Origin of the sequence: Streptomyces sp. NPDC050625 (assembly GCF_040654755.1) — a bacterium.
In the GTDB taxonomy this organism is placed as follows: Bacteria; Actinomycetota; Actinomycetes; order Streptomycetales; family Streptomycetaceae; genus Streptomyces.
The window spans coordinates 57,672-115,342 of sequence record NZ_JBFAIQ010000012.1 but is presented as its reverse complement, the minus strand read 5'-3'; the positions used below and the strand labels follow the sequence as shown (position 1 = coordinate 115,342).

General features: G+C 72.2%; 47 protein-coding genes and 2 pseudogenes (2 of these 49 cut by a window edge). 19 read left to right on the top strand and 30 right to left on the bottom strand.

All coding sequences use genetic code 11. The features are described from left to right. From AB0I54_RS25760 to AB0I54_RS25710, 11 genes and pseudogenes are all read right to left on the bottom strand, one after another. On the bottom strand, positions 1–551 hold the start of the coding sequence (locus AB0I54_RS25760; RefSeq protein ID WP_363298510.1) for a terpene synthase family protein. It extends 604 nt beyond the left edge of the window; the window shows 551 of its 1,155 coding nt (coding positions 1–551); its start codon is at positions 549–551; its stop codon lies off the left edge, out of view. 64 nt (positions 552–615) lie between these two features. Beyond that, positions 616–1,644, bottom strand: a complete 1,029-nt coding sequence (locus tag AB0I54_RS25755; RefSeq protein WP_363298509.1) for a polyprenyl synthetase family protein — start codon at positions 1,642–1,644, stop codon at positions 616–618. A 333-nt stretch (positions 1,645–1,977) separates the two neighbouring features. After that, positions 1,978–4,599: an AAA family ATPase gene (locus AB0I54_RS25750; protein WP_363298508.1), complete on the bottom strand. Its 2,622-nt coding sequence runs from the start codon at positions 4,597–4,599 to the stop codon at positions 1,978–1,980. Positions 4,600–4,956: 357 nt separating this feature from the next. Continuing rightward, complete coding sequence (locus AB0I54_RS25745; protein WP_363298507.1) at positions 4,957–5,664, bottom strand: GntR family transcriptional regulator; 708 nt, start codon at positions 5,662–5,664, stop codon at positions 4,957–4,959. Between the two features lie 52 nt (positions 5,665–5,716). Next, positions 5,717–6,718: a proline racemase family protein gene (locus tag AB0I54_RS25740; RefSeq protein ID WP_363298506.1), complete on the bottom strand. Its 1,002-nt coding sequence runs from the start codon at positions 6,716–6,718 to the stop codon at positions 5,717–5,719. Positions 6,719–6,733: 15 nt separating this feature from the next. Then, positions 6,734–7,630 carry a dihydrodipicolinate synthase family protein gene (locus tag AB0I54_RS25735; RefSeq protein ID WP_363298505.1) on the bottom strand — a complete coding sequence of 299 codons (897 nt, stop codon included), beginning with the start codon at positions 7,628–7,630 and terminating at the stop codon, positions 6,734–6,736. A gap of 66 nt (positions 7,631–7,696) precedes the next feature. Beyond that, positions 7,697–9,100, bottom strand: coding sequence for an FAD-dependent oxidoreductase (locus tag AB0I54_RS25730; RefSeq protein WP_363298504.1), 1,404 nt, complete (start codon positions 9,098–9,100; stop codon positions 7,697–7,699). A 58-nt stretch (positions 9,101–9,158) separates the two neighbouring features. Further along, positions 9,159–9,452 (bottom strand): annotated as a pseudogene (locus AB0I54_RS25725) ((2Fe-2S)-binding protein); the annotation flags it as partial. Next, complete coding sequence (locus tag AB0I54_RS25720; protein ID WP_363298503.1) at positions 9,449–10,609, bottom strand: FAD-binding oxidoreductase; 1,161 nt, start codon at positions 10,607–10,609, stop codon at positions 9,449–9,451. The pseudogene AB0I54_RS25725 and the gene AB0I54_RS25720, both read right to left, overlap by 4 nt. Before the next feature lie 52 nt (positions 10,610–10,661). Continuing rightward, a complete protein-coding gene (locus AB0I54_RS25715; protein WP_363298502.1) occupies positions 10,662–11,468 on the bottom strand; it encodes a hypothetical protein in 807 nt (268 codons plus the stop codon). Between the two features lie 104 nt (positions 11,469–11,572). After that, positions 11,573–11,923 (bottom strand): hypothetical protein, encoded by a 351-nt coding sequence (locus AB0I54_RS25710; RefSeq protein ID WP_363298501.1) that lies wholly within the window; start codon positions 11,921–11,923, stop codon positions 11,573–11,575. A 94-nt stretch (positions 11,924–12,017) separates the two neighbouring features. On the opposite strand from AB0I54_RS25710, the gene AB0I54_RS25705 reads away from it, so the two are divergent. Beyond that, positions 12,018–12,470, top strand: coding sequence for a GNAT family N-acetyltransferase (locus AB0I54_RS25705; protein ID WP_363298618.1), 453 nt, complete (start codon positions 12,018–12,020; stop codon positions 12,468–12,470). A gap of 116 nt (positions 12,471–12,586) precedes the next feature. Here the strand turns inward: AB0I54_RS25705 and AB0I54_RS25700 are convergent, their stop codons facing one another. Further along, the gene (locus AB0I54_RS25700; RefSeq protein ID WP_363298500.1) at positions 12,587–13,672 is read right to left on the bottom strand and encodes a M12 family metallopeptidase; all 1,086 of its coding nucleotides are present in this window, start codon (positions 13,670–13,672) and stop codon (positions 12,587–12,589) included. A 94-nt stretch (positions 13,673–13,766) separates the two neighbouring features. Here AB0I54_RS25700 and AB0I54_RS25695 point away from each other — a divergent pair, with 94 nt between their 5' ends. After that, positions 13,767–15,551: a LuxR C-terminal-related transcriptional regulator gene (locus tag AB0I54_RS25695; protein ID WP_363298499.1), complete on the top strand. Its 1,785-nt coding sequence runs from the start codon at positions 13,767–13,769 to the stop codon at positions 15,549–15,551. Positions 15,552–15,654: 103 nt separating this feature from the next. Here the strand turns inward: AB0I54_RS25695 and AB0I54_RS25690 are convergent, their stop codons facing one another. After that, entirely contained in the window at positions 15,655–18,258 is a 2,604-nt protein-coding gene (locus tag AB0I54_RS25690) for a CHAT domain-containing tetratricopeptide repeat protein (RefSeq protein ID WP_363298498.1), read from the bottom strand. A 132-nt stretch (positions 18,259–18,390) separates the two neighbouring features. Between AB0I54_RS25690 and AB0I54_RS25685 the strand changes: the two genes are divergently transcribed. The 3 genes from AB0I54_RS25685 to AB0I54_RS25675 are packed head-to-tail and all read left to right on the top strand — an operon-like array spanning position 18,391 to position 21,019. Beyond that, positions 18,391–19,827 carry a S8/S53 family peptidase gene (locus AB0I54_RS25685; protein ID WP_363298497.1) on the top strand — a complete coding sequence of 479 codons (1,437 nt, stop codon included), beginning with the start codon at positions 18,391–18,393 and terminating at the stop codon, positions 19,825–19,827. Then, a complete protein-coding gene (locus tag AB0I54_RS25680; protein ID WP_363298496.1) occupies positions 19,824–20,465 on the top strand; it encodes a sigma-70 family RNA polymerase sigma factor in 642 nt (213 codons plus the stop codon). Before AB0I54_RS25685 ends, AB0I54_RS25680 begins: the two co-directional genes overlap by 4 nt. 29 nt (positions 20,466–20,494) lie before the next feature. Then, positions 20,495–21,019: a hypothetical protein gene (locus AB0I54_RS25675; RefSeq protein ID WP_363298617.1), complete on the top strand. Its 525-nt coding sequence runs from the start codon at positions 20,495–20,497 to the stop codon at positions 21,017–21,019. On the opposite strand, the gene AB0I54_RS25670 is transcribed toward AB0I54_RS25675, so the two are convergent. Both AB0I54_RS25670 and AB0I54_RS25665 read right to left on the bottom strand, forming a co-directional pair. After that, positions 21,009–22,301, bottom strand: coding sequence for a cytochrome P450 (locus tag AB0I54_RS25670; RefSeq protein ID WP_363298495.1), 1,293 nt, complete (start codon positions 22,299–22,301; stop codon positions 21,009–21,011). The two genes, AB0I54_RS25675 and AB0I54_RS25670, sit on opposite strands and share 11 nt — an antisense overlap. Positions 22,302–22,426: 125 nt before the next feature. Further along, the gene (locus AB0I54_RS25665; protein WP_363298494.1) at positions 22,427–23,239 is read right to left on the bottom strand and encodes an N-formylglutamate amidohydrolase; all 813 of its coding nucleotides are present in this window, start codon (positions 23,237–23,239) and stop codon (positions 22,427–22,429) included. Between the two features lie 82 nt (positions 23,240–23,321). Between AB0I54_RS25665 and AB0I54_RS25660 the strand changes: the two genes are divergently transcribed. Continuing rightward, positions 23,322–23,663: a DUF5713 family protein gene (locus tag AB0I54_RS25660; RefSeq protein ID WP_363298493.1), complete on the top strand. Its 342-nt coding sequence runs from the start codon at positions 23,322–23,324 to the stop codon at positions 23,661–23,663. Between the two features lie 455 nt (positions 23,664–24,118). Here AB0I54_RS25660 and AB0I54_RS25655 read toward each other — a convergent pair whose 3' ends face one another. The 4 genes from AB0I54_RS25655 to AB0I54_RS25640 all read right to left on the bottom strand — a co-directional run bounded on the left by AB0I54_RS25655 (position 24,119) and on the right by AB0I54_RS25640 (position 29,631). Then, complete coding sequence (locus tag AB0I54_RS25655; RefSeq protein ID WP_363298492.1) at positions 24,119–26,338, bottom strand: NADP-dependent isocitrate dehydrogenase; 2,220 nt, start codon at positions 26,336–26,338, stop codon at positions 24,119–24,121. A gap of 109 nt (positions 26,339–26,447) precedes the next feature. Next, entirely contained in the window at positions 26,448–27,548 is a 1,101-nt protein-coding gene (locus tag AB0I54_RS25650) for a mechanosensitive ion channel family protein (RefSeq protein WP_363298491.1), read from the bottom strand. Between the two features lie 279 nt (positions 27,549–27,827). Then, entirely contained in the window at positions 27,828–28,592 is a 765-nt protein-coding gene (locus AB0I54_RS25645; RefSeq protein ID WP_363298490.1) for a crotonase/enoyl-CoA hydratase family protein, read from the bottom strand. Between the two features lie 64 nt (positions 28,593–28,656). Further along, positions 28,657–29,631: a lysylphosphatidylglycerol synthase transmembrane domain-containing protein gene (locus AB0I54_RS25640; protein WP_363298489.1), complete on the bottom strand. Its 975-nt coding sequence runs from the start codon at positions 29,629–29,631 to the stop codon at positions 28,657–28,659. Between the two features lie 171 nt (positions 29,632–29,802). Between AB0I54_RS25640 and AB0I54_RS25635 the strand changes: the two genes are divergently transcribed. Beyond that, positions 29,803–31,680 (top strand): ABC transporter ATP-binding protein, encoded by a 1,878-nt coding sequence (locus AB0I54_RS25635; protein WP_363298616.1) that lies wholly within the window; start codon positions 29,803–29,805, stop codon positions 31,678–31,680. A gap of 37 nt (positions 31,681–31,717) precedes the next feature. Here the strand turns inward: AB0I54_RS25635 and AB0I54_RS25630 are convergent, their stop codons facing one another. Next, positions 31,718–32,257: an ATP-binding protein gene (locus tag AB0I54_RS25630; RefSeq protein WP_363298488.1), complete on the bottom strand. Its 540-nt coding sequence runs from the start codon at positions 32,255–32,257 to the stop codon at positions 31,718–31,720. A gap of 347 nt (positions 32,258–32,604) precedes the next feature. On the opposite strand from AB0I54_RS25630, the gene AB0I54_RS25625 reads away from it, so the two are divergent. Then, the gene (locus AB0I54_RS25625; protein WP_363298615.1) at positions 32,605–33,792 is read left to right on the top strand and encodes a CoA transferase; all 1,188 of its coding nucleotides are present in this window, start codon (positions 32,605–32,607) and stop codon (positions 33,790–33,792) included. A 34-nt stretch (positions 33,793–33,826) separates the two neighbouring features. Beyond that, the gene (locus AB0I54_RS25620) at positions 33,827–35,002 is read left to right on the top strand and encodes an acyl-CoA dehydrogenase family protein (protein WP_363298487.1); all 1,176 of its coding nucleotides are present in this window, start codon (positions 33,827–33,829) and stop codon (positions 35,000–35,002) included. Here the strand turns inward: AB0I54_RS25620 and AB0I54_RS25615 are convergent. The 3 genes and pseudogenes from AB0I54_RS25615 to AB0I54_RS25605 all read right to left on the bottom strand — a co-directional run. Next, the gene (locus AB0I54_RS25615; RefSeq protein WP_363298486.1) at positions 34,930–35,862 is read right to left on the bottom strand and encodes a 3-hydroxybutyryl-CoA dehydrogenase; all 933 of its coding nucleotides are present in this window, start codon (positions 35,860–35,862) and stop codon (positions 34,930–34,932) included. The two genes, AB0I54_RS25620 and AB0I54_RS25615, sit on opposite strands and share 73 nt — an antisense overlap. A 50-nt stretch (positions 35,863–35,912) precedes the next feature. Continuing rightward, on the bottom strand, positions 35,913–36,821 hold the full coding sequence (locus tag AB0I54_RS25610) for a LysR substrate-binding domain-containing protein (protein WP_363298485.1): 909 nt from the start codon (positions 36,819–36,821) through the stop codon (positions 35,913–35,915). A gap of 221 nt (positions 36,822–37,042) precedes the next feature. Then, positions 37,043–37,543 (bottom strand): annotated as a pseudogene (locus AB0I54_RS25605) (zinc-binding dehydrogenase); the annotation flags it as partial. Between the two features lie 66 nt (positions 37,544–37,609). Here AB0I54_RS25605 and AB0I54_RS25600 point away from each other — a divergent pair. Beyond that, on the top strand, positions 37,610–37,807 hold the full coding sequence (locus AB0I54_RS25600) for a cupin domain-containing protein (protein WP_363298484.1): 198 nt from the start codon (positions 37,610–37,612) through the stop codon (positions 37,805–37,807). Positions 37,808–37,811: 4 nt separating this feature from the next. Here the strand turns inward: AB0I54_RS25600 and AB0I54_RS25595 are convergent, their stop codons facing one another. From AB0I54_RS25595 to AB0I54_RS25585, 3 genes are all read right to left on the bottom strand, one after another. Next, positions 37,812–38,918 carry an aliphatic sulfonate ABC transporter substrate-binding protein gene (locus tag AB0I54_RS25595; RefSeq protein WP_363298483.1) on the bottom strand — a complete coding sequence of 369 codons (1,107 nt, stop codon included), beginning with the start codon at positions 38,916–38,918 and terminating at the stop codon, positions 37,812–37,814. Between the two features lie 414 nt (positions 38,919–39,332). Then, on the bottom strand, positions 39,333–39,791 hold the full coding sequence (locus AB0I54_RS25590; protein WP_363298482.1) for an Rrf2 family transcriptional regulator: 459 nt from the start codon (positions 39,789–39,791) through the stop codon (positions 39,333–39,335). A 117-nt stretch (positions 39,792–39,908) separates the two neighbouring features. After that, positions 39,909–41,138, bottom strand: a complete 1,230-nt coding sequence (locus AB0I54_RS25585; RefSeq protein WP_363298481.1) for an acyl-CoA dehydrogenase family protein — start codon at positions 41,136–41,138, stop codon at positions 39,909–39,911. A gap of 435 nt (positions 41,139–41,573) precedes the next feature. Here AB0I54_RS25585 and panD point away from each other — a divergent pair, with 435 nt between their 5' ends. Both panD and AB0I54_RS25575 read left to right on the top strand, forming a co-directional pair. Then, positions 41,574–41,993: an aspartate 1-decarboxylase gene (panD, locus tag AB0I54_RS25580; protein WP_363298480.1), complete on the top strand. Its 420-nt coding sequence runs from the start codon at positions 41,574–41,576 to the stop codon at positions 41,991–41,993. A 32-nt stretch (positions 41,994–42,025) separates the two neighbouring features. Beyond that, entirely contained in the window at positions 42,026–42,763 is a 738-nt protein-coding gene (locus AB0I54_RS25575) for an aspartate/glutamate racemase family protein (RefSeq protein WP_363298479.1), read from the top strand. A 454-nt stretch (positions 42,764–43,217) separates the two neighbouring features. On the opposite strand, the gene gndA is transcribed toward AB0I54_RS25575, so the two are convergent. Continuing rightward, the gene (gndA, locus tag AB0I54_RS25570; protein ID WP_363298478.1) at positions 43,218–44,657 is read right to left on the bottom strand and encodes an NADP-dependent phosphogluconate dehydrogenase; all 1,440 of its coding nucleotides are present in this window, start codon (positions 44,655–44,657) and stop codon (positions 43,218–43,220) included. A 345-nt stretch (positions 44,658–45,002) separates the two neighbouring features. Here gndA and AB0I54_RS25565 point away from each other — a divergent pair, with 345 nt between their 5' ends. Next, positions 45,003–46,211 (top strand): transglycosylase family protein, encoded by a 1,209-nt coding sequence (locus AB0I54_RS25565; protein ID WP_363298477.1) that lies wholly within the window; start codon positions 45,003–45,005, stop codon positions 46,209–46,211. On the opposite strand, the gene AB0I54_RS25560 is transcribed toward AB0I54_RS25565, so the two are convergent. Beyond that, on the bottom strand, positions 46,201–47,451 hold the full coding sequence (locus AB0I54_RS25560) for a DMT family transporter (protein ID WP_363298476.1): 1,251 nt from the start codon (positions 47,449–47,451) through the stop codon (positions 46,201–46,203). The genes AB0I54_RS25565 and AB0I54_RS25560 overlap by 11 nt on opposite strands. Positions 47,452–47,680: 229 nt before the next feature. Here AB0I54_RS25560 and AB0I54_RS25555 point away from each other — a divergent pair, with 229 nt between their 5' ends. The 6 genes from AB0I54_RS25555 (at position 47,681) to AB0I54_RS25530 (ending at position 56,467) form a co-directional block, all read left to right on the top strand. Further along, positions 47,681–48,439 (top strand): (2Fe-2S)-binding protein, encoded by a 759-nt coding sequence (locus tag AB0I54_RS25555; RefSeq protein ID WP_363298475.1) that lies wholly within the window; start codon positions 47,681–47,683, stop codon positions 48,437–48,439. Positions 48,440–48,477: 38 nt separating this feature from the next. Continuing rightward, positions 48,478–49,647 (top strand): glycogen synthase, encoded by a 1,170-nt coding sequence (gene glgA / locus AB0I54_RS25550; RefSeq protein WP_363298474.1) that lies wholly within the window; start codon positions 48,478–48,480, stop codon positions 49,645–49,647. Positions 49,648–49,699: 52 nt separating this feature from the next. Continuing rightward, a complete protein-coding gene (gene glgC, locus AB0I54_RS25545; protein WP_363298473.1) occupies positions 49,700–50,920 on the top strand; it encodes a glucose-1-phosphate adenylyltransferase in 1,221 nt (406 codons plus the stop codon). 134 nt (positions 50,921–51,054) lie between these two features. Further along, a complete protein-coding gene (locus AB0I54_RS25540; protein ID WP_363298472.1) occupies positions 51,055–53,376 on the top strand; it encodes a GH92 family glycosyl hydrolase in 2,322 nt (773 codons plus the stop codon). 145 nt (positions 53,377–53,521) lie between these two features. Next, positions 53,522–54,859, top strand: coding sequence for a wax ester/triacylglycerol synthase family O-acyltransferase (locus AB0I54_RS25535; RefSeq protein ID WP_363298471.1), 1,338 nt, complete (start codon positions 53,522–53,524; stop codon positions 54,857–54,859). Between the two features lie 114 nt (positions 54,860–54,973). Next, positions 54,974–56,467, top strand: a complete 1,494-nt coding sequence (locus tag AB0I54_RS25530) for an SDR family NAD(P)-dependent oxidoreductase (RefSeq protein WP_363298470.1) — start codon at positions 54,974–54,976, stop codon at positions 56,465–56,467. Between the two features lie 40 nt (positions 56,468–56,507). Here the strand turns inward: AB0I54_RS25530 and AB0I54_RS25525 are convergent, their stop codons facing one another. Then, positions 56,508–57,377 carry an SDR family oxidoreductase gene (locus AB0I54_RS25525; protein WP_363298469.1) on the bottom strand — a complete coding sequence of 290 codons (870 nt, stop codon included), beginning with the start codon at positions 57,375–57,377 and terminating at the stop codon, positions 56,508–56,510. Between the two features lie 25 nt (positions 57,378–57,402). Beyond that, positions 57,403–57,671: the 3' portion of an HD domain-containing protein gene (locus AB0I54_RS25520; RefSeq protein ID WP_363298468.1), read on the bottom strand. 136 nt of this gene lie beyond the right edge of the window; 269 of the gene's 405 nt are visible here — the last part of the coding sequence; its start codon lies off the right edge, out of view; its stop codon occupies positions 57,403–57,405.

The window sequence follows — 57,671 nt, the reverse complement described above, 5'->3', positions numbered from 1 at the left end:
AGCTCGCTGGTGATTCCCCGCAGGAAGCTGCTCATGCTCGACTTGAAGCGCCGGACCTGATGCGGGCTCAGACCGGGGCTTATGCGCCGCCACAGATCTCGGGCCGCCCGTCCGAACGGCGAGTTGTCGCCCGCCCCGGCTGCCGTCCCGGCGGCGAAGTCGGCCATGATCCTGTCGAATACGTCGCGGGCTCCGAGGCGGCTGGCTCCCAGGCCGGTGTGGTCCGCCGCCAGATTGTCGATGAGCCCGACGAAATGGTAGAAGTCGGCCAGATCCAGCACCCGTTGCTCGTCGGCCGTCGGGGCGATGAGAGGTGCGTACAGGCCCACGCGTTCGCGCAGGAGTTTCAGCAGGTCCTCCTCGTCGGCGAAGCACCCTGCCAGGTGCCGGCGCACCCAGGCATTCGACCGGAACTCGATCTGTGCCGCCTTGGGGTGGTACACCACCGGAAGAAGCCGCGGCAGCTCGGGAAGGAAGAATCCCTCGGGCTTCTCGTCCTCGTGCCGGGCGAGCAGCGAGGTGCCCGTGCGCAGCGGTGAGATGTCGGACATGGGTCCCCCTGGAGTCACGGGATTACATGGCGGGCGAGCGATGACCACACGTGCGCCGAGGCGCTCAGGAACTGCGTGCGGAGGCTGCGTGAGCCAGCCGGCGCAGGGCCGTGATGGCATGCGGGGGTAACGGAGCGCCGTGGAGAGCGCTCAGGGCCCTGCGCCGTCTGTCGCTGATCATCTGTTCCACCGTGGCGCGGGCGCCGGTGGACACCAGAACGCCTCGGATCGCGTCGGCCCCTTCCGTATCGAGGTCCGAGCGGCCCACCAGCGAACGCAGCACGCTCAGTTGCGCGTGATCGGCCCGTGCGATGCCGAGCGCCATCAGCGCGGTGTACTTGCCCTCGCGAAGGTCGTCGTCGACGGGTTTTCCGGTCTCCCCGGGATCGCCGAAGACACCGAGGAGGTCGTCTCGCAGCTGGAAGGCCTCACCGACGGGGAGGGCGTAGGCGGTCAGCACGTCCAGGAGCGCCTGACCGGCGCCCGCGAGCGCGGCGCCGATGTGCAGGGGGCGCTCGACCGTGTACTTGGCGGTCTTGAAGCGGCAGATCGTCAGCGCGTGCTCGATGTCGCCGCTCGGCCGTCCGGTGGCCAGCAGATCCAGGCACTGGCCGAGCATGACCTCGCTGCGCATCGTGTCGAGCAGCGGCCGAGCCGCTCGTATCTGGGCGGGCGAGAGCCCTGCCGTGTGGAACATCTCGTCCGACCACGCAAGAGCGAGATCGCCGAGCAGTACGGCGGAGTGGATGCCACGCCGTTCCGCGCGCCCGGTAGTGCGCCGGTCCCGTTGGCATTCGGCCAGGAGCCGGTGCAGGGCCGGCCTTCCCCGACGGGCGTCGCTGTCGTCCATGACATCGTCATGAATGAGAGCGAAGGCGTGGAACAACTCCAAGGACGCGGCGGCCTTCACCACGGGCCCCGGATTCCACGCGCCGCCAGCGGCATACCAGCCGCACAGGCACATCACCGGCCGGATGAGCTTGCCGCCCGAGGAAAGGAAACCGCGGAGCGTCTCCTTCGGTTCGCGTAACTGAGAGGACTCCGTCGTGAGACATTTCCGGTCGAGGAAATCGGTGAGGGCGGAGCCTGCCATATGCCGGATCTGCACGAGGTCCGGCGCCAAGTGATCGAGAGTTGTGGCCCGATCCTCTGCATCTGTCGCCGCTCGCATGGCCCCCCCAGGGATGCGCCGTCACAGCGGAGCTCCGGAGGGGGCTGCCGCACACCGGCGCCAACCGTGATGGATCGCGAAAGTCCCTTGCTTCTCCAAGGCTCACGTGGAGCCTTCACGGGGCAACCGCCGTTGAAACGTGCAACGGTCCCCACGCGCCCCATGACTCACGATCTGGCGCGTACGGGGGCGCATTTCCGGTGTCGCCGCGCCCCTGAAAATCCCTTTGCGCCCTCGGCGGCCGCCGTCCGGCTCCTATGCCAGGCGGCGGGGCCTCAGTCCCGCGGCGATGAGTTCGTCACGTGCCAGGGCCACCATGGGATCGGCACCGCATTGAGCGGCGAGATCCACACCCTGGTACAGCGGCTCGGCGGCTTGCGACACCCGGCCGGTCCGGCGCAGTGCCGTGCCCAACTCGACCAGGGCACAGGCGAGCTCGTACGCCGAGGGCGATCCCTCCAACTCCGTGACCGCGCGCTGCAGCAGGGTGATGGCCTGGGGCCCGTCGCTCAGCCGTGCCATGACGCGCAGCGCGTGCCCGGTGGTGGATGCCGCGCCGAAGCGTTCGGCGCGCTGTACCGCTTTGTGCGCCAGTTCCCGGCCCCGCCGGACATCCGTGACGTGGGATGCGAGGGCGAGGCGCAGAAGCCATGGATACAGCCCCGGATTGCGCATCCCGTGTCCGTCCAGCCGCTCTCCCACCCGGGTCAGTTCCGCCGCAGCTTCCGTCGCCATTCCCCGCGCCAGCAGCAGCTCGGCATGGACGGTCTGGGCATCGGGAAACGTCACGGCAGACGGGAACGGCTCGCCGAAACCGTGATCCGCCGCCATCCTTTCCGCCGCGTCGACCTGCCCCCGGGCGAGCAGGATCTCGATCAGGCTTCCGACCGCGCACCAGTGCACGGGCACGTCGGGGCTCACTCGGTCGGCCAGCCGCAGTCCCGCCCTGACGAAGTCCTCCGCGTCGGTGAGCCGACCGCAGCGGAACCGGATGTAGCCGAGGAAGGTGTAACCGAGCGCCAAGGGAGTTCCACGCCACCCCTGGCGCTCGAACTCGGCGATGCCGCGGGCGAACAGTTCCTCGGCCCGTTCCGGACGGTCGCAGTACAGGTAGGTGAGCGCCACCAGCGCCGGAACCTCGAAGCCCCAACGCTCGTCGGTCCAGCTCATCCGGTCGCTCATCGCCCGATCGGCGTACTTCAGGGCCGTCGACACCGACTCGCCGCGCACCACTGCGTCCCAACCGCGCAGCCCGAAGAGATACCGTTCGGTTGCCTCGCGCCCGGTCAGACGCTCGGTGAGCTGGGCGAGCCGGCGTGACAGCGCCGGGGCGTCGTGCTCCTCGGACGTAAACGCCGCGAGCATGAAATGTTCGGTCAGCAGCCGCATACGACCCCGCGCGTCCGCGGTCGTACGGGCTTCCTCCTCCATCATGCTCGTCGCTTCGGCCAGCCGGTCACAGTACGCCAGCGCCCGCGCGAGCCGGATCACGACGGCCTGACGCAGCTCCGGCGGCAGGTCGGGCTCGTCCAGCGCCGCCCGCAGATGGTTGACCGCGGTCACCGGGTCGTGTGTCAGCGCCGGCGAACCGAGCTCGTGCAGGATGGCGGCCCGCAGCTCCGCGACCGGAGTTTCGCGCAACGCCCTGCTCAGACAGCGGTGGGCGGCCTCCGGAGCGCCCCGGCGCACATACTCGCGGGCCGCGTCGTGCAGCCGCCGGGCCACCGCGTCGTCGCCCTCGGGCTGAGTCTCCAGCAGATGCCGCGCCGCCACCGCCGGACCCAGGCCCGCGTCGATGAGTTCCCACGCCGCCTTGCCGTGCAGGGCCGTCCGGGTCGCGCCGGGAATCGCCCGGTACACCGCCGTGGCCATGAGCGGATGCGCGAACTCCAGCCGCTCACCGGGTTTGAGGATGTGCTCGGCCCGCAGCAGGTCCGCCGTCTGCGCGACATTGGCCGGGCCCAGTGCCGCCAGGGACGCCGCCAGATCCGGGGTCGCCTCCGAACCGAGAACCGCCACCGCCCAGGCGAGGAGGGTGGCTGACGTGCCCAGTTGTTCGAGCCGGTCCACCAGGCCGCCGCCCATGGTGGTGGCCGCCGCCAGGTCGCGCAGCAGCCGGACGTTCTTCTGGACGGGATCGACCTCCCGTTCGCGGATCCTGGCGGCCAGTTCCACCGTTTCGAAGGGATTGCCGCCGGTGACCCGCCACGCCTCCTGGCAGAACCCGTCGTCGACGTCCTTGACGAGCGCCTCCCGCAGCAGCGCGGAGACCGCCGCGGGCGTCAACGGCTCCAGGTCCAGCGGCTGCACCCGGTTCCGCTCCATCATGCCAGTGAACGCCTTGGCGCCCTCGGTCGGTTCCTCCGGCCGGTAGGCCACCACCATCAGCGTCGGCAGATCCTCGGCCTGCCGGGTGAAGGAGGTCAGCCACATCAGGGATTCCAGATCCACCCAGTGCGCATCGTCGACGATCATGACCAACGGTCCGCGCCGCAGCGCCACGTTGGTGACCAGCCAGTCCAGGCCGTCCCGCACGCCCTGCGGATCGGGTGCCGCTCCCTCCCCCGCGGGGCACAGGCCGATACAGGGCCCGATGATCGCGTACCAGTCGCCCAGCAGCTCGCGCCGCTCACCGTCGGAGTACGAGGCCAGCAGCGGCTGGAACAGCTGCCGCACCACGTGGAAGGCCACGCCCTGTTCCAGTTCGCCGCCCTTGGCGGACAGCACCCGGCACTCGCGCTCCGCGGCGAGCCTGCGCACCTCGTCCAGCAGGGTCGTTTTGCCCGCGCCCGCTGCGCCCGTGAAGGCCAGCACACCGTCCCGGCGGGCCACGGGGGTGGTCGCGCCGGTCTGCGAACGGCTGTTCAGAGCGTCCAACGACGTCTGCGCGACCGTGAGTTCGACGTCTCGTTCCAGAGTGCTCGGGGCGATGGCGATATTCCGACGGCGTCGCTCGCCGGCTCCCGCTCGCGCCCCGCGTTGCTGTGTCTCGGTCCGACCCACCGGCACTCGTCCCCCTCGCGGCATGGCGCCCTCCGTCGCGCGCCGGGAATCCCACCTTGACACAGCGTATCCACCGATCAACGCTCGGCGAGCGGCCTACGTGCACATACACCGCGTGCGAGTGAGTGGGGATACACTGTCGCTTCCTCGCCCGTTTGTGAACGGTGAGCGCGTACTTCGGGTTACGGCGATCCGCGGGGAATCTCGTCTTCAGGACGGGCGCGGGACCGCTCAGCTCGGTTCCCGATCGGCCCGGGCGGCCCACAGACCCCGTACATGGCCCAGATGACGGGTCATGATCTCGCGCACGGCGCGCTCGTCGCGGTCCAGCAACGCGTCCAGGAGCTCCAGGTGTTCCTCGGCGGAGGCCAGCAGACGCCCCGCCTCCACCAGCGCGGTGAGTCCGTAGAGGCGGGAGCGCCCCCGCAGATCGGCGACCACCTCGACGAGATGGGCGTTGCCGGCCAGGGCGAGCAGCCCCAGGTGGAAGCGGGTGTCCGCCTCGACGTACGCGATGAGGTCGCCCGCGACCGCCGCGGTCACGATCTCCCGGGCGGCCGGGCGCAGCGCCTCCAGGGAGATCCGGTCGGCCGTCCTGGTCAGCTCCACCACGGTGGGGATCTCGATGAGCGAGCGGATGTGCGTGTACTCGTCGAGCTGCCTGTCGGAGACGGCGGTGACCCGGAAACCCTTGTTGGGGACCGTGTCGACCAGACCCTCCTTGGCCAGGTCCAGCATCGCCTCGCGCACCGGCGTCGCCGACACACCGAAGCGGGCGGCCAGCGAGGGGGCCGAGTAGACCTCGCCGGGCCGCAGCTCGCCGGCGATCAGCGCGGCCCGCAGGGCCTCGGCGACCCGCTCGCGGTAACTGCTCCGACGGCCGCCCAGACGGGGGAGCTCGGGTGCGGCAGACGGGACGCTGCTGCGCTGGGCGGTCATCGGGTGTCTCCTCGAACGGTGGTGCCATGTCATGTGCTGCCAGTATGGAGGGCTAGAGCACGAAGCCCTCCGGGAAGGGGTCGGCCGGGTCGAGCAGGTACTGGGCCGTGCCCGTGATCCAGGCGCGGCCGGTGAAGCTCGGCAGCACGGCCGGGATCCCGGCGACCTCGGTCTCGCCCAGCAGCCGTCCGGTGAACCGCGTGCCGATGAAGGACTCGTTCACGAACTCGGTGTGCAGGGGCAGTTCGCCGCGTGCGTGCAGTTGTGCCATGCGCGCGCTGGTGCCCGTACCGCAGGGCGAGCGGTCGAACCAGCCGGGGTGGATGGCCATCGCATGCCGCGAGTGACGGGCGGTGGCGCCGGGCGCGTACAGATGGACGTGATGGCAGCCGCGGATGGAGGGGTCCTCGGGATGGACCGGCTCGTCCTCGGCGTTGACGGCGTCCATCAGGGCCAGCCCCGCCCTCAGGATGTCGTCCTTGCGGGCGCGGTCGAAGGGCAGCCCGAACTCCTCCAGCGGCAGGATCGCGTAGAAGTTCCCGCCGTACGCGAGGTCGTACGTCACCGTCCGCCCGTCGGCGAGCACGGCCTTGCGGTCCAGGCCGGCACAGAACGACGGCACGTTCTTGAGCGTGACGTTCCTGGCGGCGCCGTCCTCGACCGCGACCTCGGCGACGACGAGTCCGGCCGGGGTGTCTAGGCGGATGGTGGTGACCGGCTCGACGACCTCCACCATGCCGGTCTCCACCAGCACGGTCGCCACGCCGATGGTGCCGTGCCCGCACATCGGCAGATAGCCGGAGACCTCGATGTAGACGACGCCCCAGTCGCAGTCGGGGCGGGTCGGCGGCTGCAGGACCGCGCCGCTCATCGCCGAGTGCCCGCGCGGCTCGTTCATCAGCAACTGCTTGATGTGGTCGCGGTGTTCACGGAAGTACAGCCGCCGCTCGTTCATCGTCGCACCGGGGAGGGTGCCGATCCCGCCGGTGATCACGCGGGTGGGCATGCCCTCGGTGTGCGAGTCGACGGCGTGCAGGACGAGTTTGCTGCGCACTTTCGAGCCTCCTTGTCAGCCGAGCCCCGCGGCGAGGGCCTTGCCGGTCGCCGCGCGGACGGCGGCCTCCTGCTCGGGCAGCAGCGGGACTCGTGGCGGGCGCACCGGGCCGCCGTGCCGTCCGGCGATGTCCATGGAGAGCTTGATGGCCTGGACGAACTCGACCCGTGAGTCCCAGCGCAGCAGCGGATGCAGCTGCCGGTACAGGGGAAGCGCGGCGGCGAGGTCCCCCGAGACCGCGGACCGGTACAACTCGGTGCACGCGGCGGGCAGCGCGTTCGGGTAACCGGCCACCCAGCCCTTGGCGCCCGCGACGGCCAGTTCCAGCAGTACGTCGTCGGCGCCGATCAACAGATCGAGTTCCGGGGCGAGTTCGGCGAGCCGATAGGCGCGGCGGACGTCGCCCGAGAACTCCTTGACGCCATGGATGTGGCCCTCGCCGTGCAGCCTCGCGAGCAGTTCGGGGACCAGGTCGACCTTGGTGTCGATCGGGTTGTTGTACGCCACCACCGGCAGGCCCGCCTTCGCGACCTCGGCGTAGTGGGCGAGCACGGACCGCTCGTCCGCACGGTAGGCGTTGGGCGGCAGCAGCATCACCGACGCGCAGCCCGCCTCGCCCGCCTGCTCGGCCCAGCGGCGGGCCTCGGCGGAGCCGTAGGCGGCGACGCCCGGCATCACCCGCGCGCCGCCGATCGCGGCCACGGCCGTCTCGACGACCCGGGCGCGCTCCTCGGGGGTGAGCACCTGGTACTCGCCGAGCGAGCCGTTGGGTACGACGCCGTCGCAGCCGTTCTCCAGCAGCCAGGCGCAGTGCTCGGCGTACGCGTCGTGGTCGACGCTGAGGTCGTCGCGCAGGGGCAGCGCGGTGGCGACCAGGACGCCGCGCCAGGGGCGGTTCTCCGGGAGGGTCATGTTGTGGTCCCCAATCCGATGGTGTGTGACATAGTACTGACGCTGACGCCGGGCAGCCGCCGACGGTCAGTCCGACTGGTCCTCGTCCTGCCCGGCGAGCACCCCCAGGGGCACCGGCCGGGCGAGTGGTCGCCGCGCCGGGGTGAGCGGGCACCCGGTGAGCCCGGCGACCGCCGGCCCGCACATCCGGCCCTGGCACCAGCCCATCCCGGCCCGGGTGAGCAGCTTCACGGTGCGCAGATCGCCCGCGCCGAGACCGGACACGGAGGTCCGGATCTCCCCGGCGGTGACCTCCTCGCAGCGGCACACGACCGTGTCGTCCGTGATCCGCTCCGCCCACCCCGCGGGCGGCTCGTACACCGTTTCGAGCGCCGCGAAGAACGCGCGCAGCCGGTTCCGGGCGCGGTCCGCCGCGGCCCAGGCGCGCGGGTCGGGCCGGCTCCCGCGGAGTCGGGCGGCGATGGAGCGGCCCGCGATGTGGCCCTCGGCCAGGGCGAGCGCCGCCCCGCCGATCCCGGTCGCCTCCCCGGCCGCCCAGACGCCCGGCACATCGGTGCGCTGTTCGTCGTCCACCCGGACGCTCGTGCCGGAGAGCCGGCAGCCCAGTGTCTCGGCCAGGTCGGTGTGCGGCAGCATGCCGTGCCCGACGGCGAGGGTGTCGCAGCGGATGCGGCGCCCGGCGCCGGGCACCGTCCGCCCCCGGGCGTCGAGCGGCGCGACGGTCACCGCTTCCAGGCGGTCCGTGCCGTGCGCCTCGACCACGGTGTGGCGGACGAGCGTGCGCACCCGGTGACGCAGCAGGCGGGCCGCGTACCAGGCGCCCTCCGCGAGCTTGCCGGGCTGCGCGGCCAGGGCGGACGGCCGGCGCAGGAGCGCCCCGGGATCCGCGGACTCCACGAGCGCGGCCACGCGCGCGCCCGCCGCCGCGAGCCCCGTCGCCACCGGCAGCAGCAGCGGCCCGGTCCCGGCGACCACCGCGGTGCGTCCCGGCAGTACCAGCCCGCCCTTGAGCATGGCCTGCGCCCCGCCGGCGGTGACGACCCCGGGCAGGGTCCAGCCCGGGAAGGGCAGCACCTTCTCGTAACCGCCGGTGGCGAGCAGGACGGCGTCGGCACGCACCGCGACACCCTCCTCCTGGGCGGGACCCCGCAGCGCGTGCACGGTGAATCCGTCCGCCCCCGACTCCCGTTCCACGCACCACACATGGTGGCCCGTCAGGTGGCGGAGACGTCCGGCCGCGCGGTGGTGCTCCAGCCCGGCACGCAGTCGCTCCCAGGTCCGCCAGTCGTGATGGAGGGCCTGCGGGCGGCGCGCGCCGAACGCTGCCGCGGGCTGCCGGTAGAACTGCCCGCCCGCCTCCTCGGCGGCGTCGACGAGGGTGACGTGCACCCCGCGCGCGGCCGCCGCCAGCGCCGCGGCGAGCCCCGCCGGTCCCGCCCCGATCACGGCGAGGCGCGGTCGCTCAGCCATCGTGATCCGTCCCTTCCCGGACACGGCCGTCGTCGCCCGTCCCGTCCCGGGTACGTCCGTCGTGGCCCGTCCCTTCCTGTGTGCGGATCGTGTCGCCCGGCCGTACCGGGACCAGGCAGGCCCGCTGGTTGGGGCGGCCGTTGACGGTCACCAGGCAGTCGAAGCACACCCCGATCCCGCAGAAGACCCCGCGCGCCCGGCCCTCGTGCCGCGTGGTGCGCCATGCGGTCACACCCGCCGCCCACAGCGCGGCCGCGACCGTCTGGCCGGGCAGCGCCTCGATCGTTCGGCCGTCGAACGTCACCGTGAACGCCGGACCCGGTCGCGCACCGGCCAACTCAAGGGGATTCATACGGTGTTCACCTCGTCTCGCGGGAAGCGCTCGGGCCTGAACGGCGTGAGGTCCAGCTCCGCCGCCGTGCCGCTCAGCACCTGGGCGATCAAGTGCCCGGTGCCGGTGGCGAGTCCGATGCCCGCGCCCTCGTGCCCGCAGGCGTGGAACAGTCCTGGCACCCGGGGGTCGGGGCCGATGGCGGGCAGATGGTCGGGCAGGTACGGCCGGAAACCCGCGTACGTGCGTATCGCGCGCACCCGGGCCAGGAACGGGAACAGCCGGGTCGCGCCGGCCGCCAGCGCCCGTACGGCGGGCAGGGAGAACGACCGGTCGAAGCCGACCCGTTCGCGGCTCGCGCCGATCAGGACCGGCCCGGCGGCCGTGCCCTCGACGACCGGTGAGGTCTGCAGCGCGGCCGAGTCGCTGGCGACGTCCGCCACGTAGTCCGCCGCGTACACCTTGTGCCGGACCAGCCGGGGCAGCGGCTCGGTGACCAGGACGAAGCCGCGCCGGGGGAGTACCGGCAGGTGCACGCCCGCCAGACCGGCCAGCTCACCGCCCCAGGTTCCCGCGGCGTTCACCACGGCCGGCGCGTGGATCTCGCCGTGGTCCGTGCGGACCCCGCGCACCGCGCCGGACGGCGTGCGCGGCAGCGCGGTCACGGCATGGCCGGTGAGGAGGCGGGCGCCCGAGGCGCGCAGCAGGTGGGCGGCGGCCAGCGCCGGCATCACCTGGGCGTCCTGCGGATAGTGCACACCGCCCGCGAGGCCGGGTGCCAGATGGGGTTCGAGCAGGTGGAGCCGGTCGGCGCCCACCGCCTCCGCCCTGACTCCGGCCGCCCGCTGCCCGTCCGCGAATCTCTCCAGGGCCAAGAGGCTTTCGGGTGTTTCGGCGACCACGACGCCGCCCTTGGGTTCGTATTCGATCGCCTCGCCCGTCTCCTGCGCCAGCTCGGCCCACAACCGGCCGGACAGCAGCGCGAGTTCGAGCTCCGGCCCGGGCTCCTTGTCGGAGACGAGCAGATTGCCCTCACCGGCGCCGGTCGTGCCGCCGGCGACAGGACCGCGGTCCACCACCGTCACGTCGAGCCCGGCCCGGGCGGCGTACAAGGCGCAGGCCGCGCCCACCATCCCGGCTCCGACCACCACGACATCGCAGGTCAGTCGCTTCCCCACGGCAGTACTATGTCACATGTCGCAGTGCCTGGGGAGGGTCGCGTCAGGAGCGTCAGTCGAACTGACTCGGGTTCGCGGTCGGCGTCTTCCCGGCGAGGACGTCCTTCAGTCGCAGGGCGCCCGCCTCCACGGACGACACGGTGCTCGGGTGATCGGCGCCCGACGGACCGCCGTTGGTGAGACTGGCCCCGGAGGCGCCGACCCGGAGCGCGGCGACGTCCTGGGTGAGTGTGACCGGCTGCCCGTCCGCGGTGCCCTGCACCGTCACCGTCAGCCCCTGTCTGGCGTCGCCGGCCTTGGGCAGCGGGAGCTCGACGACCTGGACCGTCCGCTTGCTGCCGTCGGAGGCGGTCGCGGTGAACTGGGCGCACTTCTGCGGAAGGCTCCCCAGCCAGTCCAGGGTCTTGTCCACCGACTCCTTGCCGTAGTCGCCGACCTGGTAGAGCAGCCGGTAGTCCCTCGCGGTGAAGCCGGTGAGCGCCGACGCGCCGACCGCCCGTCCCAGCAGCGTGTCGGAGTACATGCTGTCGAGGAGCTTCTGGCAGTCGGCGGCACTGGACTTCCCGCTGAGGAACTGGGCGACGTCGACCTTGCCGACGAGCAGTTGGTTGCGCCAGGTCGCCGCGTTGTTGACCTGCGTCCAGCCGCCCTCGATGTCGGCCTCGGTGATCAGCGCGGCCTTCGCCCCCGGCCCGGTCAGGGCGGCCGTGGCGGACGGCGACGGGGGCCGCTGGGCCGCGGGCGAGGCGGGCGCGGCCTGCGGGGCGCCACCGTCCTGCGAGCAGGAGACCGTGGCCAGGAGCGCCCCTGCGGCCAGGGCCGAGGCGAGAACACGTGCGGGACGGTACGGACGCTTCATCGCGGCGGGCCTCCTGTGGAACGCGGTACGTCCTTCCACGCCACCACCGCTCCCGGCGGCCGACCAGCGCACCGGGCCGTTCGGGTGAAGCGCTCCGCGGTCGCTCAGGCGGAGCCCTTTCCCCTCCTGGGCCGGCCCGGACGGCGATGGCGCAGGTGGAAGCGGTGCCTGTGCCGGTCATTCCCCCGCGATCCGGCGTGACCGGCGAGTTCGGGCGTCGTGACCTGGACGTTCCGCCCGCGGCAGAGGGGGCAGACCGCGTCGGTGAGCGGCGACCGTACGGGCCGGCCCGCCTCGTCGACGTACTCATACGTGTCCAGCGACGTCGGGTCGGTGAAGAACATCACCTGGAAGACGGCCTGCCACACGTAACGGCAGTCCCGGCACGCGAACACGAACGTCTCGGGTACGGCCCCCGGTACCGGACCGGCTCCGGGGCGTGGATCGTCCGCCATGGGATCCGGCTCCTTCCGCACGCATCGGCCCGCTTCCAGCGCACCGCGCCGCCTCGCGCACGGCAACTCGAACCCCGTGGGCCGCGGGCCTGACATGATCGGCAGCATGGCCCCGCGCATCGTCCCCGCCGACGTCACGGACATCCAAAGGGTCCTCGCGGACCACTCCCGCTACTGGGGCGGGCGCGATCTGCGCGGGCTGCACCTGATGGCGCTGGTGCACGAGTTCGGGTCCACCTGTCTGGTCGCGCGCGACGAGGACGGCATCCGCGGATACCTCATCGGCTTCGTCACCCCGGACCGCACCGGATACGTGCACCTGGTCGCCACCCGCGACGACGCCCGCGGCACCGGTCTCGGACGCGCCCTGTACGGAGCCTTCACCGACGCGGCCCGCCGACAGGGCGCCGTCCGGCTGAAGGCGATCACGACGGTCGGCAACGAGGGCTCGGTCGCCTTCCACCGCGGTCTCGGCTTCGACGTACGGGTGGAGGAGGAGTACAACGGGCCCGGCCGGCCCCGGGTCGTCTTCAGCCGGACCCTGTAGGCGGGCCCGCGAGGCGCCGTGCGGGCGAGGACGTCACCCTCCCCCGAAGGTGACGTCCTCGCCCGCTCCCCCGGCGCCGGACTGTGGCCCGGACATCCGCGTCGCGGCCCGTGCTGTCACCAGCACATGACGGCCGTCTCGCCTGAACCCCACGTGGAGTACAGGCGGACGCGGACGAAATAGCGGCGGCCCTTGACGAGCCGTACCCTGATCGCCGCGTTGTGCGGTGCGCCCCCGTCGTCCCGGCCGCAGAGATAGCGCGGCTCGCCGTCGCGCTCCTCGAAGACCACGACCACACCGTCGCCGTCCCCGAAGGTGCCCACCGTGTACTCACGGGTCTCCGGCGGCTCGACGGCGAAGTCGGCCTGCTCACCCGGGCCGAGGCGCAGCGGCACCGAGCGGAACGGCACCAGCGCGGCCGGCCGGGGCCGGTCCGCCGGCGGGTACCAGCGCAGCACGAACTCCTTGTCGGCCGGAGACAGCGTCCCGGGCGGGTGCAGCCCCCCGCGGAACTGCTCCGGCTCCAGGATCAGCCCCGACGAGAAGGGGTACTCCATGATCGACTGCGGGTCCCACACCGAGCCGTTGACCTCGGCCGGGTCGAGCTTGCGCAGGATGTTGTGGAACGTCCTGTCCCGGCTCCAGTGGTTCGGGGGGCCCGCCAGATCGGCGTACACGGCCTCGTCGTCCCAGTGGATGCCGGCGAACGGGCTCTGGTGCTCGTGCAGCATGCCGAGCGCGTGCCCGATCTCGTGCAGGGCCGTGCCGCGCTGCCCGGGCGCGGTCAGGTCCCAGCCCAGGTTCATGGTGCGCTCGTTCAGACCGGTCGAGAGCGCGTCCCGGCCCACCGTCGACCAGGAACCGTCGCCGGCCTGGAACCCGATCCTGAGTTCCGCCTCGCGGCGGTCGGAGACCTCGGCGAACGACACCCTGATGCCGAGGTCCCGCCACTCCTGGAAGCACTCGCGCACGACGTCCTGCTGCTCCTTCGCGCCCGCCCACGAAACCCGGCGGGTCTCGCCGGTCCCCGGGACGGGGATCACCGAGGCGTCGGCGTCGGAGTCGAAGAAGTAGTAGTGCAGAACCGTGCCGTTGACCCACATCCGGCTCCCGCTGAGCAGCGCGCTCAGGCGTTCGGCGGCCAGCCCCGGCGGAAAGGTCGGGGCCGACTGCTGCGCGAGCGAGCAGTAGCGCTGGGTCATGCGCCCAGCCTGCCGCCGGCCCTGTCCCGGCGCCTGAGTCGAGGGCTACTCAAGTCCCCCTGTATCAGGAGTGAGTATGCGGGCTCTTGATGTCGTGACGACTTACGCACAGGACGCGAAGACCCTCGAACTGCCCTGGCCGTTCACCGGCCGGGAGGACGAACTGGAGCTGATCCGCCGGTCCTTGACCGCCGGACGCCACGGCATCGTGGTGACCGGACCGGCGGGCTGCGGCAAGACCCGGCTCGTCACGGAGGCCGTGCGCGGCACCGAAGGGGCCCGGGTGACCGGGACGCCGCAGTCCCGTGATCTGCCCTTCGCCGCGTTCGCGCACCTGTTGCCCGAGTCGGTCTCGCTGCACCGTGCGGTGCACATCCTGTCCGGCGTACGACTGCTCGTGGTGGACGACGCCCATCTGCTCGACGAGGCCTCCGCCGCCCTGGTCCACCAGCTCGCCGTGCACGGCCGCACCCGTCTGGTCGTGGTCGCCTCGGACGGCGCCCCGGTACCCGGCGCGGTGTCCCGGCTGTGGACCGGTGAACTCCTGCCGCGGCTGGCCCTGGAGCCGCTGCCCCGCGAGGACACGGCCCGGCTGCTCGCCCTGGGCGGCGCCCTGGAGCGGCTCACCGTGAACCGGCTGCACCGGGTGTGCCGGGGCGATCTGCGGCTGCTGCGCGACCTGTTGGGCGCGGTGCGCGAGTCCGGGCTGCTGACGCGCGTACCGGACACGGACGAATGGGCGTGGCGGGGGCCGCTCCCCGTGACCCCAACCGTGCGCGAGCGCACCGCCCCGGTCCTGGACCGCCGTGGTCCCGAGGAGCGGGAGACCCTGGAACGCCTCGCCTTCGCCGGACCCCTGCCGCCGCAGCCGGACGACCTCGACCTGGCGGCCCTGGAACGCCTGGAGGCCGACGGCCTGATCCGGGTGGACGACCGGGGCGCCGCCCATCTGGCCCACCCCCTGCACGGCCCGGCACTGCGGGCCACCACAGGCCGGCTGCGGGCCCGACGGCTGGCCCGCACACCGCAGCAGTGCCGGGCGGCGCTGGAGGCCGAACGGGCCGCGCTGGCACGCGGGATCGAGGACCTGGATGTCCGGGGGACGCCGACGCCCGTGGGGGAGTGGCTGGCGGAGGAGGGGGCGCCGGTACCGGCCGGCTACGCGGCCGTACGCGCCCGGTACGCGCGGCTTCGGGGGGAGCTGCGGGAGGCGGCGGCCTGGGCGAGGGAGGGGCTGCGGTGGACACCGGACGACGCGTCCTGCCGCGGTGAACTCGCCCGGGCTGCCGAGCAGTTGGGCGAGGTGACGGCGGCGGACGAGGCGACCGTGGCCCGGGGTGACGTCGACGGCGCCGCGCGGGCGGCCGCCGGGGGTGACATGTACGCCCGCTACGACGCCGTACGGCTCGGCACGCCCGAGCAGGCGACCGGCTCGCTGCCGGCCGGCGGGGTGTTCGCCCGCCATGCCGACGCGCTGGCCCGTGGGGACGGTGCCGCGCTGGACCGTGCCGCCGAGGCCCTGGAGGAGCGCGGCTTCCTGCTGTTCGCGGCCGAGGCGCACGCCCAGGCCGTACGCGCGCACCGCGATCCGCGTGCCGCCCGCACCTCGCGCACCCGCGCGGTCGCCCTCGCCCGCCGCTGCCAGGGTGCCCGCACCCCGGCCCTGGCCGGGCTGGTCCTCGGCGAACTCACCGCCCGGCAGCGGCAGATCGTCACCCTCGCGGCCGCCGGGCTGAGCAACCGCCAGATCGCCGAACAGCTGACCCTGTCGATCCGCACCGTCGGCAACCACCTCTACAGCGCCTACACCCGCCTCGGTGCCGCCGACCGCGGCGCCCTGCCCTGGCTGGTCGACCTGCCGGCCACCGAGTCGGCCTGAGGCCCGCCAGGGGCGGGCAGGCGCGAGCCCGGTGCCGGATGGTGCGAGCCCGGTGCCGGGTGGTGCGACTCGTCCGCACCTTGCCCTCGCCCTCGCCCTCGCCTCATGCCGCGCCGAACGCCGCGAACGCCCACCCCGTCGCCTGGTGCACCGCGTCGCCCGGCAGCGCGAAGCGGGCGTCGCGGAGGGCCTCGGCCAGGGAGAGGCCGGCGTCCAGGCCCTTGTGCAGGGCGAGCATCAGCGGCACCACCGCGGCGTCGTTGACCGGCGCGCTGCTCGCCACCACCCCGGCCGTGCCCAGCGGCAGCAGCGCCGTGACCAGACCGAGCAGCTCGTCGGCGCCGACCGAGGCGAGCCGGGCGGTGTCGCAGCTGGACAGGATGATCCGGTACGGGCTGCGGTCGAGACGCTCGAAGTCATGCACGATCAGCGGGCCGTCGGCCATCCGCAGCGAGGAGAACAGGGGACTGTCCGCCCGGAACGTGCCGTGCGCCGCGATATGCGCCAGCGCCGCGCCGTCCAGCTCCTCCAGCACCCGGGGCACCTGCGCGTCGTCGTACTCCAGGACCCTCGCGGTGCCGTACCGGTCGGCCAGCTCGGGCACTTCGGCGCCGCCGGTGGCCAGCCCCGGCCCGCGCACCAGGACATGCGCCCCGCCCGGCGGCGGCTCCGTCTCCCGGGCCCGCAGCCAACTGCTCGCCGACGGCGACACACTGAGCACCCGGTCCCGCAGCGAGGGCAGCAGCGCCCAGGGCACGCGGTGCAACGCACCGGGCGGCACCACCACGACCGGCCCGGAGCCGAGGTGCGGCACGGCCCCGCCGAGCAGCAGCTCCTCCAGCCGCCGCCCGGCCGCCTCGACCAGCGGCAACCGGCCCTCCGCCCCCGGGTGCGCCAGCCGCCGCAGCCCCGCCTGGACGTGCTCGGCCTCGGCCACCGCCTCCGCGAGCGCCCCGCCGTCGAACCGCCGTACCCGCCCCTGCCCGCACAGCAGCACATGCACCCGCCCGTCGAGCACCGCGAGTTCCACCAGCCGCCCGTCGCCGAGCCGGTCGAGGAGCCGGCCGGGGTCGAAACGGTCCCCGTAGCCGGGCGCGTCGCCGTGCGTGTGGTGGGTGCGGGAACGGACCTCCCGTTCCAGGCGCCGCTGTTCGCGCTCCAGGGCGGGCACCGGGCGACCGTCCATGCGGGCGGCCTCCGCACGGGCCGCGATCTCCCGGAACGCGGTCAGACCGCTCAGCAGCGCCGGATCGGCGGGCGGCCGGGTGGGCGGCGCGGACAGCACCGTGGCCCGCCAGCGCTCGCTCCACACCAGCAGCCGCCGAGGACCGCCCTGGGCGAGGCTGGCCTGCTGGGCCAGTGCGGCGAGTTCCGCACCCTGCGCCGTGGCCCGCGCCCTGAGCTCCGAGGCGCCCAGCGTCATCCGATGGTCGTCGAGGACGTCCAGACCGCGCCGGCAGGCCTCCAGGACCCCCCGCCCGGAACCGGCCGCCCGCGCCCGCAGCGCCTGCGCGGCCCATCCCGTCATCCGGGCCAGCGGCGGCCCGCCGCGTCTGCTGCGCGCGGCCACGGCCAGATGCCGCTCCGCGTCCGCAGTCCAGCCCAGGGACAGCGCGATCCGGCCCGCGAGCAGCGAGGCCTCCGGCGCGGACGGCGAACCGAAGGACGCCAGCCGCTCGGCGACCGCGGCCGCGTCGGCGACCAGCCGCCCCGAACTGCGCCCGGCGGCCACCCGGGCCTCGATCAGCACCAGCCGTGCGTGCGTCTCCCACCAGGTGCGCCGCTGCCCGGCGAACAGCCGTACGGCGACGGCGGCCCGGGCGATGGCGGTGTGCGGGTCACCGGCCGACCGGGCGGCCCGCGCGGCGGCGAGCAGCAGTTCGGCCTTGCGGGTGGACTGCCCGCCGATCTCGTCGAGCACCCCGATCGCCGCGTCCGCCTCGGCCAGCGCCTCCGGGGCCAGCCCGGCGGCCATCAGCACCTCGCAGCGCCGGATGTAGAGCATGAAGGTGGGCGTGCCGAGCTTGGCGTACCGCTCCTCGGCCTCGTCCAGCAGCCGCAGCGCCGCCGGAATGTCACCCGACCGGAACGCCGTCAGGCCCCGGCTCTCCACCGCGTCGGCCTTGTCGTGCTCCTGGCCCGTGGTGTCCCACAGCCGCTCGGCCGAGGTGAAGTCGGCGTCGGCCCGGTCCACCGCGCCGAGCGCCAGATGCACCGTCGCCCGCAGCGTCAGCGCCCGTGCCGTCCAGATGACGTCGTCCGCCTGCCGCAGCACGGGTATGGCGCGGCGCACGTCCTCCAGCGCCTCCCGGTGGTGCCCCAGTACCCACCAGACATAGGCGCGGCGGTACAGCACACGGGCCCGGGTGTGTCCGCTCCCGCGCGCGACACCGCGCTCGAACGCCGAAAGACCCTGCCGTGTGCGCCCCGCATGCACCAGTGCGACCCCCAGAGTGGCGAGGACGTCCGCCTCCCGGTCCGGCGTCTGAGCGCGCGCGGCGAGGTCGCGGGCGCGCCACAAGTGGCGCAGGGCGATGCGCATGTCGCCGAAGTCCCGTTGCCAGATACCGATCACCTGGTGCGCGACGGAGGCGTGCAACGGCGGCGGATCGGCGTCGAGCACCAGCTCCGCCCTCGCCAGCGCCTCGTTGGGAGCGGCGAACACCATCGGCAGCAGTTCGAGAACCGAGTCGCTTCCCGCTGTCACCCCTCGGATGTTAGTGGTCTTCGGATACCCGTCATACACGTCATACGGGTTTGGTCCGGTCCCCGTCGGCTGTATCAATCGATGGTTCCGCCGCTCTGACTGACGACCGCCGCACCAGTGGGAGGACCCGCCATGGCACCTCAGCGATTCCACGAGCAGTTCGACCAGATCCAGCGCTCCATGCCCGATGTCCCCCTGGCGATGGGGCCGGACGACTCCGCCGAGTTCTTCTACGAAAAGGGCGTCGTGCTGGCCCGCGACGGTGAAGAGGCACGGGCCGTCGAGGACACCGTGCGCGCGCACTTCACCGAGACCACCGGCCTGGTCGCGGACCAGGTGCGCCGGGCGGGCCCGGTGGAGAACCGGACGGGCATCACCCGCATCCAGGTCGGCGACCCCGGCCACGGCGACCGCAGCGGCGACCGGGCGGTCAGGCACGCGCTGCGGGCCATGCGCGAGGCGGAGGGCCGCCGTGGGCACCGGCTGATCAGCCGCAACCACGTGGTCTCGATCGCGGTCAACGCCTGTCCGGGCGACGAACCAGTACCCGCCCCACTCACCCAGCCACCGAACCCGGCGACGGCCGAGACGCCGTACGACCCGGACACCGCCGTCGGAGTCCTCGTCATCGACACCGGGCTGATGCACGACTACCGGTCCTACCCGCTGCTCGCCCACACCGAGGGCGACGGCCAGATCAGGGAGACCGACGAGGCAGGCGTCCTCCAGCAGTACGTCGGCCACGGCACGTTCATCGCCGGGCTCGTCGCGGCCGTGGCGCCCAACACCGACGTCACCGTCCGCAACACCCTCAACGACGCGGGCGCCATCCTGGAGTCGGACTTCGGCACCAAGCTCTTCGAGGCCGTCGACCAGGGCGGCTGGCCCGACATCATCAGTCTCTCCGCGGGCACCTCCAACGGCCGCACCGACGGTCTGCTCGGCGTCGAGGCCTTCATGCGGGAACTGCGAGCCCAGGGCACCCTGTTGGTCGCCGCGGCCGGCAACAACGGCAGCGCCACCCCGTTCTGGCCCGCCGCCTACGCCTCCCTGCCCGACTACGAGGACGCCGTCCTGTCGGTCGGAGCGCTGCGCGGCGACGGCGAGTTCGGCGCCTGCTTCAGCAACCACGGCTCCTGGGTGAAGGCCTACGCCCCCGGCGAGCGCCTCACCAGCGCCCTCACCGGCTTCGACGGGCCCGTGCCGTACGTCTACCAGCACTCCACCTACGACGCCTGCCGGTTCGGCTTCACCTATGCCTGCACCTGCCAGTACCCGCGCCACACCGGCGTGTTGAGCGAGGAGCGGGAGAGCACCTCCGCCAAGCCGGACCAGGTGATGTTCGAGGGGTACGCGCAGTGGAGCGGAACGTCGTTCGCCACTCCGGTCGCGGTAGGGCTCGTCGCCGCCCAGATGACGGCGCACAAGGAGCGCGACCCGCGCGCGGCGCGCAAACAACTCCTTGCGAACAACACCGAGTACGCGGAAGTGCGCGGGGCGCACGTACCTGCCCTGCGCCCGGCGACCTGGCGCCCGGCCCCTGTCGTGCGACTGGCACCTCCCGCATGAGGGCCGGAACCCTCCCCTCCACGGCGTACGATGACTTGCCGTACACGAGGGGTGAGGCCGTGGACCGAGCAGAGGTCGGCGCGTTGGTCCAGTCTGCCGCCGTCGACGGTGACGCGGCTGCCTGGAAGGCGCTCGTTGAGGGGTTGAGCCCGCTGGTGTGGTCGGTCGTGCGCGCGCACCGGCTCTCGGACGCCGACGGCCACGAGGTGTACCAGACCGTGTGGTTCCGCTTCGCGCAGCACCTCGGCCGGATCCGGGAACCCGACAAGGCGGGCTCCTGGCTGGCCAGCACGGCACGGCACGAGTGCCTGAAGGTGATCAGGGGCCTGACGCGGCTGATGCCGACAGACGATCCGCAGGTGCTGGACCGGGTCAGCGAGGACCGCACGCCCGAGCAGTCGCTGATCGACTCCGAGGAGCAGGCCGCGGAGGCCGAGCGTATCCGGTGGCTGTGGCAGGAGTTCGAGGAACTCGGCGAGCGCTGCAGGCAGTTGCTGCGGGTCCTGATGGCCTCGCCGCCGCCGAGCTATGTCGAGGTGTCCGCCGCGCTGGGCATCGCGGTGGGCAGCATCGGTCCGCTGCGGCAGCGCTGTCTGCGCAGGCTGAGGGCGCGACTGGACGCACGGGGGGCGCGGTGAGCGAGATGAACGGCGAGATGAGCGGTGGGATGAACGGTGACGGGAACGGCCGTGTGAACGGCGGGGACGAGGACGGCCTCGCCCCGGACGAGGCCTTCGCGGATGCGGAGTTCGACGCCGAGTTCGACGCCGGACTCCTGGAGGAGGAGTTGCGGCAGGCGGCCGCGATACTGGACCCGGTCCCGGCCGAGCTGCGCCAACTCGCCATCGAGGCCTATGCGTTGCACGACCTCGACGCCGGCATCGCCGAGCTGACCTTCGACTCCCTGGTCGACGCGATCCCGGTGAGGGGGGCGACGGACCCGCCGCGGATGCTGACCTTCCGCGCCGGCGAGCTGACCGTCGACGTCGAGGTCACCGGTGCGGGTCTGATGGGGCAGGTGCTGCCGCCCCAGCAGGCCCGGATCGAGGTGCTCGGCGGCCTCCAGGCGGCGGCCCAGGTCCCGGTGGACGCGATGGGCCGCTTCACCAGCGACACACCCCCCTCGGGTCCGTTCGCACTGCGCCTGCGCACCGGGGGAAACGTCATCGTGACGGAGTGGCTCAGGGCCTGACCCTTCCGGCCCCGTCCGCGGACCCTGCCCGCAGGGTCCGCGGTTCCCGCCAGGTGACCGGCAGGGTCCGCGGGCCGCGGATCATCGTCCTGCGGCGCCAGGGCACCTCGTCGGGCGGGACCGCCAGACGCAGGCCGGGCAGACGGTCCAGTACGGCGTCGATCAGCAGTTCGCTCTGCAGCCCGCCGAGGACGGCGCCGGTGCAGTGGTGCGGGCCGTTGCCGAAGGCGAGGTGCGGGTTCGGATCGCGGTCGGGGTCGATGCGGTCCGGGTCGGGGAAGACCTCCGGGTCGCGATTGGCGGCCAGGTAGGAGACGTACACCGGCTCGCCCGCGCCGATCCGCACGCCCCGCACATCGACGTCCTCCAGGGCGATGCGGGCCAGGCCCACGGTGCTGCGGTGCGGGATGTAGCGCAGCAGCTCGTCGAGGACGGTGGCGCGCGCCTCGGGACGGGTACGCATCCGGTCCAGCAGTCCGGGCCGGGTGAGCATCAGGAACAGCATCTGGCCGCAGTTGTGGGTGACCGCCTCACCCCCGATCTGCAGCGGACCGGCGAGGCCGGCCGCCTCCTCCTCGCTGATCCCGCCCCGGGCCACCGCGGCGCCGAGCAGCGAGTACACCGAGTCGTCGGAGCTGTCGGCGCGGGCCCGGATCGTCTCGGTGATCCACCCGTACAGGCCGTTCTTCGCCCGGTCGGCGGCCTCGGCCCCACCGGAGGTGGAGATGATCCGCCGCGTCCAGCCGTGCACCCGCTCCCGGTCGGCGGCGGGCACGCCCATGACCTCGCTGACCACGGCGATCGGAAAGGGCTCCAGCAGCCGCTCGACCAGATCGGCCGGCGGCCCGTCCCGTACGACCCCGTCCATGATCCCGTCGAGGATCTCCCGGGCGCGGGGCCGCAGCCGCCGCATCGCCGCCGCCGTGAACGCTCCGGCGACCGGCCTGCGCAGCCGGTTGTGGTCGGGCTGGTCGGCGAACGCCAGCGAACCCGGGCGCGGCTTGAAGTGCGGGGCCAGCCGGGTCACCTGGCGCCGGGTCAGCTCCGCGCGGCTGAACCGCGGGTCGGTGGTGATCGCCCTGACGTCCTCGTGGCGGGTGGCCAGCCACGCCCAGCCGTCGCCGAACGGAAGGCGGACACGGGTCAGCGGACCCTCGCGCATGAGGTCCGCGAGGACCGGGTCGAACTCCGTCCCCGCCAGGTCGAGGGCGGGCCAGTCCCGCACGGGCGGCGCGGCCCGGCCGACGACCGTGCCCCGCTCCGTGCCGGCGTCCTCCGTCATGCCTCCACCCTGGTACGGGGACCGGCGCCTGTCCTGCGGAGTGCTCCAGGAGGAGGGCTCCCTGAGGAGCGCCACATGCTCCATGAGGAGTGCCACATGCTCCATGAGGAGCGCTGGACGAGGAATCAGCCGCCGACGGCGATGCCGTCCACGCCGTCGATCAGGGCGGCCAGCGCCGACGCGAGCCGGGACAGCCCCGGCCCGGCGGGCCCGCCGGGCTCGGTCATGTACGTGTCCCGGCGGATCTCCACCATCAGCGTGCCGACCCGCGGGTCCGTCCCGTAGAACTCCAGCGGTACGTAAGCCCCGCTGAAGGGGCTGTCGAGTCCCGTCTCCCCGCACCCGGCGAACGCCTCGCGGGCCAGCTCCGCGAGCCCGGCCGGCGTGTGGAAGGCGTCGGTGCCCACACAGACCGGCGGCCGTGGGCCCGTGCCGTGCAGCTCGTAGGGCAGCCGCTCGGTGGGGTAGGAGTGGATGTCGATCACGACGGCCCGCCCGGTGGCGGCGAGCCGGTCGCGCACCGCCTCGGTCATCGCCCGCGCGTACGGCCGGAAATACCGGTCGAGCAGCGGCTCGGGGTCGGTGTCCGCGGGCCGCAGGGGAGCCCCGTGCGTGGTCCGCGTGTACACGGCGCCCATCCCGACGCAGAGCATCTCCTCCCGCTCGTCCGGGAACCGCTCCGGGTCGACGACCAGCCGCGACAGCCGGTTCACGAACCGCCAGGGCGCGGCACCGGCCAGCTCCGCCGCGGCCCGCGCGATCTCGGCGGTGTGCGCGTCGACGATGTGGTCGAGCTCCCGCTCCAGCGCCGCGTCGTCCAGCACGATGCCCTTGCGCACGTCGGCCGGTATCTCCCGGGCGGAGTGCGGCACATGAAGGATCACCGGGGAGTCGTCGGCGCCCGGCAGGAGCTCGAAGGGCGGTACGACAGGGGTCATGGGCTGCTCCCGGGGCGTTGTCAGTGGCGTGCTGCATGATCGAAGGTGCCACATCGAGCGCCGACCGAAGGACGGGGGCCGCATGCCCATCAGCAACGAGCAGGTGATCGCGCATCCGTTTCTGCGGGGCCTGTACCGCGACGACTACTACCCCGACCGGGTGGTGGACCGGGGCAGGGAGATCCTGCTGCGCCTGTGCGAGCGCATCGAGACGGAGCGACCGGCGGACCTGCCCGCGCTGTACGTACTGACCCAGGCGGCCACGGACGAGTTCAACGACCTGCAGGCCGAGTTCGAGGCGGCCGACAGCGAGATCGAGACGGTGGCCCGCGAGGAGATAGCCGAGGACTTCGGATTCGTCGCCGACGCGTACGGCTTCGCCGACGCGGACGTGGAGGAGCTGATCGCGACGCGGGACTGGTGAGGACCACGCGGGGCTGTGAGGGCGCGCACGGTGGGTGAATCCCGCCTCAGGCCATCACCCGGAGCCGGCCGGCCTACGGCGCGGGCACCCCTGGCCGGCCGTTGCCCGGCGCGCGGGCGGGTCGACTCGGACCGTTGGGCGGGTGGCGCCGGTCGAAGCGGGCCCGGAGCCCCGGCTCGCCGCGGTACCTGACACGGGCGAGCCGGCGGGTCAGGCCGAGGCCGCCGACAGGGCCCCCGGGCATCCCGGGAGAACCCTCACCGGCGCCGTCCCGGCACCGCCACCGGCACGGGACCCTCGGAGATCACCCTCTCTGTCCCGCACACTTCACGGCCCGCAACCCGGCCGTCTGTGCAGCCCCTGGCTCCGCCTGGAAATGCCCCCGCCCCGGTCGGGGGTGCCGACCGGGGCGGGGTTCCTCACGGGGGCGGCCGGTGTGCCGCAGGCGTCATGCGTCAGCTCAGGGACGCGAGCGCCTCGTTCCAGGTGGCCGACGGGCGCATGACCGCGTCCGCCTTGGCCTTCTCCGGCTTGTAGTAGCCGCCGATGTCGGCCGGGGAGCCCTGGACGGCGATCAGCTCGTCGACGATCTTCTGCTCGTTGGCGGCGAGCGTCTCGGCGATCGGGGCGAAGGCCTTGGCCAGGTCGGCGTCGTCGGTCTGCCGGGCCAGCTCCTGCGCCCAGTACAGGGACAGGTAGAAGTGGCTGCCGCGGTTGTCGATGCCGCCGACGCGACGGGTCGGGGACTTGTCCTCGTTGAGGAAGGTCGCCGTGGCGCGGTCGAGGGTGTCGGCGAGGACCTGGGCGCGGGCGTTGCCGGTGGTCTTGCCGTACTGCTCGAAAGCCGGGACCAGGGCGAAGAACTCACCGAGCGAGTCCCAGCGCAGGTAGTTCTCCTTGAGCAGCTGCTGGACGTGCTTCGGCGCGGAACCGCCGGCACCCGTCTCGAACAGGCCGCCGCCCGCCATCAGCGGGACGACCGACAGCATCTTGGCGCTGGTGCCCAGCTCCAGGATGGGGAAGAGGTCGGTGAGGTAGTCACGCAGGACGTTGCCGGTCACCGAGATGGTGTTCTCACCGCGGCGGATGCGCTCCACCGACAGCTTGGTCGCCTCGACGGGGGACAGGATGCGGATGTCCAGGCCCTCGGTGTCGTGCTCCGGCAGGTAGGCGTTGACCTTGGCGATCAGGTTGGCGTCGTGCGCGCGGTTCTCGTCCAGCCAGAACACGGCCGGGTCGCCGGTGGCGCGGGCGCGGGTGACGGCCAGCTTCACCCAGTCCCTGATCGGGGCGTCCTTGGCCTGGCAGGCGCGGAAGATGTCGCCGGCGGAGACGGTCTGCTCCAGGACGACGTCGCCGTCCTGGTCGACCAGGCGGACAGTACCGGTGGTCGGGATCTCGAAGGTCTTGTCGTGGGAGCCGTACTCCTCGGCCTTCTGCGCCATCAGACCGACGTTCGCGACGGAGCCCATGGTGGCCGGGTCGTAGGCGCCGTTGGCCCGGCAGTCCTCGATGACGACCTGGTAGACGCCGGAGTAGGAGGAGTCCGGCAGCACCGCGAGGGTGTCGGCCTCCTGGCCGTCCGGGCCCCACATGTGACCGGAGGTGCGGATCATGGCCGGCATCGAGGCGTCGACGATGACGTCGGACGGCACGTGCAGGTTGGTGATGCCCTTGTCGGAGTCGACCATCGCCAGCGCCGGGCCCTCGGCGAGCTCGGCCTCGAAGGAGGCCTTGATCTCGGCGCCCTCCGGCAGGGCCTCGACGCCCTTGAGGATGCCGCCCAGACCGTCGTTCGGGGTCAGACCGGCCGCGGCGAACGTCTCGCCGTACTTCGCGAACGTCTTCGGGAAGAAGGCGCGCACCACGTGACCGAAGACGATGGGGTCGGAGACCTTCATCATCGTGGCCTTCAGGTGCACGGAGAACAGGACGCCCTCCTCCTTGGCGCGGGCGACCTGCGCGGTGAGGAACTCGCGCAGCGCGGCCACGCGCATCACGGAGGCGTCGACGACCTCGCCCTCGAGGACCGGTACCGACTCGCGCAGGACGGTGGTGGAGCCGTCGTCGCCCTTGAGCTCGATGCGCAGCGAACCGGCCTTGGAGATCACCGTGGACTTCTCGGTGGAGCAGAAGTCGTCCGCGCCCATGGTCGCCACGTTGGTCTTGGAGTCGGAGCTCCAGGCGCCCATGCGGTGCGGGTGGGTCTTGGCGTAGTTCTTGACCGAGGCCGGGGCACGACGGTCGGAGTTGCCCTCGCGCAGGACCGGGTTGACGGCGGAGCCCTTGATCTTGTCGTAGCGGGCGCGGATCTCGCGCTCCTCGTCGGTCTTCGGGTCGTCCGGGTAGTCCGGCAGGGCGTAGCCCTTGCCCTGCAGCTCGGCGATGGCGGCCCTGAGCTGCGGGATCGACGCCGAGACGTTCGGCAGCTTGATGATGTTGGCCTCGGGGGTCCTGGCCAGCTCGCCCAGCTCGGCCAGCGCGTCGGGGATGCGCTGGTCCTCGTTCAGATACTCCGGGAAGACGGCGATGATGCGCCCGGCCAGTGAGATGTCGCGGGTGTCGACCGCGACACCGGCCTGCGAGGCATACGCCTGGATCACCGGCAGGAACGAATGCGTCGCCAGGGCCGGGGCCTCGTCTGTGTAGGTGTAGATGATGGTCGAGTCAGTCACCGGGTGCTCCGCTCCACGTCTGCAACATTGCTCGACATCAAGATATCTCGTGACCGTCCCCGGCTCGACAGGGGCCCGCGCTCCACGGACCCCGCGAGCCTCCCGGCCGCTACTCGAAGACGGCCGGGCTCGACGTCACGTCGTCTGTGTTCTCGACGGTGCGCTGCTGCGGAATCATCACCGCGCCCTGCTGCAGCGCCACCGTCCGGGTGGGGGACGGGATGCGGATGCCCTCCTCGCGGTAGCGGCGGTGCAGGCGCTTGATGAACTCGTGCTTGATCCGGTACTGGTCGCTGAACTCGCCCACGCCGAGGATCACCGTGAAGCCGATCCGGGAGTCGCCGAAGGTGTGGAAGCGGATGGCCGGCTCGTGGTCCGGCAGCGCGCCGGTGATCTCGGTCATCGTCTCGGCGATCACCTCGGTCGTGACGCGCTCGACCTGGTCGAGGTCGCTGTCGTAGCTCACGCCCACCTGCACCAGGATGGTCAGCCGCTGCTCGGGCCGGGTGAAGTTGGTCATGTTCGTCTTCGCGAGCTGCCCGTTGGGGACGACCACCAGGTTGTTGGAGAGCTGGCGGACGGTCGTCTGACGCCAGTTGATGTCGACGACGTACCCCTCCTCGCCGCTGCTCAGCCGGATGTAGTCGCCCGGCTGGACGGTCTTGGAGGCGAGGATGTGGATGCCCGCGAAGAGGTTGGCGAGGGTGTCCTGGAGGGCCAGCGCGACCGCCAGACCACCGACACCGAGGGCGGTGAGCAGGGGCGCTATGGAGATGCCCAGCGTCTGCAGCACCACCAGGAAGCCGATCGCCATCACCAGCACCCGGGTGATGTTCACGAAGATCGTGGCCGAACCGGCGACGCTGGAGCGGGACTGGGTGACCGACTGCACCAGACCGGCGATCACCCGGGCCGCCGACACGGTCACCGCGAAGATGAGCAGCACCTGGAGGCACTGGTTGGTGTGGTGCTGGACCGTTCTGGTCAGCGGCAGCACCGCCGCCGCGGCGGCCGCGCCGCCCGCGATCGCCGCCCAGGGCACGACGGTGCGCAGCGCGTCCACCATCACGTCGTCGCCGCTCCAGCGGGTCCGCTTGGCGTGCTTGGCCAGCCAGCGCAGCAGCGTGCGCGACAGGAAGGCCGCCAGCAGACCGGCCGCCAGGGCCACGCCCGCGAGGATCAGATCGTCCAGGGTCAGCGCGCGGTTCACCGGTCACCTCCGGGTCGGGAAGCTGCGGCGGACGGTGCCGCCGGCGGCCGGATGTGAAGTCTCGTCACGATGTCACCTGCTCGTTGCCGGGATGTGCGGTCGCACCGGGCCGTACGGCGTCGTCGACCGGCGCGACCGCTCATCCTGCCGTATCCGGCACGGGAGTTCGCACCCCGCACGGTACCGAGGACCAGGAGATCCGTCCCGAACGGGGCGTCATCGGCACCGGGTTCGCGGCACCGGCGTCACGGCGGCCACTCGCGGCCCACGACTCACGGCTCACAGCTCCGTGAACGAACCGTGCCGGCCCGCGCCCCCGGCGAATCGTGCCGCGCCCTCCAGCGCCTGTGCCAAGACGTCCATTCCGTACCGGAGTTCACCCCGCATCGCCGCCGGCTCGTCCAGCCCGTCCTGGTCGAGGACCGAGGCCCGGTCGCCGCGCAGGCACGCCTGCGGGAAGCGGGCGACGGACGCCGCCAGCTCCTCCGCCTCCTGGCGGGCCCGGCCCGTGGGGACGAGCCGGTTGGCCAGCCCGATGTCGTACGCCTCCCGGGCCGGTACCGGACGGCCGGTGAGGATCATGTCCATCGCCCGGGAGGTGCCGATCAGCCGGGGCAGCCGTACCGTGCCGCCGTCGATGAGCGGGACGCCCCAGCGGCGGCAGTACACGCCGAACACCGCGTCCTCCTCCGCGACCCTCAGGTCGCACCACAGGGCGAGCTCCAGACCTCCGGCCACGGCGTGCCCGGCGACCGCCGCGATCACCGGCTTGGACAGCCGCAGCCGGGTCGGGCCCATCGGTCCGTCGCCGTCCTCGGCCACCCGGTTGCCCCGGTCCGTGCCCATCGCCTTCAGGTCCGCGCCCGCGCAGAACGTGCCGCCCTCACCCCACAGCACCGCCACCCGGGCGTCGTCGTCGGCCTCGAAGGCCCGGAAGGCCGCGGCGAGTTCCGCCGCCGTCGGGCCGTCCACGGCGTTGCGGACCTCCGGCCGGGAGAGGACGACCGTGGTGACGTGATCCTTGCGCTCCACACGTACGGGCACGGGTGACGCTCCTTCCTCGGGCGCCGGCCTGGGACGCCCCGACGGGTCGAAGGAGCACTCTGCCTCAGATGACCTTCAGCCGCACCAGCGCACCCAGCGTCAGGGCACCCGGTACCAGCGGCACCCAGACCGTGATGATCCGGTAGGCGAGCACCACCGCGGTGGCGACCGCCGCCGGACCGCCCGCCGCCACCAGCGCCACGATCAGCGCCGCCTCCACGGAACCGAGGCCGCCCGGGGTGGGCACCAGGGCCACCGCGACCGTCGCCGCCAGATACGCCAGCGCCATGTGGGCCGGCGGCACCGGCAGCCCGAGGGCCTGCCCCACCGCGGCGAGACCGGCAGCCTGCAGCGCGGGAAACGCCAGGGAGCCGCCCCACAGGGCCAGCGCGCGGGCCGGCCTGGCGTGCACCGACCGGGCCTCGCCCAGCGCGGTGCGCAGGAAGGAGCTCACCGCCGTGCGCAGCCGTCGTACGCACATGAGCGCGCCCGCCGCGAGCAGCAGCAGGGCACCGACGCCGAGGAGCAGCGGGCCCAGGGTCCCGTGCGGCAGCAGGGTGCCGAGCCGCAGCGCGTCCGGGAAGACGATCAGCAGCGCCGCCAGCAGGGACAGCCGGCCGACGCTCTCCGCCAGGAGATACAGCGCGAGCGCCGCCGAGGAGCGGGCGAGCGGAACGCCGCACACCGTCATGAAGCGCAGGTTCACCGCGCTCGCGCCCAGCCCGGTGGGCAGCAGATGGTTCGCCGCGCCCGCCGCGAACTGCGTGGCCAGCAGCCGCCGCTTCGGCAGCGTCTGCACCACCGCGCCCTGCCGGGTGATCGCGGCAGCCACCCAGGTCAGACAGGTGGCACCGCCCGCGGCCAGCAGCCAGGGCCAGGAGGCCGTGCGCAGGTGGCCGAAACCCTCCGCGAGCACGGAGCGATGCCGCACCGCGGCCACGGTGACGAGCAGGAGCGGCACCAGGCACAGGACCTGGCGGACGGGGACGCGTCGGGGGAACCGTCCCTGGGGGAGCTGGGGAAGTTGTACCGCTGTCACATCCGGAGAGGTTTTCCGTGCCGCGCCAACAGCGGGTGGCCGAATCGCGGACGGCGGCTTACGGACGGAAAGCGGCTGAGGGGGGAGAGTCATCGGAGCCTTCGAGCGGGGGGACGTCCATCGGGCATTGACCTCAACGAAGCTTGAGGTCTTACGTTCTCTCCCATGAGCATGGAAACCACAGCCTGGACACAGCTGCACAGCGTGATGACCGCCCAGCAGGAGCGCCGCCCGTTCGCGCGGGCCACGCTGCGCCGCATCGCCGCCTTCGCCCGCCCGCACCGCCGCCGCATCGTTTGGTTCGTGCTGCTCGGCGTGGTGACCGCGCTGCTCGCCGTCGCGACCCCCGTGCTCGCCGGACGCGTCGTGGACGCGATCGTGTCGCACGGCGACTCGGGCCGGGTCGTCCGCCTCGCGCTGCTCATCGCGCTGATCGCGGTCGCCGAGGCGGCGCTCGGCATTCTCGGCCGACGGCTGTCGGCGACGCTCGGGGAGGGACTCATCCTGGACCTCCGGACGGCTGTGTTCGATCATGTGCAGCGCATGCCGGTCGCGTTCTTCACACGCACTCGTACGGGAGCGCTCGTCAGTCGTCTCAACAACGACGTGATCGGCGCGCAGCGGGCGTTCAGCAACACCCTCTCGGGAGTGGTCAGCAACGTGGTCACGCTGCTGCTCACCCTGGCCGTCATGCTCACCCTGTCCTGGCAGATCACGCTGCTGGCGCTGGTGCTGCTCCCGGTGTTCGTGATCCCCGCGCGCCGGATGGGCAGCCGGATGGCCCGTATGCAGCGGGAGGCGGCGGCGCTCAACGCGGCGATGGGCACCCGTATGACCGAGCGCTTCTCGGCCCCCGGCGCCACCCTGGTCAAGCTGTTCGGCCGCCCGGAGGAGGAGTCGGCGGAGTTCGCGGCCCGCGCCGCCCGGGTCCGGGACATCGGCATCCGTACGGCGACCGCCCAGACGGTGTTCATGACCGCGCTGACCCTGGTGTCCTCGCTGGCCCTCGCCCTGGTGTACGGCCTCGGCGGCTGGTACGCCCTGCGCGGCACCCTGGAGCCGGGCGCGGTCGTGGCGCTGGCGCTGCTGCTGACCCGGCTGTACGCGCCGCTCACCTCGCTCGCCGGGGCCCGCGTGGAGGTGATGAGCGCGATGGTCAGCTTCGAGCGGGTGTTCGAGGTGCTGGACCTGAAGCCGCTGATCGAGGAGCGGCCGGACCCGGAGGAACTGCCCGAGGGCCCGGTGGCGGTCGAGTTCGAGGACGTCCGCTTCGGCTACCCGGCCGCCGACAAGGTCTCGCTGGCCTCCCTGGAGGAGGTCGCCACCCTCGACACCCGCGGTGGCGCCGAGGTCCTGCACGGGGTCTCCTTCCGCGCCGAACCCGGCCAGACGGTCGCCCTGGTCGGCTCCTCCGGCGCCGGCAAGTCCACGATCGCCGCCCTGCTCCCGCGCCTGTACGACGTCGACGAGGGCGCCGTCCGCCTCGGCGGCACCGACGTACGCGACCTCAGCGCCGCCTCCCTGCGCGCCACCCTCGGCATGGTCACCCAGGACGGCCACCTCTTCCACGACTCCGTGCGGGCCAACCTCCTGCTGGCCCGCCCGACGGCCACCGACGAGGAACTGTGGGAGGCGCTCGGCCGCGCCCGCCTCGACGAGGTCGTACGGTCCCTGCCCGACGGCCTGGACACGGTGGTCGGGGAACGCGGCTACCGCCTCTCCGGGGGCGAGCGGCAGCGCATGACCATCGCCCGCCTGCTGCTGGCCCGCCAGCGTGTCGTCATCCTCGACGAGGCCACCGCCCATCTGGACAACACCTCGGAGGCGGCCGTCCAGGAGGCCCTGACCGAGGCGCTGGCCGACCGGACCGCCGTCGTCATCGCCCACCGCCTCTCCACGGTCCGCGCGGCGGACGTGATCCTGGTCGTCGAGGCCGGCCGCATCGTGGAGCGGGGCACGCACGCGGACCTGCTGGCGGCCGGCGGCCGCTACGCGGAACTGCACCGCACCCAGTTCGAGAAGCAGACCGCGGACGTCACGGCACCCTGAACGGCAACTCGATCAGGACACGGCCCCGGCAGCGCGGTCAGGGCCTGGTCAGCTCGAACCAGACCGACTTGCCGCGCCCGCTGGGGGAGTTGCCCCACGACGTGGCCAGGGCATCGACGATGAGGAGCCCCCGGCCGTGTTCCGACTCGCTGTCCGTCTCACCGGAGGCGAGCACGGGGGTCGGCAGCGGCGGCCGGGGATCCGAGTCGCGTACGTCCACCCGCAGCCGGTCGGGGTACTCGCGCAGCCGGACCTCGACCTCGCTGTCGGCGTGCACCAGACCGTTGGTGACCAGTTCGGTGACGGCCAGTTCCAGATCGGGTGAGACGGCGTCCCAGTCCCACGACCGTGCCTGCGCCCGCAGGAACCTGCGGACGTCGGCGACCGCACGGAGGTCGTGACGCTGGACTCGCCGCTCTCGCGAGACTTCCCTCGTCTTCCATCGCCGCTCCAGAGGGCCGGTCCCCTTGTCCGAGGCGCGAGCCCTGACCTGGGCCTGACCAGCAGGGTCCGGTGCTGAGGGTAGCGCGGGGAAACCCGCGCTGACCTCGGCCGATGGAGCGTTTTCCGCGCACAAAGATGCGTCAGGTCGTCGTTGACCGGCGATCTGTGACAGGGCCAGGGTGAGGGGGACATCGGATTCCGATCACCTGTTTTCGGTCACCGAACTGCGTGCAGGAGGCCGCGATGCTCCAGACACAGACCCGCGAACTCTTCTTCCAACGCTGCCTGTGGTGCGGCACCCCGGACTAGCGCCGCTCGTGCTGCCGCGCCTGCGTCGCGCCGCTCGGCCAGGGCCGTCCCGTCGTCGAACCCACCCACCCGGAACCGCCGTTGAAGCACCGGTGGTGACGGGATACAGCGCCGGCACGGCAGGTCGGACATGACGATCAGAGAGGAGGGTGCGTGAGCACCCAGCACAACGTGCCGGACGGATGGGCCGGCGGTCTCGAAGGAGCGGGTCGGGGCGCGCTGGACGGTCTGCGCATCGCCGACTTCTCCCGGGTCCTCGCCGGGCCCTACGCCACCATGCTCCTCGGCGACCTCGGTGCCGACGTGGTCAAGGTCGAGCGGCCGGGCACCGGGGACGAAACCCGGGCCTGGCATCCTCCCGCGGACCACGACGGCACATCGACCTACTTCCTGAGCGTCAACCGGAACAAGAGGTCGGTCGTCCTGGACCTGGCCACGGAGGCCGGCCGCGAACAGGCCCGCGCCCTGGTCGCCGAGTGCGACGTGGTGGTGGAGAACTTCCGTCCCGGCACGATGGAGCGGCTGGGCCTGGGCCACGAGGAACTCCAGGCCCGGCACCCGGAGTTGATCTACTGCTCGATCAGCGGTTTCGGCAGCGGCGCGGGTGCCGCGATCCCCGGGTACGACCTGCTGGTGCAGGCCGTCGGCGGTCTGATGAGCGTGACCGGCAGCGCGGACGGGGAACCGACGAAGGCGGGCGTGGCCCTGGTCGACGTCATCACCGGCCTGCACGCCTCCCTCGGCATCCTCGCCGCCCTCCGGCACCGCGATGCCACCGGACAGGGCCAGCGGGTGGAGGTGAACCTGCTCAGCTCGCTGCTGTCCGCGATGGTCAACCAGGCGTCGGCGTTCGCCGTCGCCGGCGTGGTCCCGGGCCGCATGGGCAACGCGCATCCCAGCATCGCCCCGTACGAGACCTTCCCGACCGCCGACCGTCCGATCGCTCTCGCGGTGGGCAACGACCGGCAGTTCGCGGCGCTCGCCGAGGTTGTGGGGGATCCCCGTCTCGCGCTCGACGACCGCTTCCGCGCCAACGCCGACCGGGTGGCCCACCGCGGCGAACTGCGGGACATCCTGGCCGAACGGCTCAGTGCCGCGGGCGCCGACCACTGGTCGGCCGTCCTGCTGTCGGCCGGGGTGCCCGCCGGACCGGTCAACAACCTCGACGACGCCTTCGCCTTCGCCCACAAGCTCGGCCTTCCCGGCATCGTCGACATCCCCGCCGACGGGGAGGAGAGCCGGCCCTCCCGCCAGGTCGCGCACCCCATCGCGCTGAGCGGGACACCCGCGCAGTACCGCCTGCCCCCGCCCGCTCTCGGCCGGCACACCGCGCAGATCCTGCGCGGCCCGTCCGACTGAACCAACCACCCCTGATGATCACAAGGAGCCCACTGTGAGCGGCAAGCCGCTGAAGGACCCCCTCGACCTGCTCGACATCACCTCCGTCCTCACCGACGAGGAGCGCGAGATCCAGACCACCGTCGCCAAGTTCCTCGCCGACCGGGTGCGCCCGCACCTCGGCGAGTGGTTCGAGAACGCCCACTTCGCCCGTGAACTCGCCCCAGAAATCGGCAAGTTGGGCCTTCTCGGCATGCATCTGGAGGGCTACGGCTGTGCCGGCACGAACGCCGTCTCCTACGGGCTGGCCTGCCTGGAACTGGAGGCGGCGGACTCCGGCTTCCGCAGCTTCGTCTCGGTCCAGGGCTCGCTGTCGATGTTCTCCATCTGGAAGTGGGGCTCCGAGGAGCAGAAGCAGGAGTGGCTGCCCCGGCTCGCCGCCGGTGAGGCGATCGGCTGCTTCGGCCTCACCGAGCCCGACTTCGGCAGCAACCCCGCCGGAATGCGCACCCGCGCGGTCCGCGACGGGGACGACTGGATCCTGAACGGCTCCAAGATGTGGATCACCAACGGCGGCATCGCGGACGTGGCCACCGTGTGGGCGCAGACCGAGGACGGCGTCCGCGGCTTCCTCGTGCCGCGCGGCACGCCCGGCTTCACCACACAGGACATCAAGCAGAAGATGTCCCTGCGCGCCTCGATCACCTCGGAGCTGTACTTCGACAACGTGCGGCTGCCCGCCTCGGCGCGACTGCCCCTCGCGGAGGGCCTGCGCGGACCGCTGTCCTGCCTGAACGAGGCACGCTTCGGCATCCTCTTCGGCGCGGTCGGCGCGGCCCGCGACTCCCTCCAGGCGGCCGTCGAGTACGCCGACTCCCGCGTGCAGTTCGACAGGCCGATCAGTGCCTTCCAGCTCACCCAGAAGAAGCTCGCCGACATGACCGTCTCCCTGGGGAACGCGGCCCTGCTCGCCCTGCATCTGGGCCGTCTCAAGGACCAGGGCCGCATCCGCCCCGAGCAGATCAGCGTCGGCAAGCTCAACAACGTCCGCGAGGCCCTCGCCATCGCCCGTGAGTGCCGCACCGTCCTCGGCGCCAACGGCATCTCCCTGGAGTACGCGCCGCTGCGCCACGCCAACAACCTGGAATCCGTGCTCACTTACGAAGGCACCAGCGAGATGCACACCCTGGTCGTCGGCCAGGCGGTCACCGGCCGGGCGGCGTTCCGCTGACCGCCGACGGACCGTTGACGGCTTCGGCCGGGGCTCGGCGGACGAGGCAGGCGGCCCCACGCCTGGGGCACTGCCTCCGCCGTACGCTCAGGCCGCCTGGTAGCGAAGAACTCCTGCCCCGACTTGCGGCCCAGCAGGCCCGATTGGCCGATGAGGTCGGCGAGGTGCAGCGGGCCCAGGGGGTGGGCGCAGCCGGCGGTCATTCCGGTGTCGATGTCCCGCGCCGTCGTCGTACCCGAGCCGACCATCCGCACCGCGGCCAACAGGTAGGGAACCAGCAGGGAGTTGACCACGAAGCCCGCGCGGTCCTGGGTGGTGATGGTGGTCTTGCCGAGCAGGTCGCCCGCGAAGGCTCGCGCGCGACGTTCCGTGGCCTCGGAGGTGTGCAGCGTGGGGATGATCTCTACCAGGGGCATGAGGGGTACGGGGTTGAAGAAGTGCAGGCCGACCACCGCCTCCGGGCGTGCGGTCGCGGCCGCGAGGCGGGCGATGGGGATCGAGGAGGTGTTGCCGGCCAGTACGGCACCCGGGTCGGTGACCTCGTCGAGCCGGCGGAACAGTGCCGTCTTCGCCTGCTCGTCCTCCACGGCGGCCTCGATGACCAGGTCCGACTCGGCCAGCCGGGAGAGATCGCCGGTGGCCGATATCCCGGCCAGGGCGTGCGTGCGTCCCTCCGGGGCGACGGTGCCTCGCTTCTCGGCCTTGAGCAGGGAGTCCGCCACGCCCGCCAGACCCGCGCGGGCCCGGTCCTCGGTCACGTCGCACAAGGTGACGTGGAGGCCGGCCCGGGCGCACACCTCGGTGATGCCCTGGCTCATCTGGCCGGCGCCGACGACGCCCACGCGCTTGATCGATGTCATGTGTTCCCCCGTGTGTCAGGCGTCAGCGCCTTGGTGGGGGATCAGGGCCGTCAGTCGGCCGTGACCGTGGTGGCGGCCGTCAGACGCAGCTGGCGGATCACGCCACGCACCGCGGGCGAGGTCTCGCCCCTGCGGTAGGCGCCGACCAGCCGGGTGGTCAGCGCCACGTCCGCCAGCGGCCGGTAGGCCACCCCCGGGATGTTCACGCGCCGCAGCGAATCGGGGACCAGAGCGACCGCGAGACCACCGCCGACCAGGGTCAGCGCGGCGATGAAGTCACGCACAGGGGGAGCGCACCGTGGGCTGAAGCCCCCCTGCTCCGCCACTTCCAGGATCTGGTCGCGGCAGCCGTACTCCTCGTCGAAGTGCGGGGCCACGAAGTTCTCGTCGCGCAGCACGGCCGCCGGAATCGCCTCGTGCGCCGCCAGTGGCGCGCCGGCCGGCAGCGCCAGGACCACGTCCTCGTTGAGCAGGCAGGTGGCCATGACTTCCGGCGGGTACTCCGGCCGCCAGCGCAGAAAGCCGACGTCGATGTCCCCGCAGGCCAGCGCTTCCAGCTGGGCCGGTGTCTCCAGCTCGCGGACCTGGACCGTGAGGTCGGTGCCGGGGCCCGCGCAGCGGGTGAGGACGTCGGTCAGCACCCCGGAGAACGCCGCCGAGGCGACGTAGGCGATCTGGGCATGCCCGAGCTCGCCCCGGCCGGCGCGCCGGCCCACCGCCTCGGCCCGGGCGGCCTGGGCGAGTGTCAGCCGGGCCTCGTCGAGGAACAGCTGCCCGGCGCTGGTCAGGGCCGGGCGGGTGCGCCGTCCGCGGTCGACGAGCCGTACGCCCAGGTGCGACTCCAGCGCCCTGATCTGAGCGCTGAGCGCCAACGGCGCCAGGTGCAGCCGATCCGCGGCCCGCGCGAAGTGCAGCTCCTCCGCGACGACGACGAACGATTCCAGCCAGCGCAGTTCCATGGGTTCCTCCGTCGGACGGGCACCCCGCGGCGGTGTCGGGGCAGAACAGGACCGCCGCGGGGTGAGTAGCGGGAGCCGCGGTTCAAGGGTTCCACGACGTAGTTGCTGAATCCGCCGTCGGGGTCCACGGCCCGTCCCGAGATCGCCTCGTTGACCTTCGAGAGCGGGAAGGGCTTGGTGATCAGGTACGACAGGTCCAGGGCTCCGGTGGCCACCATGTCGGCGACCTCCTGGCCCTGCGCGGTGGAGAACCAGTTGGAGCCGATCAGCTGGACCTGCTCGTCCATGAGCCACTTCACGTCCACGGGCAGCCGGTCGGCCACGCCGCCGACGTTGATGACCCTGCCGCCGCGGCGGACGCCCTGCATGGAGTCGAGCATCGTCTCCACCGGAGCCTTGGCATCGAGCGCGCTGATGACGAAGTCCGCGCCTTCGCCGCCGGTACGGGACTTCGCCCACTCGCCCGCGGAGCCCTCGCCCAGCCGCATGACCTCGATCCGGTCCGGGGCCAGCTCCCGGACCCGCTTGAGCAACTCCTCGTTGCGGCCGGTGCCGAGGACCCTGGAGACACCGGAGGCCAGCGCGAGCAGGGCGGAGGCGATGCCGAGGGTGCCGGTGACGCCGTCGATCAGCGCGACCTGGCCGGGACGGGCCGCGGCGTGTTCGAGGGCGCCGTAGGCGGTGCCGAAGTAGCCGAGCTTGCCGGCCTGCTCGAACGTCATGTTGTCCGGGATGTCGACGATCGCGTACTGGGGCGCGGCATCGCTGACCTCGTGGAGCCCGACGGCATGCACACCACGCCGACCGTCGACTACGGCATCGTCCTGCAGGGCGAGATCGTCCTCGAACTCGACGACGGCCGGTGCACCCCGCTGTCGGCCGGCGACATCGTCATCCAGAACGGCACCAGGCACGCGTGGCGCAACCGCAGCGACCAGCCGGTCACGATGGCCTTCGTCCTCATCGGAGCCGGACCCATCGGCTGACCAGTTATTCGGTACCGAGACCGGCGTCGTCGACCTCGTCCTTGCCCTCGGTCTTGAGGACCTTGTCGAGGAGCGTGAGGTCGTAGATGCCCTTCAGGTCGGGCTTGTCGAGCAGGCCGGCTGTCACCGCGTGCTCCGCCTCGGTGTCGAGGGTGGAGGCCAGAGGGTCGTCGAGGAAGGTGATGGACTTCCAGGCCGGGTCGATGACGTCGGCGGGCAGCGCCTTGCCCGACAGCTCCTTCAGCGCCGTGTTGGCGGCGGTCTTCGCCTTCTCCGTGTTGGCGTTGATCCACGCGTTCGTCTTCACCGAGCCGCGCAGTACGGCCTCGACGACGTCGGGGTGCTCCTTGAGGAACTTCTGCGACACGATGATGTTCGTGATCACGAACTTCTTGTCGGGCCACAGCGTCGACTCGTCGAGCAGTACCTTGCCGCCCTCGGCGACCAGCTTGGACGCGGTCGGCTCCGGGACCCAGGCGCCGTCGATGGAGCCGGACTTGTAGGCGTCCGGGGTGATCTTGTTGTCGGTGCGGACGACGGAGACGTCGCCCTTGCCGCTCTGGGCGTCGACCTTCCAGCCCTGCTCGGTGATCCAGTTGAGGAAGGCGACGTCCTGGGTGTTGCCGAGTTGCGGGGTGGCGATCTTCTTGCCCTTGACGTCCTTCAGGGACTTGATCTTGTCCGGGTTCACGACGAGCTTGACGCCGCCGGAGGCGGAACCGCCGATGATCCGCAGGTTCTTGCCGCCCGACTTGGTGTAGCCGTTGATGGCGGGGGAGGGGCCGATCCAGCCGATGTCGATGGACCCGGCGTTCAGCGCCTCGATCTCGGAGGGGCCGGCGTTGAAGGTCGAGGCCTTGATGGTGGTGCCGCCGAGTTCCTTCTGGAACAGGCCCTCCTGGACGCCCACGAGAGCGGTGGCGTGCGTGAGGTTGGGGAAGTAGCCGATCTTCACTTCGTCGGTGGAGAGCTTCTTGGCACCGGCCGCGGCCGCGGTCTTCTTCCCGTCGTCGGTGGACTCGGAACCGTACCCGCAGGCGGTCAGCAGGACAGGGAGCGCCGCTATGACGGCGATGGTGCGGAGGGTGGTGAGCGGTCTTGCGGCAGACACGGAGGTGTCCTCTCCGGTGATGGACGATCAGGGAGGTACGGCAGGGCGAGGCGGGGGGGTATGGGCTTCGCGTATGCGTATGCGCATGCGCGTGGGGCATGCGCGTGCGGCATGCGGGATGGTGGGAGGAGCGCAGCGGTTTTCTGTGCGGTGCCGGCGGGGTCGCGGACGGCTCAGACAGAGCGACAGATGGCACTGGACGTACGGCCGAAGTCGATGTGGCGACGTGACGTCAGCAGGGTCAGCAACAGGAGGGTGCGGTCGAGCGATCTCATGGCCCCACCCCGCATTCCCTAGTTTTCCTACCTGACTGCTAGGGATCGTGCCAGAAGGCGGCGCCCACCCCAAGGGGGTGTTCGCATGATGGACGGCCGTATCTAGCTATCTGGGATACGGGTGAAATGGCTCAGCGCGTCAGGGGTTTACCCAGGCTCCGGGGGCATCGCTCAACGCCGACACTTCAGCAGGTAGTCGGGAGGCTGCGACGTCGGCGAGCGACACGCCGTCGAGGATCTCGCGCACGTTGGACCGCAGCGCGATCCACAAGGGCAGGAGCGACTCGGCGGGGCCGGTGTAGGACAGCTCCGGAGGGCGGACTCCACGCACCGAGACCAGCGGTCCGTCGACGACGCGGATCACGTCGGCGATGCTGATGGACTCGGCGGGCCTGGCCAGCCGGTAGCCGCCGTTGCCGCCGCGCTGGCTGAGGACGAGACCGCCCCGGCGCATATCGTTCAGGATGCTTTCGAGGAACTTGTGCGGGATGTCCTGGGCGTCGGCGATGGCCTCGGCCTTCATCGGCCCGTCGTCCCGTGAGGCGGCGAGCAGCAGTGCGGCTCGTACCGCGTAGTCCGCCCTGGCTGAGATCCGCATGCGCCCATTATCCCGTACGGCCTCGGTCGGCATCCGCTGCGGACGTGCCGCGGTGGTCACCCGGTGCAGCAGGCGCGGGCGGTCGCCGTAGCCGTCGGGGGGCGAAGCCGCTGATGGTCAGCCGGGCAGGACGAACGGCGGATGCGCGCCGTTGAGGAAGTAGTCCCCGACATCACGGAGCCGGTGGGTGACGGGCTCGTACAGGGTGTGGGTCCGGGCGTTGCGCCAGAAGCGGTCGAAGCCCAACCTCGAAGACGCGGAGCGGGTGCCGACGATGTCGAGGGCGCGGGCGGTGGACTCCTGCGCGGCCCGGGAGGAGGCGGCCTCGGCCATGGCGACGAGGACGGAGATGTCCGCGTACTCGTCGTAGGTGAGGTCTTCGCCGCGTGCCAGCCCGCCGTGCACGGCTTCCAGTGCCTGATCGGTGAGTGCGGACGCGGAGCGGGTGAGGACGGTGAGTTCCCCGTAGGCGGCCAGCACCTGCGGGTCCTGGGGAGGGCCGACCGGCCGGGCGGGGTGCCAGGGCGAGTGACCTGCCCGGCTGTACTCCCGGGCTTCGGCTAGCACTCCCTCGGCCATGCCGAGACGGAGCTGGACGGAGAGGAGCCGCCCGACCGGAGAGGCCAGGGCGGCCAGGGGCGACATCATGTCCTCGTCCCAGGACAGCGAACCCAGTACGTCGTCGGCGGCAACCGGTACGGCGTCGAACTCCACGCTGCCGCCGGCCGCGAGGCGCTGGCCGAAGGTGTCGGCGTCGCCGTCGATACCGACGCCGTGGTGGGCGGGATCGACGACGACGGCGAGCGGTTCGCCGGTGTCGGCCCGCACGGCCCGCACGGTGAGGCGGTCGGCGACCAGGACTCCGGTGGGGTAGTACTGCCGTCCGTCGAGCACATGGCCGCCGCGAGCCCTGGCCAACGTCAGTGGGGATTCCTGACGGGCCAGACCACCACCCCAGCACCACTGCTCCGCCGCGTACTGCCGTTCGAGCCGGGCGGCACGGGAGGGTTCGGTGAGGAACAGGGCGGTCCACGACAAGAAGTAGTGACTGCCGAGCAGTTGACCGATCGCGCCGTCGGCCGCGGCGATCTCCCGGACCACGGCGTAGGCCGTGGGCCAGTCCGCGCCGCCTCCCGCCGACTCCGCCGGGATGAGGAGCGTCAGCAATCCCGCCTCGCGCAACCGGGACACCTCGTCGAGCGGGGCCTTGCCCGCCTGCTCCCGGGCCACCGCGTCCGTGGCCAGGTCGTCGGCCGTCTCACGGGCCACGCGCAGCCAGTGCGCACGGCCGGGCCCGGTCCGGTCGGACTCCGAAAGGGGGCCGGACGGCGCAGCGGCAACGCCCATGGCGGAGGTCTCCTCAAGGTCAACGGTGAGACGGAGCGGAGCGGCACGCGCTGTGTGTCAGCCGCGAGCCTTGCGCACGACGGCGTGTACATCATCCTGCGCACCACGCTGGGGATCAAGGCTTTCCTAGTAAATCGATAGGAATTATAGGGAACATGGCTGGGCAGGCAGCTCGGCCCGTTCCGGCGACGCCCGCAGCCCCACGATTCATACGACCTGGCTGCTGGTTTCGTGACGGAGATCTCGATGCGCCCGCGAGGCGCTGGTCCATACTCTGGTCCCGTTCGTCGATCGGACTGAGACGCGGGCCCGTGAACGGTCTTCGGCAGATGGCTGACGCAGCGTCAGTGAAGTCGGGCAGGGTGCCGTTGTAGGCTCAAAGAATAGCCCTTGACCTGCAAGAAGCGGGCAGGGAGCGAATTTCGGGAGTGCTGAATGCTTCGTACTATGTTCAAGTCCAAGATCCACCGAGCCACCGTCACCCAGGCCGACCTGCACTACGTGGGATCGGTGACCATCGACGCGGACCTGCTCGACGCGGCCGATCTGCTGCCCGGTGAGCTCGTGCACATCGTCGACATCACCAACGGCGCCCGGCTGGAGACGTACGTCATCGAGGGCGAGCGCGGTTCCGGTGTCATCGGGATCAACGGCGCGGCCGCCCACCTCGTCCACCCCGGCGACCTGGTGATCATCATCAGCTACGCTCAGGTGACCGACGCCGAGGCGCGGGCGCTGCGGCCGCGGGTGGTGCACGTCGATGCGGACAACCGGATCGTGGCCCTCGGCGCCGACCCGTCCGAGCCGGTGCCGGGCTCGGACCAGGAGCGCAGCCCGCAGGCCGTCCCGGCCTGACCGGCGGACGGACGACCAGGAGCGGGCGGGGCATGAGTGGCATCGAAGGAGTGGCTGGTGGTGCAGCCGGGCCGGTTCTGATGCCCGTGTCGCTCGCCCTTCTGCACACCTCACCCGTGCACGTTCCCGTCTTCGACGCCCTGCGCGACGAGCACCACCAGGGCCTGGAACTACGGCACTTCGTCGACGAAGGCCTGCTGGAGCGGGCCCGGCGGGACGGTCCGGATGCGGTGGCGCCGGAAGTGGGTGCCCTGGTGGAGCGGGCCGTCGCCGACGGGGCACGGGCCGTGCTGTGCACCTGCTCGACCATCGGTGGGGTCGCGGAGGCGGCCGCCGCCGGGGCGGGGGTGCCGGTGCTGCGCGTCGACCGGCCGATGGCCGCCGCGGCCGTGGCGGCGGGCCCCCGCGTCGTCGTCCTGGCCGCCCTCGAGAGCACGCTCGGCCCGACCGCGGCCCTGGTCGATGAGGAGGCCCGCCGGGCGGGGCGGGACGTCACCGTGCGCACCCTGCTCGTCGAGGGCGCCTGGGCCCGCTTCGAGGCCGGCGACGACGAGGGGTACGTACGCCGGGTGGCGGCCGCCGCCGACGCCGTCACCGGTGCCGACGTGATCGTCCTGGCCCAGGCCTCGATGGCCCCGGCCCAGCGGCTGACGACGACCGCGCTCCCGGTGCTGTCGAGCCCGCGGCCGGGTCTGGCGGCGGGGGCCGAAGCGGTGGCGGTGGCGGCGGCCAGAGACGGAGCAGCGGTCCGGGGCTACCCGAACTCCTGAGTGTCCTCTCCCCGGCAAGCCCACCCGGGCCCCCGCGCTGCCGCCCACGGGTGAGTGGCGGAGCGGGCGTCGGGTACGTGGGGGATGAGTCCAGAGGCGATGTCGAGCGACTGGCCGGAGGACACCATGACGACCCCCTATCCGGAACCCCTCGGGCCAGGGCCCACCCCCGGCCCGGACCCCCAGCACCCGGAGCCGCCCCCCAACCCGGTCCCGGCCCCCGAACCACCACCGGCTCCCCAGCCGCCGCCCCCGGAGCCCCCGCCCGGCCCCCGGCCGACCCCGCCCCCGGAGCCGTCCCCGTCGCCGATCCCCCCGGGCCCCGAACCGGTCCCGAACCCCGAACCGGGCCCACCGCTCACCTGAAACACACCCGCCCGGTGAAACACACCCGGCCCCGCGCCCCAAAGGGGGGCACGGGGCCGGGACGCCGCAGGGCCGCGCCGGACGGTGCCTACGCGGACACCTCGGACCGGTCCCCGCCCCACAGCGTGTGGAAGGAACCGTCCCGGTCCACCCGCCGGTACGTGTGCGCCCCGAAGAAGTCCCGCTGCCCCTGCGTGAGGGCGGCGGGCAGGCGCTCGGCGCGCAGCCCGTCGTAGTAGGCGAGGGCCGCGGCGAAGCCCGGGGTCGCCACGCCCTGGCGGGTGGCGGCGATCAGGACCTCGCGCCAGTCGTCCTGGGCGGCCGCGATCTCCTGCGCGAACGTCTCGTCGGAGAGCAGGCTCGGCAGGTCGGGCCGGGCGTCGTAGGCGGCGCGGATACGGTCCAGGAAGGCCGCGCGGATGATGCAGCCGCCGCGCCAGATCGAGGAGACCGCGCCGAGGTCGATGTTCCAGTCGTACTCGTCGCTGCCCGCGGCGATCTCATGGAAGCCCTGGGTGTACGACACGATCTTCGAGGCGTACAGCGCCTGCTCCACCCGGTCGGCGAAGGCCGCCGCCTCGGACTCGGACAGCGGGGACGGCTTCGGTCCGGCCAGGCCCCGCGAGGCCTCGCGCAGCGCCGCGTGGCCGGACAGCGAGCGGGCGAAGACCGCCTCCGCGATCCCGGAGACCGGGACGCCGAGGTCGAGGGCGATCTGGACGGTCCAGCGGCCGGTTCCCTTCTGCTCGGCCTGGTCCACCACGACGTCGACGAACGGCTTGCCGGTCGCCGCGTCCACGTGCGACAGGACCTCCGCCGTGATCTCGATCAGATAGGAGTCCAGACGGCCCGTGTTCCAGGTCCGGAAGATGTCCGCGATCTGCGCGGGGGAGTACCCGGCGACATCGCGCAGCAGCTGGTAGGCCTCGCCGATCAGCTGCATGTCGGCGTACTCGATGCCGTTGTGCACCATCTTCACGAAGTGACCGGCGCCGTCCGGGCCGACGTGCGTGACGCAGGGCGCGCCGTCCGCCGCCTTCGCCGAGATCTTCTCCAGCATCGGGCCGAGCGAGTCGTACGACTCCTTCGGGCCACCCGGCATGATGCTCGGCCCGTGCAGCGCGCCCTCCTCACCCCCGGAGACGCCCATGCCGACGAAGTGGATGCCCTGCTCGCGCAGCGCCTTCTCACGGCGGCGGGTGTCCGCGAAGTGTGCGTTGCCACCGTCGATGATCATGTCACCGGGCTCCAGCAGCGGGGCGAACTCCTCGATCACCGCGTCCGTCGGGCCACCGGCCTTGACCATGATGACCAGCCGGCGCGGCCGCTCAAGGGCCGCCACGAACTCCTCGGCGGTCTCGGCCCCGATGAAGTCCCCCTCGTTCCCGAACTCCTCCACCAGCGCCTTCGTCCGCGACACCGTACGGTTGTGCACGGCGACCGTGTAGCCGTTGCGCGCGAAGTTCCGCGCGAGGTTGCGGCCCATGACCGCGAGACCCGTGACGCCGATCTGCGCCGAAGTGCTCATACCGCCTGCTCCTCAAAGATCTGGTGGATCCGCTGGATCCTGCAAAACAACAAGGGTGGTGCCCGACGTGCTCGTCAGTATTGCCCTGCGACATTGTCCTGCGACATTGCCCTATGACATCGTCCTGCGACCATCCTGACGTGCCGGTACGGCGACCGCACATCCGACCCGCCAGGCTTGAGTACGCACGGAAGGCGTCCAGTGCCTCAGCCGGTTCGGCGGATCCGGCCAACGAGGGCCGATTCCTGGCCACTTGCGGTGACCAGTGGCCCGATTGCCGTCTTGTCATGGCCTGTTCGCCGCGCTTACTTTTGCCCCTCCTGACGCATGTCGAGGGGGCTCTCCATGGCCGCACGCGGCCGGCACCGCCGGTACCAGCCGAACAGGATCAACCGCGCCTCACTCACCGTCACGGCGGGCGGCGCCGGCATGGCGATCCCACTGGTGGCCGCCGGGACCGCCGGTGCGGCCGACGTGGCCACCTGGAACAAGGTCGCCGCCTGCGAGTCCAGCGGAAACTGGAGCATCAACACCGGCAACGGCTACTACGGCGGACTGCAGTTCACCGCGTCCACCTGGGCGGCCTACGGCGGCACCAAATACGCCCCGCGCGCGGACCTGGCCACCAGGGACCAGCAGATCGCGGTCGCGGAGAAGGTGCTCGACGGGCAGGGACCCGGCGCCTGGCCGGTGTGCTCGGTGCGCGCCGGACTCACCCGGGACGGCTCCGCCCCCGACGTCCACACCGAGAGCGTCTCGGCCCGGCCCACCAAGAGCGCCCGGGGCGCCGGGAGCTCGGTGCGCGACGTACAGCCGCAGACCACGCCCCAGTCCCGGGCGGGCAAGGCCGAGATGTACACCGTCGTGCACGGCGACACGCTCTCCGGCATCGCCGAGGAACGGCACGTGCCGGGCGGCTGGCACCGGCTCTATGCCGCCAACCGCACGACCATCGGGTCCGATCCCGATCTGATCCTGCCGGGGCAGCGACTGAACCTGCGCGGCAAGGCTGCCCCCGCGGCGGGCAACGAGACCCAGACCCCGGCCAGGCCCTCGACGAAGAAGCCCGCTTCGAAGCACCCTTCGAGGTCGGCTCCGGGAACGAAGAAGTCCTCGTCCGAGGGCACCCGCACGACGTCCACGAGCGGCCACTCCCTGGTCGCCCCGGTCCACGCCGCGATGGGCACGCCCTACCACCAGGCAGGATCCCACTGGTCGAAGGGCTACCACACCGGCGTCGACTTCCCCGTGCCCACCGGCACCTCCGTGCGGGCGGTCGCCGCCGGACACGTGGTCGCGGCCGGCTGGGGAGGCTCGTACGGCTATCAGGTCGTCATCCGGCACGCCGACGGGCGCTACACCCAGTACGCCCATCTGTCGGCCATCTCCGTGAAGGCCGGGCAGCCGGTCTCCGCGGGGCAGCGCATCGGCCGCTCGGGCTCCACCGGAAACACCACGGGCCCGCATCTGCACTTCGAGGTGCGGACCGGACCCGGCTTCGGTACGGACATCGACCCGGTCGCCTATCTCCGGGCCGGTGGCGTCAGGATCTGACCCTGATGCGGTGCCGCTCCACGCCGGTGCGGTGCCGGTTCACGACGGGCAGCGGCACATAGACGCCCGTGTAGAAGGGGCTGTAGGTGGGCACGACGAAGTAGGGGTCCGAGGGCTCCTCGGTGTTGTCGCCGCGTGTTTCGTCCGCGGCGGGTACGAGGACGTCGTCCAGCGTGGTGTCGTCCAGGACCTCCTCCAGGTCCTCCAGGTCCGCCAACTCCTGCAACTCCTCCAGTTCCTCCAGTTCCTCCAGCTCCTCCAGGGCCGACGCGACCCGCTGCTGGGGCAGGACGACCGACGGTGTCCCGGTGGGTGCCGGCTCGGCGAGGACGAGGGCGAGATCGAGGGCCGGCGCGGCCGGCGCGAGCGGGGCCGGTCCGGTCTCGGGCAGCGGCTCCGTCGTACGGGGGGTGTGCTCCAGCCGCTCCGTGGTCAGCAGGATCAGACCGCCCGCTGCCACTACACCGCAGCTCAGGGCGAGCGCGGTGCCCGTGGTGCCGTGGCGGAAGGTCTCGCCGAACATCGTGATGCCGACCGCTGCCGCGAGCACCGGGTTCACCACGGTCAGGGTGGCGAGCGGCGCCGCGAGGCCGCCGCCGCGGTAGGAGGCCTGCGACAGCAGCACACCGGCGACCGCGAACACACCGATCACGGCCAGCGACGGCAGTTCCGCGAGGGAGACGCCGCCGGTCCAGTCGACGGCCACGGTCTTGGTGAACACGGACGACATACCGAACGCTATGCCGGACGCGGTGGCGAGCAGCACGCTGCGCACCGCCGGGTGCCGGTGCGCGGCCCGTCCTGCGAGCATCAGCGCTACGACCGCGCCGCCGGTGACCAGGGCCACGGCCACGCGCTGCGCGGCGTCGAGGGACGTGGCGTCGGACGAGCCGACCAGGGAGAGCAGACCGGCGAGGCCGACCGTCGCCATGATCGCGCCCCGCCAGGCGGTCGCCCTGGCCTTGCGGCCGACGAACAGGGCCGCCATGGGCAGCGCGAACACGATGGTCAGGGCGCCCAGCGGCTGCACCAGACTGAGGGGGCCATAGGCCAGCGCCACCACGTGGAGCAGCCCGCCGAGCCCGTTCAACGCCACGGCCGCCCACCAGCTCAGGCGCCGCAGCGGCGCATACTGCTCGTCGGGGGAGGACGCCGCGACCTGCTCCTGCACGATCGCTCCGCCCGCGTACGCGACGGCGGAGACGAACGACAGCAGCACGGACACCGCGAGGGCGCTCATGAGCTGTTCCTCTGAGTGAGGCCGGGGCCCTGGGCCCGGTTCGACGAACGGTCTGCTTCCATAGCCAACACTCTGCCGTGTCGAGTTCTTCCCGTCGTCGTACCTGAGCAGGCAATGGGTCCTACTGCCGATGGAGTACGCCTGGACCCCGATCATCCCCAGGGTGGGCGACACAGGGTGGAGACCCTCGGGGGCACGCTGCTGCCGGCCCCTGGTACTACTGCTGCTCGTGGACCTCGACCCGGACCTTGCCGCGCTCCGCCCGCTCGGTGGCTTCTTCGTCCTGCGCACGGCAGGAGGAGCGGCCGGGGCAACACCGGGAGGGCTGCCCACACTTGCCGAAACCTACGAAAAAGCGACGGCGGACATCGATGACGACGCGCTGACGTTCCGCGTCGAGACGGTCGCACACCGCCTCCGCACCCGGGAGTTCCGGGTGGCGGCGTCGATCGCCCACCAGGCGCTCGCGGCCCGCCTGTGGTCGCCGGCCCTCGGCTGCGCCGCCCTGTACGGCCGCCTCCCCGACCTGGACCCCCGCCTGCTGCGCTGGGACCCGGCCGCCGTCGCCCCCGACGACCTGTGGCTGACCGAGCCGGGCCCGCCGCCCGGGAACCCCGGGAACGCCGCCACCCTCGCCGCCGCCGTGCTGCGGGGCCATCTGGAGCCCCTAGGGGAAGCCCTGAGAGCCCGGTACGGCCTCGCGGCCGGCCTCCTGTGGGGCAACGCGGGCTCGGCGCTCGCCGGAGCGGCCCGGGAGCTCGACCGGTGGGCCCGCGGCAACGGCCGCGGCGACGTGGCCGACCGGGCCCGCACCCTCACCGCCGAACTCTTCACGCACCCCCTCCTGACGGACACCGGCACCCTCACCGGCACCTCCTTCCGGCGCCGCAGCTGCTGCCTCTACTACCGGGTACCCGGCGGCGGGGTCTGCGGTGACTGTTGTTTCACACGGCCACCGTGCTCTTCCCCGGGCGGCGCATCTGGGTGACCATGAGGGGACCGGCCGGTGAGACCAGGGGGTTGCGGGTGCGAGTGGGACTGCTGAGCCGGGAGTACCCCCCGGACGTGTACGGCGGCGCGGGCGTCCATGTCGAGTTCCTGGCGCGGGAGTTGAGGCCGCTGGTCGACCTGGAGGTGCACTGCTGGGGCGAGGGCCGCGCCGTGGGCGTCGTACGCCACCGGCCCTGGTCCGCGCTCGACACCGCCAACGACGCGCTGCGCACCTTCTCCGTGGACCTCTCCATCGCCGCGGCCCTCGAAGGCCGCGAACTCGTCCACTCCCACACTTGGTACGCCAATCTCGCCGGCCACGTCGCCAAGCTGATGTACGGCGTCCCGCATGTGCTGACCGCCCACTCGCTGGAGCCGCTGCGCCCCTGGAAGGCCGAGCAGCTCGGCGGTGGGTACGCCCTGTCCGGCTGGGCCGAGCGCACCGCGATCGAGGCCGCCGACGCCGTGATCGCCGTGTCGGCGGCGATGCGCGAGGACATCCTGGGCTGCTACCCCGCGCTGGACCCGGCGCGGGTCCACGTCGTGCACAACGGCATCGACACCGCCCTCTACCGGCCGGACCACGGCACCGACGTCCTCACCCGCGTCGGCCTGGACCCGGACCGCCCCTATGTGCTGTTCGTCGGCCGGATCACCCGGCAGAAGGGCGTGCCCCATCTGCTGCGCGCGGTACGGAACATCGACCCGGCGGCACAGGTCGTGCTGTGCGCGGGCGCGCCCGACACCCCGGAGATCGACCGGGAGTTCCGCGACCTGTTCCAGGAGCTGAGCCGGGTCCGCGAGGGCGTGCACTGGATCCCGCAGATGCTGCCGCGCGCGGACGTCATCCAACTCCTCACGCACGCCGCCGTGTTCGCCTGCCCTTCGGTGTACGAACCGCTCGGCATCGTCAACCTGGAGGCGATGGCCTGCGGCACACCCGTCGTGGCCTCCCGGGTCGGCGGGATTCCCGAGGTCGTCGAGGACGGTGTGACGGGCCTGCTCGTCCCCGTGCACAAGGAGGGCGAGGACCCCGGGGAGTTCGAGGCCGGCCTGGCGCGGGCACTGGACGCGGTCGTCGGCGACCGGGAGACGGCCCGGCGGATGGGGGAGGCCGGACGGGAGCGCGCGGTGGGCGAGTTCGGCTGGGACACGGTGGCCCGGCGCACGGTCCGGCTGTACGAGGAGATCCTCAAGCAGGCTTAGCACGCTGTTCCCGGGGGCAGGCATGGGGCAACCAGGGTGAGGGGGAGCGGCCATGCGTCGTGGCGGACCTTCAGTTCTCGGCATCGTGCTGGCGGGCGGCGAGGGCAAGCGGTTGATGCCCCTGACCGCGGACCGGGCCAAACCAGCGGTCACCTTCGGCGGCACCTACCGGCTCGTCGACTTCGTGCTCTCGAACCTCGTCAACGCCGACGTCCTGCGCATCTGTGTGCTGACCCAGTACAAGTCGCACTCGCTGGACCGGCACATCACCACCACCTGGCGGATGTCCAGCCTGCTGGGCAACTACATCACTCCGGTGCCCGCGCAGCAGCGGCTGGGCCCGCGGTGGTACCTGGGCAGCGCGGACGCGATCCTGCAGTCGCTCAACCTCGTCCACGACGAACAGCCCGACTACGTCGCGGTGTTCGGCGCCGACCACGTCTACCGCATGGACCCGCGCCAGATGCTGGCGCAGCACGTCGAGGGCGGCGCGGGTGTGACGGTCGCGGGCATCCGTGTCCCACGGGTGGAGTCCTCCTCCTTCGGGGTGATCACCCCCGGCTCGGACGGGCAGAGCGTGGAGCGCTTCCTGGAGAAGCCCGCCGACCCGCCGGGACTGGCGGACGACCCGGAGTGCGTCTTCGCCTCGATGGGCAACTACATCTTCACCACCAAGGCGCTGATCGAGGCGTTGCAGCGGGATGCCGAGGACGAGCAGTCCGTGCACGACATGGGCGGTTCGATCCTGCCCCAGCTCACCGCCCGGGGCGAAGCACAGCTGTACGACTTCAGTGACAACCACGTCCCCGGCGAGACCACCCGGGACAAGGGCTACTGGCGGGACGTCGGCACCCTCGACGCCTACTACGACGCCCATATGGACCTGATCGCCGAGCGCCCCGCCTTCAACCTCTTCAACCGAAGCTGGCCCATCTACACCCACTCGGGCCAGCTCTCCCCGGCCCGCTTCAGCGCCGGCGGCATGGCGAGCGAGTCCATCATCAGCTCGGGCTGCCTGATCCGCGGTCAGGTCACCCGGTCCGTCCTGTCACCCGGTGTGGTGGTCGACCCGGGCGCCGTCGTCCAGGGCTCGATCCTGCACGACAACGTCCACATCGGCCGGGGCGCGGTGGTGCGCGGTGCCGTCCTCGACAAGAACGTGGAGGTGCCGCCCGGCGCGACCATCGGCGTCAATCCCGAGCGGGACACCGAGCTTTACACGGTCTCCAAGGGCGGGGTGATCGCGCTCGGGAAGGGGCAGCGGGTCCCGTAGGTCTCGTACTCCTGTTTGGTGGCTCCCTCTTCTGACGCGACGCGTTTTGTTCAATTAGCCCTGGATGCCCGGGTTTCGGATCTCCGACCCTCACGATGCAGACAGCGATGTCGAACCATCGGAGGTCATCCGACATGAGACGGACCCGGCACCCGCGGCTGTGCCTGGCCGGGGTGATGACAGCGTCCGCGCTGCTCGCCGCCCCTGCCGCAGGTGCCGCCGAGCCGACCGGCGATCACCTGACCGACCTGGTGAACCCTTTCATCGGGACCCAGAACGAGGGCAACACCTTCCCCGGCGCGGCCATGCCCTTCGGCATGGTGCAGCTCTCGCCGGACACCGGGCACAGCACCGGCTACGACTACTCCCAGAACCGCATCCGTGGCTTCTCCCTGGTCCACCTCTCGGGCGTCGGCTGCCGGATCGGCGGTGACCTGCCCGTCCTGCCGACCACCGGCGACGTCACACAGACGGACAACGCGAAGTACGCCGCCGCCTTCCGGCACGAGGACGAGACGGCGAGCCCCGGCTACTACCGGGTCGGCCTGGCGTCCGGCATCGGGGCCGAACTCACCGCGACCGCGCGCACGGGCGTCCAGCGCTTCTCCTTCCCCGCCACCGACAAGGCCAATGTCCTGCTGAACGCGGGCCAGTCGCTGCACAAGAAGGTCTCGGCCGAGGTGGAGGTGCTGGACGACCGCACGGTGCGCACCGCCGTCACCGGCCGCGGATTCTGCCGGGACACCCTGCCGTACACGGTCTACACGATCACCCGCTTCGACCGGCCCTTCACCGCGTACGGCACCTGGGACGGCAAGGCCGTCACGCCCGGCTCGCGGACCGGGAAGGACGGCGCCTACGTCCGCTTCGACGCGACCCGGGACCGTACCGTCACGGCGACCACCGCCCTGTCCTACGTCGACGCGAACGGAGCGGCGGTCAACCTCCGTGCGGAGGGCGGCCGTTCCTTCGACGCCGTACGCGACGCGGCCCGGCGGGCCTGGGAGGAGCGCCTCGGCACCGTCCGTGTCCAGGGCGGCGGGCAGACCCTGCGGCGCACCTTCTACTCGTCCCTGTACCGGTCCTTCCTGGCCCCGAACACCGGCAGCGACGCCGACGGCCGCTACCGGGGCTGGGACCTGCGCGTCCACCGCGCCCAGGGCTTCACCTACTACCAGAACTGGTCCCTGTGGGACACCTACCGCACCCAGTGCCAGCTCCTCGCCCTGCTCGCGCCCCAGGAGGCCCGCGACATGGCGCTGTCGGTGCTGAAGGTCGGCGAGGAGGGCGGATGGCTGCCCAAGTGGGGCTACGGCACGGTCGAGACGAACATCATGACCGGCGACCCGGTCACCCCCTTCCTGACCACCGCCTACCAGCAGGGCCTGCTGAAGGGGCATGAGGAACGGGCGTACCGGCTGCTGCGCCGCAACGCCGACGGTGTGCCGCCCGCCGGCCTGCCGATCGCGGGCCGCGAGGCGAACGCCGAGTACATCGCGAACGGCTTCGCGCCCTACGTCAAGGGCCGCCCGCAGACCAAGCTCGGCGACTCGGACTACCACCAGGGGGCCTCCGTCACCCTGGAGTACGCGCTGTCCGACGCCATGCTGGCGCAGATGGCGCGCGGCCTCGGCCATGTCGCGGACGCCGAGCGGTACGCGGCCCGCTCCCGCAACTACCGCAACGTCTTCGACCCCTCGACCGGCTTCTTCCGGGCCCGGGACGCCTCCGGAGCCTTCGCCGGACCGGACGACCCGGCCCTGAGCGTGGGCTTCCACGAGGGCACCGCCTGGCAGTACCAGTGGCTGGTGCCGCAGGACCTGCCGGGCATGATCGGACTGATCGGCGGCGAACGGGCGGCGAACGACCGGCTCGACGCGTTCTTCGCCTACGACCGGCTGCTGGCCGACCCCGAGCGCACCGCGCGCGAGGCGTGGGTGCACGGCAACGCGTACGCCTACTACAACGCGGCCACGTACAACCCGCAGAACGAGCCCGACCTCATCGCCCCGTACACCTATCTGTCGACCGGGCAGCCCTGGAAGACCACCGACGTGGTGCACGCGGCACTGACGCTCTTCACGGACTCGCCGACCGGCATGACCGGAAACGACGACCTGGGGACGATGTCCGCCTGGAACGTGCTGTCGTCGATCGGGCTCTTCCCGGTCCAGCCCGGATACGGCACCTGGGGTCTGTCCACGCCCGTCTTCGACCGGGTCGACCTCGCCCTGGACCGCCGCTACTGGCCCGGCGGCCGGCTGACCGTGACCGCGCCCGGCACCTCGGCCACCGACCGCTACGTCCAGTCGGCCCGCACGGACGGATCGCCCTACGGCCGGACCTATCTGACGACCGATGCGCTGCGCTCCCTGCGCCAACTCGCCTTCACCGTCGGCCCCGACCCGTCCGAGTGGGGTACGTCACGAGAGGCGGCGCCACCGGTGCTGAAGTGACCTCAGGCGGCTCTTGAGTCCCGCCCGTTTCACTGAGGGCGGGACTTAATCTGCTGTTAACTGAGCGTAGCCTGATCGTACTTGACCGTAATTGCTTGTGGGAGGTTGACTTCTTGTCCACCCACCGTCGACGCGAGGCAAGCCCTTGACTGCTGACCTGCTCGCTCCCCTCGACCTGGCGTTCTGGAACATCGAGTCCGACCGGCACCCGATGCATCTCGGCGCACTCGGTGTCTTCTCCGCGCACTCGCCCACGGCAGGTGCCCACGCGGCCGATCTGCTCGCCGCCCGTGCCGCGGCCGTGCCGGGACTGCGGATGCGCATCCGGGACGTCTGGCAGCCACCGGACCTGCGCCGGCCCCTGGCCTTCGGCGGCGCCACCCGCGAGCCCGACCCCGGCTTCGACCCGCTGAACCACGTCCGGCTGCACGCCCCGACCGCCGACTTCCACGCCGCCGCGGGCCGGCTCATGGAGCGCCCGCTGGAGCGCGGCCGGCCGCCGTGGGAGGCCCATGTCCTGCCCGGGGAGGACGGCGTCTCCTTCGCCGTGCTCTTCAAGTTCCACCACGCCCTCGCCGACGGCCTGCGCGCGCTCAAGCTCGCCGCCGGAGTGCTGGACCCGGTGGAGCTGCCGGCGCGCAGTCCCCGCCCGATCGAGCCGCCGCGCGGTGTGCTGCCCGATGTGCGCAGACTGCCCGGCCTGCTGCGCGGCGCGCTGTCCGACATGGGCCGGGCCCTCGACATCGGCGCCTCCGTCGCCCTGTCCACCCTCGGCATCCGCACCTCCTCCGCACTGACCGCCGAGCCCAGCGGCACCCGGCGCACCGCCGGAGTGGTCCTGGACCTCGACGATGTGCACCGGATCCGCAAGGCCGTCGGCGGGACCGTCAACGACGTGCTCATCGCCGTCGTCGCGGGCGCCCTGCGCCGCTGGCTCGACGAGCGCGGCGACGGCAGCGAGGGCGTCGCGCCCCGCGCCCTGATCCCTGTCTCCAGGCGCCGCCCGCGCACCGCGCACCCACAGGGCAACCGGCTCTCCGGCTATCTGATACGGCTTCCCGTCGACGACCCCGACCCCGTCAGCCGCCTCGGTACGGTCCGCACGGCGATGAACCGCAACAAGGACGCCGGCCCCAACCGGGGCGCGGGCGCCGTCGCCCTGCTCGCCGACCACGTGCCCGCGCTCGGCCACCGCCTCGGCGGCCCGCTGGTCGGCCAGGCGGCCCGGCTGTGGTTCGACATCCTGGTCACCAGCGTGCCCCTGCCCGGCCTCGGGCTGCGGCTCGGCGGCCACCCGCTGACGGAGGTCTACCCCTTCGCGCCGCTCGCCCCCGGCCAGTCCCTGGCCGTGGCGATCTCCACCTACCGCGGCCGGGTGCACTACGGGCTGGTCGCCGACGCACGGGCGGTGCCCGACCTCGACGTGCTCGCACGGGCGGTGACCGACGAACTGGAGTCACTGATCGCCGCCTGCGACCCCTGAGGGACCGGTCCGCGGACCGGGTTTGGCGGTTCGTCCCGGCGCTCCGTAAAATTCCCCGTTCGAAAGCGGGCGCGAGTCGGAGCGCCGCGCGGTGATCAGGGAAACGGCAGCGCGATGACGGTGACACAGGACGGCCCGATGGCCGAGGACGAGGCGGTCTACGGCCCCGGCATCGACCCCGAGCGCCTGGCCGTCTGCCTCAGTGTGCTCGACGAGCTCGACCAGCTGGACGTCGACCACCCCGACGCCATCGCGGTACGCAGGGCCACCGCCGGCATCTACCGCACGGTCAAGCAGCGCCGCCGCCAGGAGCGCCGGGCCGCCAAGACCGCCCACGACAAGACGGTCACCGAGGCCACCGCGACCGGCTCCGCCCAGCGCATCGACGACGAGACCGAGGGAATCCTGCCGTCGTCGATCACCGAGGAGGGCAGGATCGCGGGGATACTCCAGCGCCCGCGCTCCTGCTACACCTGCAAGACCCGGTTCGTCGAGGTCGATTACTTCTACCACCAGCTCTGTCCGGACTGCGCCCGGACGAACCGGGCCAAGCGCGACGCCCGCGCCGACCTCACCGGCAAGCGCGCGCTGCTCACCGGCGGCCGCGCCAAGATCGGCATGTACATCGCGCTGCGGCTGCTGCGCGACGGCGCCCACACCACGATCACGACCCGATTCCCCAAGGACGCCATCCGCCGCTTCAAGGCCATGGACGACTCGGCGGACTGGATGCACCGGCTGGAGGTCGTCGGGATCGACCTGCGCGACCCGGCGCAGGCCGTGGCCCTCGCCGAGCAGGTCGCCGAGGCGGGTCCGCTCGACATCCTGATCAACAACGCCACGCAGACCGTGCGCCGCCTGCCCTCCGCGTACGCGGCCCTGGTCGAGGGCGAGAGCGCCCCGCTGCCCGCCGGGGAGCTGCCCGCCCACCACGTCATCGGCGCCTTCGGCTCCGGCGCCGTCGACGGCATCGCCGCACTGCCGCTGGGCACCGGCGGCCTGGACGCGCAGAAGGTCGCCGATCTCGCGCTCGTCGCGGGCAACGCCAGCGTCGCCCGGCACCTCGACGGCACCGCCATCGACGCGGGCGGCCTCGTCCCCGACGTCGTCGAGAGCAACACCTGGGTGCAGACCATCGACCAGATCTCGCCGGTCGAGCTGCTGGAGACCCAGCTGTGCAACTACACGTCTCCGTTCATCCTGATCAGCGCCCTGCGCCCGGCGATGGCGGACGCCGCTAAGAAGGCCGCCAGCGGCCGCGCCTACGTCGTCAACGTCTCGGCGATGGAGGGCGTCTTCGGCCGCGGCTACAAGGGTGCCGGGCACCCGAACACCAACGCCGCCAAGGCGGCCATGAACATGGTCACGCGGACCAGCGCCCAGGAGATGTTCCAGACCGACGGCATCCTCATGACGTCCGTCGACACCGGCTGGATCACCGACGAGCGTCCGCACTACGACAAGCTGCGCCTGGCCGAGGCCGGCTTCCACGCCCCGCTCGACCTGGTCGACGGCGCGGCCCGCGTCTACGACCCGATCGTGCGCGGCGAGCAGGGCGACGACCTGTACGGCGTGTTCATGAAGGACTACGCGCCGGGCAAGTGGTGACACCCGCTCCCGGGCGGTGATCCGGTGGCCGCTGTGCGGGTCACGCCGACGTTCCACCAGGCGGGCCCGCGCCGGGTCCGCCGCCCTTCAGGGGTGCCCGCGCGGCCGACTCGATCTCGGGCCCCCGCCGCAGCCGCTCGTGCACCGCGTACGGCCCGGAGCCGGACGCGGCCCGCACCCGGGTCCCGCCGTCCACCAGCAGATCGGCGCCGGTGACCCAGGCGGCCGCGTCCGAGACCAGCCACAGCACCGCCCGCGCGACGTCCTCGGGCTCCCCGATCCGCCCGAGCGGCAGCCCCGCGGCGATCTCCTCCTCGCCCGCCTCCCACACGAACCGGGCCATGTCCGTGCGGACGAGGCCGGGAGAGACGGAGTTGACCCGCACCCGGGGCGCGAGCTCGCCCGCCAGTTGCCGGGTGAGATGGACCAGGGCGGCCTTGCTGGTGCCGTAAGCCCCCACATGCGGCCCCACGTGCCCCGCGCCCTCCGTGCAGATGTTGACCACCGCGCCGCCGTGCTCGCGCATCCACCCCCGCCACGCGCACTGCACCAGCCGCAGCGGTGCCTCGACATTCACCGTGAACGCCTCCCGCCACGCCTCGGGGTCGACGTCCATGAGCGGCCCGTACGGCTGGTTGGTCGCCGCGTTGTTGATCAGCACGTCGAGCCGGCCGAACTCCCGCAGGGCCAGCTCCGTCAGCCGCCGCGGCTGCTCCGGGTCGGCCACGTTCCCGGCCAGCCCGATGCCGCCCAGCTCGGCCGCCGTACGCCGCACCTCGTCCGCGTCCCGTGCGCTCACGCACACCAGCGCCCCGGCGGCGGCGAGTGCCCCGGCCACGGCGCGCCCGATCCCGCGCGTGCCGCCGGTGACGACGGCCGCCCTGCCCTTGAGCCCGTACGACGACGTCATCGCCGTACCGTCTCATGACGGACCGTCAGTCGACAGCCCCCAGCGGCGAGTTCCGGGCCGACACCAGTTCCAGCACGGTGCGCCAGTCCTCCAGGACCCCGGCGTCGAATCCGGCGGTCCGGCTCTCCTCGTCCGCCTGGCGCAGCCGCTGCAGATCGTCGTCGGCGGGGCCGAGGGGTCCGCGGTGGTGGCGTACGAGGTGGGAGACGCGCTCGCCGAGCAGGGGACGTACCGCGTCGGCCGCGCGGTCCGCCTGACCGCTCTCGTCGCCCGGGCCCAGCAGCCGGCCGATGC

Bases quoted from the DNA above. Each gene is read 5' to 3' on its own strand.
- AB0I54_RS25575 (WP_363298479.1), top strand. From the start codon at position 42,026: ATGAGTGGCATCGAAGGAGTGGCTGGTGGTGCAGCCGGGCCGGTTCTG.
- AB0I54_RS25710 (WP_363298501.1), bottom strand. From the start codon at position 11,923: ATGGCGGACGATCCACGCCCCGGAGCCGGTCCGGTACCGGGGGCCGTA.
- AB0I54_RS25755 (WP_363298509.1), bottom strand. From the start codon at position 1,644: ATGGCAGGCTCCGCCCTCACCGATTTCCTCGACCGGAAATGTCTCACG.
- AB0I54_RS25600 (WP_363298484.1), top strand. From the start codon at position 37,610: ATGCACACCACGCCGACCGTCGACTACGGCATCGTCCTGCAGGGCGAG.
- AB0I54_RS25615 (WP_363298486.1), bottom strand. From the start codon at position 35,862: ATGACATCGATCAAGCGCGTGGGCGTCGTCGGCGCCGGCCAGATGAGC.
- AB0I54_RS25560 (WP_363298476.1), bottom strand. From the start codon at position 47,451: ATGAGCGCCCTCGCGGTGTCCGTGCTGCTGTCGTTCGTCTCCGCCGTC.
- AB0I54_RS25670 (WP_363298495.1), bottom strand. From the start codon at position 22,301: ATGACGGAGGACGCCGGCACGGAGCGGGGCACGGTCGTCGGCCGGGCC.
- AB0I54_RS25705 (WP_363298618.1), top strand. From the start codon at position 12,018: ATGATCGGCAGCATGGCCCCGCGCATCGTCCCCGCCGACGTCACGGAC.
- AB0I54_RS25540 (WP_363298472.1), top strand. From the start codon at position 51,055: ATGAGACGGACCCGGCACCCGCGGCTGTGCCTGGCCGGGGTGATGACA.
- AB0I54_RS25660 (WP_363298493.1), top strand. From the start codon at position 23,322: ATGCCCATCAGCAACGAGCAGGTGATCGCGCATCCGTTTCTGCGGGGC.
- AB0I54_RS25610 (WP_363298485.1), bottom strand. From the start codon at position 36,821: ATGGAACTGCGCTGGCTGGAATCGTTCGTCGTCGTCGCGGAGGAGCTG.
- glgC (WP_363298473.1), top strand. From the start codon at position 49,700: ATGCGTCGTGGCGGACCTTCAGTTCTCGGCATCGTGCTGGCGGGCGGC.
- AB0I54_RS25700 (WP_363298500.1), bottom strand. From the start codon at position 13,672: ATGACCCAGCGCTACTGCTCGCTCGCGCAGCAGTCGGCCCCGACCTTT.
- AB0I54_RS25730 (WP_363298504.1), bottom strand. From the start codon at position 9,100: ATGGCTGAGCGACCGCGCCTCGCCGTGATCGGGGCGGGACCGGCGGGG.
- AB0I54_RS25585 (WP_363298481.1), bottom strand. From the start codon at position 41,138: ATGGGCGTTGCCGCTGCGCCGTCCGGCCCCCTTTCGGAGTCCGACCGG.
- AB0I54_RS25745 (WP_363298507.1), bottom strand. From the start codon at position 5,664: ATGACCGCCCAGCGCAGCAGCGTCCCGTCTGCCGCACCCGAGCTCCCC.
- AB0I54_RS25530 (WP_363298470.1), top strand. From the start codon at position 54,974: ATGACGGTGACACAGGACGGCCCGATGGCCGAGGACGAGGCGGTCTAC.
- AB0I54_RS25565 (WP_363298477.1), top strand. From the start codon at position 45,003: ATGGCCGCACGCGGCCGGCACCGCCGGTACCAGCCGAACAGGATCAAC.
- panD (WP_363298480.1), top strand. From the start codon at position 41,574: ATGCTTCGTACTATGTTCAAGTCCAAGATCCACCGAGCCACCGTCACC.
- AB0I54_RS25680 (WP_363298496.1), top strand. From the start codon at position 19,824: ATGAGGGCCGGAACCCTCCCCTCCACGGCGTACGATGACTTGCCGTAC.
- AB0I54_RS25665 (WP_363298494.1), bottom strand. From the start codon at position 23,239: ATGACCCCTGTCGTACCGCCCTTCGAGCTCCTGCCGGGCGCCGACGAC.
- AB0I54_RS25675 (WP_363298617.1), top strand. From the start codon at position 20,495: ATGAACGGTGACGGGAACGGCCGTGTGAACGGCGGGGACGAGGACGGC.
- AB0I54_RS25735 (WP_363298505.1), bottom strand. From the start codon at position 7,630: ATGACCCTCCCGGAGAACCGCCCCTGGCGCGGCGTCCTGGTCGCCACC.
- AB0I54_RS25525 (WP_363298469.1), bottom strand. From the start codon at position 57,377: ATGACGTCGTCGTACGGGCTCAAGGGCAGGGCGGCCGTCGTCACCGGC.
- AB0I54_RS25635 (WP_363298616.1), top strand. From the start codon at position 29,803: ATGGAAACCACAGCCTGGACACAGCTGCACAGCGTGATGACCGCCCAG.
- AB0I54_RS25685 (WP_363298497.1), top strand. From the start codon at position 18,391: ATGGCACCTCAGCGATTCCACGAGCAGTTCGACCAGATCCAGCGCTCC.
- AB0I54_RS25715 (WP_363298502.1), bottom strand. From the start codon at position 11,468: ATGAAGCGTCCGTACCGTCCCGCACGTGTTCTCGCCTCGGCCCTGGCC.
- AB0I54_RS25590 (WP_363298482.1), bottom strand. From the start codon at position 39,791: ATGCGGATCTCAGCCAGGGCGGACTACGCGGTACGAGCCGCACTGCTG.
- gndA (WP_363298478.1), bottom strand. From the start codon at position 44,657: ATGAGCACTTCGGCGCAGATCGGCGTCACGGGTCTCGCGGTCATGGGC.